54 protein-coding genes and 1 tRNA gene are annotated in these 55505 nt (G+C 42.1%); 30 read left to right on the forward strand and 25 right to left on the reverse strand.

Translation table 11 applies throughout. The annotated features are described in order from the left end of the window. Positions 1 to 400: 400 nt before the first annotated feature. The 6 genes from glcD (at position 401) to RM368_RS17890 (ending at position 7304) form a co-directional block, all read left to right on the forward strand. Positions 401 to 1873, forward strand: coding sequence for a glycolate oxidase subunit GlcD (gene glcD / locus RM368_RS17865; protein ID WP_322695299.1), 1473 nt, complete (start codon positions 401 to 403; stop codon positions 1871 to 1873). A gap of 460 nt (positions 1874 to 2333) precedes the next feature. After that, positions 2334 to 3572, forward strand: a complete 1239-nt coding sequence (locus RM368_RS17870; RefSeq protein WP_322695300.1) for a glycoside hydrolase family 10 protein — start codon at positions 2334 to 2336, stop codon at positions 3570 to 3572. Further along, a complete protein-coding gene (locus tag RM368_RS17875) occupies positions 3572 to 4135 on the forward strand; it encodes a hypothetical protein (RefSeq protein ID WP_322695301.1) in 564 nt (187 codons plus the stop codon). Before RM368_RS17870 ends, RM368_RS17875 begins: the two co-directional genes overlap by 1 nt. Before the next feature lie 347 nt (positions 4136 to 4482). Beyond that, positions 4483 to 6732: a GAF domain-containing protein gene (locus RM368_RS17880; protein ID WP_322695302.1), complete on the forward strand. Its 2250-nt coding sequence runs from the start codon at positions 4483 to 4485 to the stop codon at positions 6730 to 6732. Between the two features lie 62 nt (positions 6733 to 6794). Then, a tRNA-Lys gene (locus tag RM368_RS17885) sits at positions 6795 to 6866 on the forward strand. Positions 6867 to 7109: 243 nt separating this feature from the next. Beyond that, positions 7110 to 7304: a hypothetical protein gene (locus tag RM368_RS17890; RefSeq protein WP_322695303.1), complete on the forward strand. Its 195-nt coding sequence runs from the start codon at positions 7110 to 7112 to the stop codon at positions 7302 to 7304. Between the two features lie 607 nt (positions 7305 to 7911). On the opposite strand, the gene RM368_RS17895 is transcribed toward RM368_RS17890, so the two are convergent. From RM368_RS17895 to RM368_RS17950, 12 genes are all read right to left on the reverse strand, one after another. After that, a complete protein-coding gene (locus RM368_RS17895) occupies positions 7912 to 8337 on the reverse strand; it encodes a hypothetical protein (RefSeq protein ID WP_322695304.1) in 426 nt (141 codons plus the stop codon). 10 nt (positions 8338 to 8347) lie between these two features. Further along, positions 8348 to 8830, reverse strand: coding sequence for a hypothetical protein (locus RM368_RS17900; RefSeq protein WP_322695305.1), 483 nt, complete (start codon positions 8828 to 8830; stop codon positions 8348 to 8350). Beyond that, positions 8830 to 9141 carry a hypothetical protein gene (locus RM368_RS17905; protein ID WP_322695306.1) on the reverse strand — a complete coding sequence of 104 codons (312 nt, stop codon included), beginning with the start codon at positions 9139 to 9141 and terminating at the stop codon, positions 8830 to 8832. The genes RM368_RS17900 and RM368_RS17905 overlap by 1 nt, the downstream gene beginning before the upstream one ends. Further along, positions 9141 to 9461 carry a hypothetical protein gene (locus tag RM368_RS17910; RefSeq protein ID WP_322695307.1) on the reverse strand — a complete coding sequence of 107 codons (321 nt, stop codon included), beginning with the start codon at positions 9459 to 9461 and terminating at the stop codon, positions 9141 to 9143. Before RM368_RS17910 ends, RM368_RS17905 begins: the two co-directional genes overlap by 1 nt. Continuing rightward, positions 9461 to 9805, reverse strand: coding sequence for a hypothetical protein (locus RM368_RS17915; RefSeq protein ID WP_322695308.1), 345 nt, complete (start codon positions 9803 to 9805; stop codon positions 9461 to 9463). Before RM368_RS17915 ends, RM368_RS17910 begins: the two co-directional genes overlap by 1 nt. Positions 9806 to 9895: 90 nt before the next feature. After that, positions 9896 to 10591, reverse strand: a complete 696-nt coding sequence (locus tag RM368_RS17920; protein ID WP_322695309.1) for a hypothetical protein — start codon at positions 10589 to 10591, stop codon at positions 9896 to 9898. A gap of 62 nt (positions 10592 to 10653) precedes the next feature. Then, positions 10654 to 11160, reverse strand: a complete 507-nt coding sequence (locus RM368_RS17925; RefSeq protein ID WP_322695310.1) for a hypothetical protein — start codon at positions 11158 to 11160, stop codon at positions 10654 to 10656. Further along, positions 11144 to 11365 carry a hypothetical protein gene (locus RM368_RS17930; protein ID WP_322695311.1) on the reverse strand — a complete coding sequence of 74 codons (222 nt, stop codon included), beginning with the start codon at positions 11363 to 11365 and terminating at the stop codon, positions 11144 to 11146. The genes RM368_RS17925 and RM368_RS17930 overlap by 17 nt, the downstream gene beginning before the upstream one ends. Before the next feature lie 6 nt (positions 11366 to 11371). Next, positions 11372 to 11911 carry a hypothetical protein gene (locus RM368_RS17935; RefSeq protein WP_322695312.1) on the reverse strand — a complete coding sequence of 180 codons (540 nt, stop codon included), beginning with the start codon at positions 11909 to 11911 and terminating at the stop codon, positions 11372 to 11374. Between the two features lie 128 nt (positions 11912 to 12039). Next, positions 12040 to 12861, reverse strand: coding sequence for a hypothetical protein (locus RM368_RS17940; protein ID WP_322695313.1), 822 nt, complete (start codon positions 12859 to 12861; stop codon positions 12040 to 12042). 2 nt (positions 12862 to 12863) lie between these two features. Next, entirely contained in the window at positions 12864 to 15611 is a 2748-nt protein-coding gene (locus tag RM368_RS17945; RefSeq protein ID WP_322695314.1) for a hypothetical protein, read from the reverse strand. A 19-nt stretch (positions 15612 to 15630) separates the two neighbouring features. Beyond that, on the reverse strand, positions 15631 to 15936 hold the full coding sequence (locus RM368_RS17950; protein WP_322695315.1) for a glucose-6-phosphate dehydrogenase: 306 nt from the start codon (positions 15934 to 15936) through the stop codon (positions 15631 to 15633). A gap of 221 nt (positions 15937 to 16157) precedes the next feature. Between RM368_RS17950 and RM368_RS17955 the strand changes: the two genes are divergently transcribed. Together RM368_RS17955 and RM368_RS17960 are read left to right on the forward strand one after the other, a co-directional pair. After that, on the forward strand, positions 16158 to 16739 hold the full coding sequence (locus RM368_RS17955) for a tyrosine-type recombinase/integrase (RefSeq protein ID WP_322695316.1): 582 nt from the start codon (positions 16158 to 16160) through the stop codon (positions 16737 to 16739). Between the two features lie 150 nt (positions 16740 to 16889). Then, positions 16890 to 17090 (forward strand): hypothetical protein, encoded by a 201-nt coding sequence (locus RM368_RS17960; RefSeq protein ID WP_322695317.1) that lies wholly within the window; start codon positions 16890 to 16892, stop codon positions 17088 to 17090. A gap of 125 nt (positions 17091 to 17215) precedes the next feature. Here RM368_RS17960 and RM368_RS17965 read toward each other — a convergent pair whose 3' ends face one another. Beyond that, positions 17216 to 19687 (reverse strand): AAA family ATPase, encoded by a 2472-nt coding sequence (locus RM368_RS17965; RefSeq protein ID WP_322695318.1) that lies wholly within the window; start codon positions 19685 to 19687, stop codon positions 17216 to 17218. A gap of 186 nt (positions 19688 to 19873) precedes the next feature. Continuing rightward, positions 19874 to 20227, reverse strand: a complete 354-nt coding sequence (locus RM368_RS17970; RefSeq protein ID WP_322695319.1) for a hypothetical protein — start codon at positions 20225 to 20227, stop codon at positions 19874 to 19876. A gap of 98 nt (positions 20228 to 20325) precedes the next feature. Here RM368_RS17970 and RM368_RS17975 point away from each other — a divergent pair, with 98 nt between their 5' ends. Continuing rightward, positions 20326 to 20487, forward strand: a complete 162-nt coding sequence (locus RM368_RS17975) for a hypothetical protein (RefSeq protein ID WP_322695320.1) — start codon at positions 20326 to 20328, stop codon at positions 20485 to 20487. A gap of 8 nt (positions 20488 to 20495) precedes the next feature. On the opposite strand, the gene RM368_RS17980 is transcribed toward RM368_RS17975, so the two are convergent. The 3 genes from RM368_RS17980 to RM368_RS17990 form a co-directional block, all read right to left on the reverse strand. After that, positions 20496 to 20717, reverse strand: coding sequence for a hypothetical protein (locus RM368_RS17980; protein ID WP_322695321.1), 222 nt, complete (start codon positions 20715 to 20717; stop codon positions 20496 to 20498). A gap of 337 nt (positions 20718 to 21054) precedes the next feature. Continuing rightward, positions 21055 to 21453 carry a hypothetical protein gene (locus tag RM368_RS17985; protein WP_322695322.1) on the reverse strand — a complete coding sequence of 133 codons (399 nt, stop codon included), beginning with the start codon at positions 21451 to 21453 and terminating at the stop codon, positions 21055 to 21057. A gap of 132 nt (positions 21454 to 21585) precedes the next feature. Then, positions 21586 to 21753 carry a hypothetical protein gene (locus tag RM368_RS17990; protein ID WP_322695323.1) on the reverse strand — a complete coding sequence of 56 codons (168 nt, stop codon included), beginning with the start codon at positions 21751 to 21753 and terminating at the stop codon, positions 21586 to 21588. Between the two features lie 53 nt (positions 21754 to 21806). Here RM368_RS17990 and RM368_RS17995 point away from each other — a divergent pair, with 53 nt between their 5' ends. From RM368_RS17995 to RM368_RS18035, 9 genes are all read left to right on the forward strand, one after another. Beyond that, the gene (locus tag RM368_RS17995) at positions 21807 to 22109 is read left to right on the forward strand and encodes a hypothetical protein (RefSeq protein ID WP_322695324.1); all 303 of its coding nucleotides are present in this window, start codon (positions 21807 to 21809) and stop codon (positions 22107 to 22109) included. Further along, entirely contained in the window at positions 22084 to 22554 is a 471-nt protein-coding gene (locus RM368_RS18000; RefSeq protein WP_322695325.1) for a hypothetical protein, read from the forward strand. The genes RM368_RS17995 and RM368_RS18000 overlap by 26 nt, the downstream gene beginning before the upstream one ends. Continuing rightward, positions 22541 to 22795, forward strand: coding sequence for a hypothetical protein (locus RM368_RS18005; RefSeq protein ID WP_322695326.1), 255 nt, complete (start codon positions 22541 to 22543; stop codon positions 22793 to 22795). Before RM368_RS18000 ends, RM368_RS18005 begins: the two co-directional genes overlap by 14 nt. Before the next feature lie 10 nt (positions 22796 to 22805). After that, positions 22806 to 23318 (forward strand): hypothetical protein, encoded by a 513-nt coding sequence (locus tag RM368_RS18010; protein WP_322695327.1) that lies wholly within the window; start codon positions 22806 to 22808, stop codon positions 23316 to 23318. After that, positions 23318 to 23590 carry a hypothetical protein gene (locus RM368_RS18015; RefSeq protein WP_322695328.1) on the forward strand — a complete coding sequence of 91 codons (273 nt, stop codon included), beginning with the start codon at positions 23318 to 23320 and terminating at the stop codon, positions 23588 to 23590. The genes RM368_RS18010 and RM368_RS18015 overlap by 1 nt, the downstream gene beginning before the upstream one ends. Then, positions 23572 to 24105, forward strand: a complete 534-nt coding sequence (locus tag RM368_RS18020) for a hypothetical protein (protein ID WP_322695329.1) — start codon at positions 23572 to 23574, stop codon at positions 24103 to 24105. The genes RM368_RS18015 and RM368_RS18020 overlap by 19 nt, the downstream gene beginning before the upstream one ends. Further along, complete coding sequence (locus RM368_RS18025; RefSeq protein WP_322695330.1) at positions 24095 to 24427, forward strand: hypothetical protein; 333 nt, start codon at positions 24095 to 24097, stop codon at positions 24425 to 24427. Before RM368_RS18020 ends, RM368_RS18025 begins: the two co-directional genes overlap by 11 nt. 145 nt (positions 24428 to 24572) lie before the next feature. Continuing rightward, positions 24573 to 25727: a site-specific integrase gene (locus RM368_RS18030; protein WP_322695331.1), complete on the forward strand. Its 1155-nt coding sequence runs from the start codon at positions 24573 to 24575 to the stop codon at positions 25725 to 25727. Positions 25728 to 26197: 470 nt separating this feature from the next. Next, positions 26198 to 26383, forward strand: coding sequence for a hypothetical protein (locus RM368_RS18035; protein ID WP_322695332.1), 186 nt, complete (start codon positions 26198 to 26200; stop codon positions 26381 to 26383). A 336-nt stretch (positions 26384 to 26719) separates the two neighbouring features. Here the strand turns inward: RM368_RS18035 and RM368_RS18040 are convergent, their stop codons facing one another. Then, positions 26720 to 28006, reverse strand: coding sequence for a homoserine dehydrogenase (locus RM368_RS18040; RefSeq protein WP_322695333.1), 1287 nt, complete (start codon positions 28004 to 28006; stop codon positions 26720 to 26722). Positions 28007 to 28134: 128 nt separating this feature from the next. Beyond that, positions 28135 to 29481, reverse strand: coding sequence for a ferredoxin--NADP reductase (gene petH / locus RM368_RS18045; RefSeq protein WP_322695334.1), 1347 nt, complete (start codon positions 29479 to 29481; stop codon positions 28135 to 28137). Between the two features lie 1221 nt (positions 29482 to 30702). Here petH and RM368_RS18050 point away from each other — a divergent pair. Both RM368_RS18050 and metK read left to right on the forward strand, forming a co-directional pair. After that, positions 30703 to 31707 carry a phosphoribulokinase gene (locus tag RM368_RS18050; protein WP_322675356.1) on the forward strand — a complete coding sequence of 335 codons (1005 nt, stop codon included), beginning with the start codon at positions 30703 to 30705 and terminating at the stop codon, positions 31705 to 31707. Positions 31708 to 31967: 260 nt separating this feature from the next. Continuing rightward, complete coding sequence (gene metK, locus RM368_RS18055) at positions 31968 to 33242, forward strand: methionine adenosyltransferase (protein ID WP_322695335.1); 1275 nt, start codon at positions 31968 to 31970, stop codon at positions 33240 to 33242. Between the two features lie 300 nt (positions 33243 to 33542). Here the strand turns inward: metK and RM368_RS18060 are convergent, their stop codons facing one another. Both RM368_RS18060 and RM368_RS18065 read right to left on the reverse strand, forming a co-directional pair. Further along, positions 33543 to 34505 carry a hypothetical protein gene (locus RM368_RS18060; RefSeq protein WP_322695336.1) on the reverse strand — a complete coding sequence of 321 codons (963 nt, stop codon included), beginning with the start codon at positions 34503 to 34505 and terminating at the stop codon, positions 33543 to 33545. A 281-nt stretch (positions 34506 to 34786) separates the two neighbouring features. Further along, positions 34787 to 34924 (reverse strand): hypothetical protein, encoded by a 138-nt coding sequence (locus tag RM368_RS18065; RefSeq protein ID WP_322695337.1) that lies wholly within the window; start codon positions 34922 to 34924, stop codon positions 34787 to 34789. 125 nt (positions 34925 to 35049) lie between these two features. On the opposite strand from RM368_RS18065, the gene RM368_RS18070 reads away from it, so the two are divergent. The 4 genes from RM368_RS18070 (at position 35050) to RM368_RS18085 (ending at position 39628) form a co-directional block, all read left to right on the forward strand. After that, entirely contained in the window at positions 35050 to 36498 is a 1449-nt protein-coding gene (locus RM368_RS18070; RefSeq protein WP_322695338.1) for a sensor histidine kinase, read from the forward strand. Continuing rightward, a complete protein-coding gene (locus RM368_RS18075) occupies positions 36491 to 37816 on the forward strand; it encodes a sigma-54 dependent transcriptional regulator (RefSeq protein ID WP_322695339.1) in 1326 nt (441 codons plus the stop codon). Before RM368_RS18070 ends, RM368_RS18075 begins: the two co-directional genes overlap by 8 nt. 134 nt (positions 37817 to 37950) lie before the next feature. After that, the gene (locus RM368_RS18080; RefSeq protein ID WP_322695340.1) at positions 37951 to 39354 is read left to right on the forward strand and encodes an RNA polymerase subunit sigma-54; all 1404 of its coding nucleotides are present in this window, start codon (positions 37951 to 37953) and stop codon (positions 39352 to 39354) included. 10 nt (positions 39355 to 39364) lie between these two features. Then, positions 39365 to 39628 (forward strand): hypothetical protein, encoded by a 264-nt coding sequence (locus RM368_RS18085; protein WP_322695341.1) that lies wholly within the window; start codon positions 39365 to 39367, stop codon positions 39626 to 39628. 41 nt (positions 39629 to 39669) lie between these two features. Here RM368_RS18085 and RM368_RS18090 read toward each other — a convergent pair whose 3' ends face one another. The 4 genes from RM368_RS18090 to RM368_RS18105 form a co-directional block, all read right to left on the reverse strand. Beyond that, positions 39670 to 40854: an anion transporter gene (locus RM368_RS18090; RefSeq protein WP_322695342.1), complete on the reverse strand. Its 1185-nt coding sequence runs from the start codon at positions 40852 to 40854 to the stop codon at positions 39670 to 39672. Positions 40855 to 41143: 289 nt separating this feature from the next. Further along, a complete protein-coding gene (locus tag RM368_RS18095; protein ID WP_322695343.1) occupies positions 41144 to 42400 on the reverse strand; it encodes an MFS transporter in 1257 nt (418 codons plus the stop codon). Positions 42401 to 42745: 345 nt separating this feature from the next. Further along, positions 42746 to 43201 (reverse strand): pentapeptide repeat-containing protein, encoded by a 456-nt coding sequence (locus tag RM368_RS18100; RefSeq protein ID WP_322695344.1) that lies wholly within the window; start codon positions 43199 to 43201, stop codon positions 42746 to 42748. Positions 43202 to 43513: 312 nt separating this feature from the next. Beyond that, on the reverse strand, positions 43514 to 44377 hold the full coding sequence (locus RM368_RS18105; protein WP_322695345.1) for an alpha/beta hydrolase: 864 nt from the start codon (positions 44375 to 44377) through the stop codon (positions 43514 to 43516). Positions 44378 to 44587: 210 nt separating this feature from the next. Here RM368_RS18105 and RM368_RS18110 point away from each other — a divergent pair, with 210 nt between their 5' ends. The 6 genes from RM368_RS18110 (at position 44588) to RM368_RS18135 (ending at position 55280) form a co-directional block, all read left to right on the forward strand. Beyond that, positions 44588 to 45406, forward strand: coding sequence for a DUF1206 domain-containing protein (locus RM368_RS18110; RefSeq protein WP_322695346.1), 819 nt, complete (start codon positions 44588 to 44590; stop codon positions 45404 to 45406). A gap of 175 nt (positions 45407 to 45581) precedes the next feature. Then, complete coding sequence (locus tag RM368_RS18115; RefSeq protein ID WP_322695347.1) at positions 45582 to 46736, forward strand: glycoside hydrolase family 10 protein; 1155 nt, start codon at positions 45582 to 45584, stop codon at positions 46734 to 46736. 12 nt (positions 46737 to 46748) lie between these two features. Then, on the forward strand, positions 46749 to 47177 hold the full coding sequence (locus RM368_RS18120) for a DUF2358 domain-containing protein (protein ID WP_322695348.1): 429 nt from the start codon (positions 46749 to 46751) through the stop codon (positions 47175 to 47177). 621 nt (positions 47178 to 47798) lie between these two features. After that, the gene (locus tag RM368_RS18125; RefSeq protein ID WP_322695349.1) at positions 47799 to 51698 is read left to right on the forward strand and encodes a PAS domain S-box protein; all 3900 of its coding nucleotides are present in this window, start codon (positions 47799 to 47801) and stop codon (positions 51696 to 51698) included. A gap of 336 nt (positions 51699 to 52034) precedes the next feature. Next, a complete protein-coding gene (locus tag RM368_RS18130) occupies positions 52035 to 52418 on the forward strand; it encodes a beta-lactamase hydrolase domain-containing protein (RefSeq protein ID WP_322695375.1) in 384 nt (127 codons plus the stop codon). Positions 52419 to 52859: 441 nt separating this feature from the next. Then, positions 52860 to 55280, forward strand: coding sequence for a sucrose synthase (locus RM368_RS18135; RefSeq protein WP_322695350.1), 2421 nt, complete (start codon positions 52860 to 52862; stop codon positions 55278 to 55280). Positions 55281 to 55505: the final 225 nt, after the last annotated feature.

Genomic DNA, 55505 nt, shown 5'->3' on the forward strand with positions numbered 1-55505 from the left:
GATATCTTGATTCGACCACTTTAGCTGGTAATTTCTTTTTAAAAAATCACCTTAAGAGCGTTATTTCTAGGTTAGTTGATTGGGGATAAGAGAGTACTTAGCAACAAAGGTGCTGTTATCAGGTAATTTGTGCCAAAATCTACACAAAGCGGTCTCTAGCACATCCATCATGATTAGTAGTTTGTCAAGCTTTAAGCACTAATTTGCAATTGATATCGCTTAAATGCATATCCTCTATTCATAAATACAAGTGATGCGATCGCCTCCTGTCCACCCATCCAAATTATTGCTGAAAATGAGTGCGATCGCTTTTACTCACTTTTAACTGCTATTCTTGCAACAATAGTAATTACAGCTATACTAACCAGCCTGCAATATCTACCTTGAACTTTAAAAAACTATGCTTACCCAAGATAAAAAACAACGCAACTGGAAACCCATTCTCAAAGCATTCGAGGCTGTACTGGGCAAAAATGGTGTGGTACAACGCCGCGAAGAACTCATTACCTATGAATGCGATGGTTTAACTGGTTATCGCCAACGTCCGGCTGTGGTGGTGTTACCTAGAACTACAGAACAAGTTGCCCAAGTGGTGAAGATATGCAATCAATATTCTATACCCTTCATCGCACGTGGCTCTGGTACTGGTCTATCTGGCGGCGCTTTACCACTAGAAGATTCTGTTTTAATTGTCACTTCGTTAATGCGGCAAATCCTCAGCATTGATTTAGAAAATCAACGGACTGTTGTCCAACCAGGGGTAATTAATAGTTGGGTAACACAAGCTGTTAGTGGTGCTGGATTTTACTACGCTCCTGATCCTTCCAGTCAAATTATCTGCTCTATTGGGGGCAACATTGCCGAAAATTCTGGTGGCGTACATTGTCTCAAATATGGAGTCACCACTAACCACGTTTTAGGATTAAAAATTGTCACGCCAGAGGGGGAAATTATCGATATAGGCGGACAAATTCCTGAAATGCCTGGTTATGATTTAACAGGTATTTTTGTTGGTTCTGAAGGTACTTTAGGAATTGCCACAGAAATTACGTTACGAATTCTCAAAAGTGCAGAATCAATTTGTGTACTGTTGGCAGATTTTACTAGTATTGAAGCTGCCGGGGCAACTGTTTCTGACATCATTAGCGCTGGCATTATTCCTGGTGGTATGGAGATGATGGATAACTTCAGCATCAATGCAGTTGAGGATGTTGTCGCAACTAATTGTTATCCCCGCGATGCTACAGCTATTTTGCTAATAGAAATTGACGGTTTAGAAGTGGAAGTTGCAGGGAATAAGCAGCGAGTTACCGAAATTTGTAAAAAGAATGGGGCGCGGAATGTCACTTCTGCTACTGACCCAGAAACTCGTTTGAAATTATGGAAAGGACGCAAAGCGGCTTTTGCTGCGGCTGGACATTTAAGCCCAGATTATTATGTCCAAGATGGTGTAATTCCCCGGACTCAGTTGCCTTATGTTTTACATGAAATTGAGGAATTAAGTAAACAATACGGTTATCGTGTTGCTAATGTATTTCATGCTGGCGATGGCAATCTTCATCCGCTAATTCTTTATGATAATTCTGTGTCTGGTGCATTAGAGCAAGTAGAAGAAATGGGTGGAAAAATTCTTAAACTTTGTGTCCAAGTTGGTGGTAGTATTTCTGGCGAACATGGCATCGGTGCAGAGAAAAGGTGCTATATGCCACAGATGTTTAGCCAAGTTGATTTAGAAACTATGCAATGGGTACGGCAAGTTTTTAATCCTAAAGGGTTAGCAAATCCTGAAAAGATATTCCCGACACCACGAACTTGTGGTGAAGCAGCAAATGCATCAGCACTCAAGCAATTTGAAGGTGTGGAAAGATTTTAATAAGAAAGAATTCAGGAATCAGAATTCAGGAGTCAATACAGGATAAAACCAAAACACTTGTAGAGACGGCGATTTATCGCGTCTCAAAAACCCACGATTTTGTACAAGTAGCGCTTTGAACCGTATTGAGTTTAGAGTCAGAATTTATCATTTTTTTTGGTATCGTTCGGTATATTCATTACCAAAACTAGCTCCGTATTAAGTATCTAGGCATAAATAAATTTCAAGTTTGTAGTAAGGACTTTAGTCCTGATAATCCTTGCTCTAAGTGATAAATCGCTCACTACAAACTAGGAGTTTATTTTATATTTAATTATGTCTACCTACTTATTTCAAATATTCTGACTCCTGACTTCTGAATTCTGAATTCTTAATCATCATTTCTTTACATTATCCGGAGGATTGCAACTTTATTTTGTAGTTATATATATATTCCGATCGCACTAGGTCACGCTTACAAATGAATCGGGTTGCTCGCCGTTGTGTTGCTTACTTGCTGTGTTTGGGATTAGTAGTCACTTTAACAGGTTTTTTACCCTCTTCACTGCCAGTTTATTCCCAAAAAACTAGTCCTTTAACTACAGAAATTCGCGGCGTTTGGCTGACTAATGTTGCTAGTGGTGTACTATTTGTTCCTTGGGGTATTAACCGTGCCATAAATCAATTATCAACTCTCAACTTTAATACGATTTATCCTGTAGTTTGGAACCGAGGACATACTTTTTATAAAAGTGCTGTAGCTAAAATAACTACAGGTTCAGAAACTCAACCTTTGCTTAACTTCATGCACGGTGGACAGGATGTTTTAGCAAAAATAATCACACTTGCCAAAAATAAAGATTTGAGAGTCATTCCCTGGTTTGAATACGGGTTCATGACACCGCATTATTCACAATTAGCAAGGCGTTATCCTGACTGGTTGACAATTGGGCAAGAAGGTATGAACTCTATTCAAGATGCTCCACCAGAAGAAATCGACAATCTTTTAATCACTAAACAGGCTTGGTTGAATCCCTTACATCCACAAGTACAAGAGTTTATCCAAGGGTTAATATTAGAAGTAGTCAGGGATTATGATGTGGATGGTATTCAGCTTGACGACCATTTTGGGATGCCTGTACAGTTCGGTTACGATCGCTTCACTATTGAACTCTACCAGCAAGAACATCAAGGCAAAAGTCCCCCTGATGACCCTTTTAACCCAGAATGGATGCGGTGGCGGGCAGATAAAATTACTGATTTCATGGCAGAAATCTATCAAGCTGTCAAGGTGGTTAAGCCCAAACTCAAAATATCTCTGTCTCCCAACTATCAAGCTTTTGCTTATAAATACTATTTGCAAGATTGGGAAAATTGGGTAAAAAAAGGTTTAGTTAATGAGTTAATTTTGCAGGTGTATCGACATGACAAAAAGTCTTTTATCGCTCAACTAGAACTTCCATCGATAAAATTGGTTCAAAGTCTAATTCCTGTAGGTATTGGGATATCAACAGGAACGGTAAGTAATCCGGTAAAAATAGCACAAGTTAGAGAACAGGTTCAGGTAGTGCGCGATCGCAATTTTGATGGTATCTCCTTTTTCTATTGGGAGAGTCTCTGGGGTTACATTGTACCGGAATCACCCCAACAGCGACGCAAAGGTTTTTTTGAGATGTTTAATGCAAAAACTGTCAGATTATTACAAACAAAGAAACTTTGATGCCATTCGCGCCTAATAATACTAGATTTGGCTTTACCTTGCTGTGGACTTTAGCTACTTTTGGCGGATTTTTATTGAGTTTACTGCTAATTGAAGTCGGCGAAAAGCCAGATGTTGGCGTAGTAGAGGCGGCTATTGGCGGATTTGCGATCGCACTTTCTCAAGGCTGTCTTCTCAAACAACCTATATTTTGTATCAGGTGGATTTTGTCAAGTCTTTTGGGTTGGAGTATTATTACTGCGATCGGTATTGGTGCGGTGGGTTGGATTGTACCTAGCACTCAGATTCTTCCTTTGAGAATCTTGTCAGGGGCGGTTTATGGTGCCCTTGGCGGCTTGGGGATTGGATTGGCACAATCGTTAGCAATTCCCCAGCCTGTAGCTTGGCGATGGATATTCGTCTCTGCGGCAAGTTGGGCGGTTGCTGTCCCTGTGGGTTCTGCTGTGGGGATCATCTGGCGCTACTTAAGTCAGTTATTTTTAGGCGAAGTCATCGGCTTAGGCATCACTTGGCTGCTAGTTGGTATCCTCACAGGAATCAATGCTCATAAATTGCGATTGTAAGTTGCCACAGACGCAATTAATCGCATTTTTATTAAGAATTATAAACTTAATTGATATATATTTAGGTTTGCACTTAGATATATGCAACAATCTTAAAAAACTGTTAAAAATAAATTGCAGTAAATTTGCCCTCACCTGCAAATGTATTTTCAGCTTCAAAAAGCAGGATTTTGTTAAGCTGACTCCTATTAGCTTTCCTAGATTTCTGACAAGAAGTAGAGAAAGATCAAAATTTCGACGAGCAACAGCTGACAACACTTTGCTATAGGCGCTAAAGTGCATCTACTACAAGCTTAACGACAAGAGAGCGCCTAGAAGAGTCAGTAATACAAGAGTGGGACTCTCGCATGAATATAAATCCAGTGGAATCAACTATGGAGTTGACAAAATTATCGCCACCTCAAATTCTTTTTGGCACAGAAGTAGATGAAAAAAGTAGCAGCGAGCAGTTTCTACTAAGCATTTATGATTCTGTACAGGCATCAATATTTGTAGTTGATGTTTTGGAGGATGGAGATTTCCGATATGTGGCTCTTAATCCCACTCATGAACGGTGGATCGGGATTCGTTCAGACGATCTTCGCGGCAAAAAACCAGAGGATATTCTTTCTGCTATTGATGCTGCAAAGGTGCGTCAACATTATGCGGACTGCGTGCGATTCGGCACAACTATTTCTTACGAACAATGTTTGCAATTTCTAGGAGTTCCCACTTGGTGGAGTACGACTCTCACGCCACTAAAGGATGCTAACTCCAAGGTTTATCGATTGATTGGTACTAGTAGCAATATTACTGCTGTAAAGCAAGCAGAACAAGCAGTTGGACTCCAGGGTGAACGAGAGCAACTGCTAGAAGCGATCGCCGGACGGATTCACCAATCTGTAGAATTAGAGACAATTCTGCATCAGACTACAATTGAACTGCGGCAGTTTTTGAATTGCGATCGCGTGTTGATTTATCGTTTCGAGGCTGATGGCAGTGGAGTAATCATTGCCGAATCAACTGTAGTTACAAGCGATCCCCTATTGGGCAAAAACATCACCGATCCCTGCTTCACTGGCAAACATCCAGAACATTACAGACAAGGTTGCATTCAAGTTGTCGAAGATATTTATGCAGCCGGCTTGCATCCTTGCCATATAGATTTCCTGACATCTTTGCAGATCAGAGCCAATCTCGCCGTGCCGATTTTCCAAGAGCAAGATATGTGGGGGCTATTGATTGCCCAGCATTGCCACCAATCGCGTCAATGGCAGCAAACAGAAATTGACTTGACTCTTCAGTTGGCAATTCAAATCGGCATTGCAGTCCAACAGGCAGAACTTCATCAGCAACTCCAGGATCTCAAAGCCAAGATGGAGTTACAAAAGCAGAAGCACATTAGTCAGTTGCAGCAGGTGCGAAACTTTGAAGCCTTGGTGCGACGTATGACAGAACAAATCCGCGACAGTCTGGATCAAACTCAGGTATTGCAGACACTTACCCAAGAATTAGCAAAATTACTAAACCTTGAGCGTTGCCAAATTGAACTCTACAGTACCTGTCAAACTCTAGTTACTATTGCTTACGAATACAGTATTAATTTGCCTCAATGTCAAGGATTAACTAAACAGATTGCAGATTATCTTGAAGTTTATCAGCCGCTGTTGCAAAAACAACCATTGCAATTTTTGGAAATTTTACCGGGATGGGAACCAAAGTTGCTAGTTATGTCCCAGATGGCTTGTCCAATTTTCGATCCTCAAGGAATTTTAGGAAATATTTGGTTGACAAGACGATCGCAAGAGGCTTTTGACGAATTTGAAATTGAGCTAATGCAACAGGTAGCAAATGAATGTGCGATCGCCATTCGTCAAGCCCAGCTTTACCAACAAAACCAGGCACAGGTAAAAGAACTAGAAAAAAGCGATCGGCTCAAAAACCAATTTCTCAGAACTTTATCCCAAGAACTGCGGACACCAATAACCAGCATCAGCCTTGCAGTCCAAACTCTCGAAAGTGTCCTCACACCAGCAGAAATATCAGAAATAGAAATAGTGCCGCAACTCTTGCAGATTTTGTATAACGAGTGTGGGCGAGAAAGCAAGTTAATTAACGACTTACTCACACTCACATATCTCGAAGCCGAACCCGATCCCCCAACCTTGATTGCTATTGACTTTCAAAGCTGGCTTCATCCCATTATCGAGTCTTTTCGAGACCTCACCAACTGCCAGCGACAGCAGTTAAACTTGACTGTCGATCGGGCGCTGCCGCCTTTGGAGACAGATATCACTGATTTGGAGCGGATTGTCAGCGAACTGCTCAACCATGCCTGCAAATACACCCCAGCCGGGGAATCAATTTCAGTCTCTGCTCAGTTGATCGGGGATGCAGTCGAGCTTAATATTACCAATTCGGGAATAGATCTTACCAGCAATGAACTCTCGCGGATTTTTGAACCTTTTTATCACCTTTCCAAACACGATCCTTGGAAACATAGCGGCACGGGGCTGGAATTGGCATTAGTGCAGAAAATGGTCAGACATTTAGGCGGCTCGATTTATGTAGAGAGTGCAGCAGGTCAAACCACTTTTAGCGTCAAATTCCCCTTTTAATTAGTTTTTTGGGCATAGCACTGGCAAATCTGTTAGAAGTTTGCTATCATGGTTATTCGTGCGGGTGACTAGCTCAACGGTAGAGCAGTAGACTCTTAATCTATTGGTTGCGGGTTCAAATCCCTCGTCACCCACTACTTCCAGGCTGCAAATTTTGCCCTTGACTAATTCTTGACTAAATTAAGCAAGTGCTAACCTCTGAAAGCCTTGTTCCTCAAGGATAATCACTGCTAAAGCTTTGACTAATTTGAATAAAAACGCCTCCCGTCCACTAGATAGGCAAAATTCATATTATCGATAAAGAAGAATTTCGATAATATAAATTTCGCTATGGATGGAATCGATAATATGATCACCCAAGTGACGAAAACGGAATTATGCAACAAGAGCCAACAAACAATAAGCCAATAATCGCAGCGATTATTGATTCACAAAACTACCTTTACGAGCAACTAAAAGACCAATTAGCAATAGAGGATAAAACCCAATATGAGCTAATCACTTTAGGATTAGCCTTATATAAATTAGGCTCAGAATGCTTAGAGCGAGCAAACTATAAGCCATCATCTTGATAATAAGTGACTTTAGGGAGATTTTGACTAATGGAGGATCTAAGCACTAGCAACGCAGCAAAACACCGATTCTGCTGCACTTGTAGAAAGTATTGCAAAAAAGATGAACAGTACTTTCCTGAATCTGTACACTGCCTTTGGTGCTACACCCTGCAAGATGTCATTAAGCAGAAAAGATTTTTCATAATTCCACATTCAACATCAGTTTGAGAAATGGAATACTACAAACTAGAAGGACAAACCCCCGTTGTTATTGAGTCTTTTATGGAGTGGTCTTTGTGGTTAATGTCAGCCAAGACCGTAGTTATGATCAACGAACTTAAGGACTGTATAATTTCAACTAGATTTGTCGGCATAGACTTAAATCCTGGTAGTTGTAACTCTAATTCGCTACCAATGGTATTTGAAACGTTGGTCATGGGTGGCCGGTGCGATGGAAAAAGAAACTTTTACCCTACCTGGGACGAAGCTATACAGGGGCATCTCAAAATATGCACTCAAGTCTTTAAGTTAACTATGAGTTAACTATGAGTTGTCTCCAACTTGACTATAAATTCCCCATTCTCTATTCCCCATTCTCAATTGTCTAGAGTGAATCCCCAGTGAGTTATTCATCCGGCTGAGTCGTTTCCTCATACTCGCGGATCTTAAAATCGGTATCGCGTTGGAGAAACCGCTGGATATCCCTTGTGTAAAACAATACCCTTTTAAATTTGTGGTCAATCTTTTCGTTCAGCTGCCCCAGAAGCATTTGAATAACATCTTTTCGATTTACATATTCTTGAATATGTAAAGCCAAGGTTCTATCAATCTCACGAATTTTTTCAGCATTCCTCGCTTGTTCTTCAAGGGTTTTTTCAATTTGAGTAATCGAATTTGAAATTCGATTCATTTTGCTGATGACAGTAACAGCTATACCACCAAGAACAGAAGCACTAACAAGAATCCCTAAAAATATACCAGTACTTTCTAAAGTTAGTGTTATTCCTGGGGGATTAGAAGGAGTAACAGCTACGACTGTCCGCGTACTCATTATTTAATAACTATAATTTCAACAAATCAATTATCGAAAATATTTCTTCGACTCCCCAACCGCTAGAAAGCCCTAAAGAAGCTGAATCTTGATTCCGAAAGACTCGATATTCAAGCGCTAAAGATTTATTTGCAGCTATTGAAAACTTGCCACTAAGTTCTGCTAAACATTGAACATCTACACCAGACCCAGGATAGATCGAGCTACTATTCAACAAAATAATGTTATCAGTAACATTCCTTAACCTAATTCTTGATGTTGCAGTTCTATAAAAAGGTGAAACTGCATTCAATATATAAGTTCCAGCAGGCAATACAAACTCATTATTAGAAAGCGTAACCGAGGCAGTGTCATCAGTCGCAATACTATTAAGCTTTCGTTTATTCCAACTTCCTGCTGTAGCATTTCCCCCCTCTGTTCCAGATGGTTGGAGTTCCCTTAATTGGATGTAAATAAGTCCACTAGAAGAAACAGGGGGGATATACAAAGGCATTATGTCAACTCCCGAACCAAAGCATTACCGTTAGCAGTCGACCAAATACCACTAATTACACCAGTGTAATGAAATGGCACTTCATAATATCCACCGGGAGATAATTTGACAGTAAATGCGCTTGTTGTCGCAGTTGTACCAAATTCTAGATATAGAGTAGCAGTGCTATCATTCCAAATCGTTGCACCTTTGCGGTTGGAATTGGCAGCAAGAATTGTCTGGCTACTAGTACTAGAAGCAACTGTAGTCGGAGTTGAAGTACCACTAGTTGATTCAACTAGTGTCGCTGTAGCCGGATTATAAAGAGCCATTATTCAATACACTCCACAAAAGAAAGTTTGCAATTATTGGTAGCAATGGCGCTAACCTTGCCTATGTAGAGGTTATTACTATTAATTTCATAACTACCTCCACGAGGCTTTAAAACAATTCCTTTACCAACTGCTGCATTTGCTTTATCACCCAAAATAATCGTGATATCAATTGAGGAGTTATTTACAAATGCTGCGTAACTTCTAGAACTGTTAGCATTCAAAACAACGTCAGATATATTGCTAGTTAGCGATTTGTCAGCATTGGTACAATTGCTAAACTTGGCAACACCACCGAATTCTTGAGTATTGTTAATCATTATTCAGTCGGGTCATCAAGATTATCAACAAACAATGCAGTATCAACTTTGACTCGCACCGTAAATTCAAATTCTGGCGCTTCTGGTGTCCCTGTAAGCTGTTGAGAAGCAAATTGAATTGGAGGTAAGTTAGCAGCAATTCGAGCTTCATTTACTTGATTCGTTAATACAGACAAGCCTTGCAAAAGCTTGACCATTCCTTTAACACAAGAAGTATCTGTAGTTAAGGTGCTTCCACTCTCAGTTAATAAGCTGAGGTTGAGTTTGAGTTGATTGTTTCCAACAAATTCAATTGAACCGGCAGGTAATTTTTCAGCTAATGCGGTGTAACTTAATGTCGTCATAAATTATCAACCTTGAATTTAATAGTTAGTGTTATTTCGAGAGAGTTGGTAATAGCGCTGTATTCTTACCGTCACATCATTCCTTAGTGCTTAAGAATAGATGTATTCAGTAACTTTAACTTTGGCAGTTGTTGTTAGCACTCCTGTACAAATGCCAACAATGGCATTTTGACTAGAATTATCATCAAGAAATTTCTCGCCGGGAGCGAGTGAAAAATCATAATTACTAGCAGAAACAGTCACAGTATTAGCCGTTGGATCAGTCCCAACAGTTACGTACTTAAAATAAACTGTTGAGGGGCCTACATTTGTAAGCAGGCATGAATGCCTACTTCCATCAGCCTTTTCGCCGACAACTGTAGTTTTAGTTGTGGTAACACTAACATCGTTAATTGGTTGAGCATTCGTAGCCTGCTGTTTGTTGATGGAAGAATAAAACATAACATTAGATGAGTGAAAACCTTCTATATTGATTTGCCAGGGAGTTAGAGATTTATCTAGTCGCTTGAAAGCTAATCTTTGCGTAGTCATTCCTTTGAGTAAAGGCAGATATAAAATCTCTTTTTCTTCTCTGTAAGTTAACCTTTGAGGACTAAAAATGTTGATACCATTGTCATCAAACCCTTGGGCAACTAAAGCTCTAAAATACATATCACTTGTCGAATCAACACTACAAATGTGTTGGATTCTAAATAACTCTGTGCTGAGAATATCTGTTAGAGTCCAAGTACTTGTAATCTCAAAAGTGCCCAAGGATTTCCACGGCATTTTACGTTGTTGGGTCAACTAAATTATCTGAAAACTGACTAGTGTCAACTGCAATTCACCTAAAGCAGAAAAAGTAAGAATCATAGCAAATTATCAACTTTAAATTCAATCGTTTCAAGTTTTGCTCTAACAGTCTGAATTAATTCTTCTGTTGAGTCGCTTACGGTTCCCGTATACACCCAAACACCCAAGGTCACTTCTTCAATCCAAGGCATCGCCTCAAAACGCAATCGGTAATCATTGGTAATTTGGGTAAATCTAATTAAATCAATGCTGTTGAGCTTAACAAGAGAGCGATTGAAATCTGTTTCAGTGCTGGGCACACTTCCCAACCCCTCATAAATCACCGTGTCGTCGATATGAATCCCGCCTATTTGCTGATAAAGGTATCCAGCACGTAACCACGTTGGCTTTGCTTTACTTGATGATGCTCCTACCAATAAAATGTGTTTATCAGTGACAAAAGGCAATTCAACCGGATCGATGATTGGAGCTTTAATTCTGCGATTTTGGGGGTTGCCTGAAAGCTTTTGATAATAGAAAAGCTCCCAAGCGCCAACTGCTCTAATGTCAGCTAATAATGCCATCGCCTAAGTCCCAATCTTGGGCCACATCAAAAACATCAAAGCCTTGGTCATTGATGAAATCTAAGAGATGATCTGGGGGAATTTCACCGTTGAGAAAGTCGCGGGTCATTGCACTTCGCGCCATCATTAAGTTCAATTCCTCGGCAAACTCTTCTCCTGATTGACCTGGATACCAGATGACAGGCACGGAAATATCAATCTTCATTAATCATCAACCACTAGAGCTTACGGGGTAACGCTCTGACTCAAACCAGACGCGCCCATAACTGCCACCAAGATTGTCTTTGATAGAGGTAAAAATTCCTTTGACTTTGGTATCAAGCGCAGTAGGAGTTGCGGCGGTGACTGCGGCAGAATAATTGTACTGAGCGTTGCTGTCTCTATTCCCCCTGCCATAGCGGGTGTACGGACGATTTGATCCTTTGGCGCGAACAGTACTAGGGGAGCTATCAGATACCATTGCTCGCATTTGAGCCGGAGAAAAACCACGAGGAGCGCTAGGGTCAGTAGCAGCTGCTGCTAAACCTAATGCTGTAATTCCTCCGAAAAACTGTATTCCGGCCGCGGATACCTGGATGGTAAAAGCTGAATCTGCCGTAGCTAAAGGAGAAAGTACCGCATACTTAACAGCAGTTTTTGGGCGGCGTTGAGTGGCTGCACCATCTTCTTTTTGTGGTGGGTTATAGGCTTCTCTTGCCTTGGCGTACTTAAGCTGGTTTTCTAGTTCACGAGCGCTCTTGCGTCTAGACATATTAGTTTTATTTCTTACTCAGTAATTGTCTGTTATTCAGTCATAGCAGCAATTACAAGTCACTATTTCCAGCCGGATAACATATATGTTGTCCGTTAAATTTTTGTCATGATTCGGCATGATTCTGGCTAAACTCGCTCAATGACACTTCTAAGGCGAGAACCAGATGTGGCAACCAAGTTAATCGGATTTTGTTTGCCCCAGACGAGTAGTTGGGCAAAGCGGAAATTTAGCTGACTCGATCTTCTGCGAACGAATTTTTTGACTGTACGCCCGTAGACGCGATGAGTTCCGGGACTTGTGGAATAAGTACGATCGTTGTCGATAAATTGGATAAAGTCTCGCTCAAAGGGGTGTTCTTGAATTTCTAGGACTGCTCTGATGATTCGTTCGCCCTCGGTTTTATTGGGAACTAAAAGTTTTAATTCATAACCGCGTTCTTTGTCTGTGTAGGTGCATTTAAAATGTCCTTTATGCCAGACAAATGGAGGAGTAGCAAAGATGTTTTTGATTTGTCTGGCTAACCGTTCTGCATCGCTCCTACTGATAGTTTCACTGGATTCATGCATTAATCTAAAGGTAATTTCACCTTCTAACTGAGGAGTTGATTCATTACTGTGAAGTTCAAAATTGTATGGCTCTAAAAAATAAAGTTTTACTTGAGGTTTAAAAGTCCGTTCGGACTGGACATTGAACCAAGGAATACCATATACGGGACGCTGCACGCTTTGTAATCTTCCGGCTGTTACTTCAAACAACCACATTCTCATTAATGTCATTGTTGAAGTATCAGAATCTTTCATCAGGCAAGCCACTTTTAGAGATTTCTTAGGAGTGTCTATACTATCGGATTCAGTATTCTTAAAATATTGATTTACTGCTTTATTGTGCCAGAGTCTTACAGTATCTTGTAAGTGTTCCCATTCGCTAAAATTATCTGGTAATGGCATTATTAGTTATCCTCGTCAGCTTCAAAATCTGTATCATTAAGTTCTAATCCAGTAGCGCTCACTAATTTGGAGAGATCAAAACCAGCTTTAACTTGTGTTGCTTCCGGTGGCGTAGTACCTTGCTTGCCATCTGGTTCTTGACCTAATGCTTTCAGAAATTCGGTCTTTTGAGTTCCAATTTGAGTAACTGTATCTTGAACGCTTAAGACTTCGGAAGCAACGATATCAACTTGGCTAACTACATTTTCAGTTGTTTCTAAAGCGGTAAAGAATTTATTTTGAAAATCGGGTGTAGGATTCATCCATCTATAGGCACTTTCTCCAACTTCACCCCATTTGCGCAGAGCATTGCCAATTACGGCGACCCAAGAGCCTACAACTTCCAAAGCACTGAGAATGGAATACCCAATTGATTGAATTGAATTCATCAGATTGGCAGCGGCTTGATAAATTCGATTCCATTTTTTATATTCAGCTTTTATTCCTCCCCATTCACTCTCGCCAATTACTGATTTGGCTAGAGAATCAAATTGACTTCCTAATATTTCACCAATATTTAATGGGCTTCCCTCTGCATCTTTAATGCCAATTGCTGCGAGAACATTTGAGATAGCACTAGTTAATGTCTGTCCCAAGTTAGCAGAAAGCATATAGGCATTATGAAGAGTTTGCCACCAAATCAAAATATTCAGGACTCTATCAAGATGAAGCCATTGACTGAGCCTTTGCAATTTACCTGATATCCCACCAGGAATTAAATCGCCAAGTTTTGTATTGATTAATTCTAAAAGTGCTAGTTGAGCAGCGTTTGCACCAGCATTAATTTTGTCTAGAAGGTTAGCTGTATTTTGATTATTATTTTGATTAACTTTATTGGCAGAATCATCTATTGCTTTTCCCAGACATCCCCCAGGTTGAGCAATTTCGCATACCGCGCCTTGGGTGGTTTCTTTGTTTGCAGCTTGTACGGTGGGAGATTTGGCGATCGCGTCTGGTATACCTTGTATCGCTGGTGTTAAGGCTGCAATTGCCGTTGCGATCGCAGTAATACGTCCAATCTGTTCTTCAAAATCTTTCTTTTGTTGATCTAATGCCGTTTCTGTTGGCGTTTTTGCGATCGGTGCTGATTTTGCCTTTGGCACGGGCGATAGAGCATCACTAATTGGTACAGGCTTCGCTGTTTCCGGTACATACGCGGGATATGCGAACGTTGACGGATTCAGGGCTGTTGTCGATGCTTCACCGCTTGAAAGCATCGGTGTAATGCGTGGTACAGCAATGTCCTCTGGTTCGGCAAATGGTAAAGATTGACGCTGTGGTAGTGGCTGCATTGCTGGCAACATACCACCAAGGTTTGATGGTTGATGTTCGGGATTAGGCAGATATGAGGGGGCTAGTCCACCGTGACCGGGAAAGAATGGCGCTCCATTTGGGGTGTTATTTGAAGGCATCGAGGGAGCGACTTGTTTATCCTTGCCTTTGTTTAACCCTGCGGCTGGCTTACCAGAAGGGATTGTATTGTCATTGCCGATTGGGGAAGTGTCGTAACGGTAAGGTGTGTTGTCCGGCGGGGGTGTTGGTGCGGTCTTGTCAATGTATCTATCTTGCGTCCCTCCACTGACGTAAGCAATGGATATCTGAAGTCCGTATGGTTTTACTGCCGGGGCGAAACCGCTCCCTTGTATCCGATTTAATATGCTGCCATCGGCGTTTCGAGCAATGATCCGACAACCTGGTGCGCCTTCTAGCGGATTTTCTTCTAAATGAATATCGCTTATTGGCCCGTAAACATCAGCATTCATTACCTGATTATCACCAGGCGATCCATTAAAGGTAGTCTTCCAAGTGCATCGCACAGAATAAAGCGCTCCAACACCTTGACCGCCAACAAACGGCGGGTAATTTGGTGCATTTGACTCCAGGTGTCCCACCCCAGAGGGCAGTTGTGGGGGAAAAAGTGCATTTGCCAGATAACCACCAGCAAAACCACCAATAGACGAGCCGATATATCCACCAAGGGGCCCGCCAATGGCAGTGCCGATGATGCCACCAACGACGCTACCAGCGACGACGCCGACGGTGGTTGTAGCAGCCTGGGTAACGGATTGTCCAGCGATTAACGCACCTGCAAATGTCAGTCCAGCTGTAACGCCAGGAGCAACAAGCCTACCAGCTGCCTGTGGCAACGTTTTTGGTAGTGCTTGCCCAATACCGCCGACGGTATTACCAATCGCTTCACGAATAATCGCAGGGCGTGGTGTTGCAGTCGGTTCTACCAGTGAGTCAGCGCGTGCTGCTGTACCGTTTAGGGTTGGCGGTGGTGCGCCTGTTGATGGCAAGGGTTGGCGTTCCGGCGTCGATCGTTGGATTTGAGACAGTGGTGATTCGCGCCGTGTTGGTTGCACAAATTCTGCATCCACAACCTCGCTTCCACTGATGCGGTTTCGTAGTCCGTTTCGCTGTATTTGTTCTCGCTCCAACAGCAATCTGTTGCGCTCGTTTGTAGCAGCCGTTTCAGCCTTTATTCGTTGTTCGGCAGCAGCTTGCCGCTCCAGCCGTAATGCAAGTTCGGCAGGGCTTTCTTTGTACTCGTAATTTGGTAGCGTTCGCTCATACCTGACACGAGCGCTGATAGCTTCAAAATCGATTGGATCGCCAGCAGGAACGCCACTTGCAGGGCGATTTGTAAGAGAGCCGTGCAACGCCGCATCGCTGGCATCAAGTGAAGCAAATTGGCGTGGGTTTTCCATAATGGTTCACCGATTGCTATTAATTCTGCTTAAATGCGGCGGGTAAGGCAGTATTACTCAATGGTTGAATATATGTCCAGTTTTTATTTGCACCGCTTGCCTGGTCGGACGACACTTCCAGCGATACCCTGACGATCATCCGTGTCTTTGCATCAGCTGCTACGAAAAAGTTCCCTGCTTGGCAAGCACGCTCCGTGTACCCCGCTCCCTCAACAACAACGAGTGTCGGATTGATACTAAATAGCGCCGATCCTACCCACGCAGCAAGTTTTTCTAATGTGTCAATCTGAGATGGAATATCTGTGGCTATATTTAGTGCTGTCATTTTTTTGAAGAGATTTGTAAATAGTTACTCTTCTGTTTTATGGGGCAATGAAAATTGTGTAAATGTTCCACTTTTATGTAGAAGTGGAGTATTCACGGATTACGCCAAACCATTGCCAGTAATACGATAGAGCCTATATTTGCTTATCGCAGATAGAAAGTAAATTCCACTTTTACCATTAGTCAAAGTAAAAGTGGAATATCTAAAAGTTGGTTCTTAATATGAAAAATAACAGAAGCGGACAAGCTGCTACATTATCCAATGATGAATATTCTAAAATCCGCAGACAAATCGTAAGTGAAAAGTACAAAATCCTTTTCGCCTTGGGGTGGTACACTGGCGAACGCTGGGGAGCTTTAATTCAGTTGAAGGTTTCCGATGTTTACGATACTGATGGCAAGCCATACTCAGAAATTACTTTCAGAGCTACCACTCGCAAGAAAGACCCAGACGGAAACAGCGAAACTCGCCAAGTTCCGATCCATGAACTGCTGCGCGAGCAGCTAGGCTACTACAAACCAGACAAAGACAGTATTTGGCTTTTCCCTGGACGAGATATTGAAAAACATATCTGTTGGCGTAATGCCTACGATATTCTCACTAGCGCTGTTGAGAAGGCAGGGCTAGCAAGTAAAGGTGTTAGTACTCACAGTACTCGTAGAAGTTTTGTTACCAATCTGCACAATAACGGTATTAGCTTGGCAACGATTAAGCGAATTACGGGACACAAGGATATCAAGTCTTTGGAGCGTTACATCGACATCGCCGCTGACCAATTAAGGGGAGCGATCGCAACTCTATAAATCCCAACCTGTGACAAATAAGGTTTGGGGCGGATAAGGTAGTGAAGCTCAAGGCAGTAAAGCCTAAAACTAATAGATGTTAGATTTCAGTACAAGTTGCGATCGCACTCTCCTCTGATCGGTGCGATCGCTTTTTAAAGGAGAAAAAATATGACTACTACAACCAAAGAACTGACTGTAGAAGAACTGATTCAAGAATTACAAGACTTTCCGAGTGATGCACATATCTGCTTGACAGATGCTTATGGTGAAACGTTTACCATCATCGGTTTTGAGGCTGGGTCTGACTGTGTGAACATGGTCATCTCTACCGAGGATGCCGCCGATGATGACGACGATAAGGGGGAATAAACCAAATACAGCACACGTTCAGCTACACTACGAATGACAAATGGGGACTTATGTCAGTAACTGCTGGCATAAGCTTTTTTATGATTTTGCAATACTTGTCGATCGCACTCCGGCGGATTATAATGTCAGGCTTTTGCTAGTTGATGCGGAAAGTAAGGTTTTGCAAGTCGTTTTTTGCGATCGTCAGATTTTAACCAGATGCCATCGGCTCGAATGGTAGTGATGGTGGCAAAACTGTTCTTCTGTTTGCCCTCCAGGATTACTACCTTGTCACCTGCACTGAAAGCGTGTCTGGGCGACTGTTCACAAGTTAGCAAGTCGGTAAAGGGTAAACTCTGCGTTCCTCGCCCAGGAATCTTACAACTAACCTCTAGCAACTCATCATTAATGTTAAATGCCTCTACTTCTCGCTGGTAAGTCTGGCTCCAATATCTATACTTCTCCTTAATCAAAGGCAAGGGGGGCAATTCTTGCTCTGTGGACTGTAATACATGACTCTTGTCATCGAGGCGATCACACTCGCATTGGATCACCTTATGATCACCTTGCGATCGCCTTGCCGGATCACCTTCTGGATTGCTTGCTGGTTCTGCGTTTCCGGCTAAGGTGATCGGGCGATCGTTCTTGATGTTGATTTTTTTCTCTGATTCAGGATTTGATAAAATTGCAATTTTTGATGTACTTAGATGATCACCTTCCAAATTCTCTGGCAAGTTATCGGCTGAAATGGTTTCTAGGGAATGGTTGGTATTGTGGTTGGTAAGGTGATCCGTCAAGGTGATCATAGAGGTGATCACAGGTGATCCATCGTTTTTATACACATCATCATTTTTGCCATTTATCTCGTCATGATAAGTGTTTGAGTCATTTTCAGAGGTGATCCGCGGAGATGGTGTTATTGTTGCACTTTGTAACAGAATTTCTGTACTACAATTTTCGGATTCCCAAGCAATGTAATACAGCTTTTTCGTCCCGCTAAGGCTTCTCTCGTCAAGGCTTATTAGTCCGTCTCTGGCTAATTGCGATAAGCAGCGCCGTGCGTTACCAGAGGTCGTGCTGATATAGTGAGCTACTTCTTCAGCTTCAAATTTCTTGTTAGCGTGTTCCTGTAAAAACTTAACGATGCGGTCTTTAGTGGAATTGTCTGGTGAGCCGAGTTCTTGCCCAACTTCCTCTAACAGAGAAAAACTAAAATCCTCTTCGTTGAAAAATAGGCGATAGCTCGCAGGGAAGCGGCGCGATCGCGATTTCTCGATCGTGAGAATTTTCTCTTGGGGGTTAGCGCTGGGGTTGGTGTCTTTTTCGAGCTTGATAACTTCTGAGACGGCGTTCCTAACTGCTGTTGTCCCCCTAGCTCCTCCGCTTTTGTTGGTGTGGTGAACAATGACTACGGTTATCCCTGTTTCTGCCGCGAACTTGTTTAGCTCCAGGACTGGGCGAGAGTATTCTGTTCTGTTTTCGTCGTAAAGGGAGTGGCGGTTAACAAAGGTCAGGGAGTCGATCATCACGATTGCAGGTTTAAATTCATTTGCGTCTTGGTACAAAATCGGCATTGCGTCAGTGTTCCAGCCAAATCTAACTTCTGTCCTTTGGCGAACTTCTGTACCTGGTTTGAATCCGCGCTTGTTGAGCGCCTGGAGCATATCGTGTTTTGACTCGTCACCTTGATAAATCAAAACGCGGCGACTATCGGCGGTGGCAGGAAACCCATTCCAGTTTTTACCGGAGGCGATGCAGTGGAGCAAGTCGTAAAGCCATTTGGTTTTACCCACGCCACCATCGGCAATAACTAGCGCGGTGGTTGCCTGTGCGAGTATCCCTCCTAAAAGCCATTTCCTTCCCTCTGTTCCTATTTCCTCTTCAAGTTGATCTAAGCTTTTGCGTGGCTCGACTGTGGCGCACAGTGATTTTATGTAGAGGTCTTCAAGTCCTGTTATTCCTTTTTTTATCTCAGGGTGAGCATTAGCTAGTAGATTAAGCCTGTATAGTTTCAGACTAGGGTCAGATGTTTTAAGGTAAACATCTTCTAGTTCACTTATTAGCTTCTTGTGATGCCACAACTCATTCTCTTCTTTTGTTGGAGCTAGTGGGGTTTCAATTACTGAGAGAACTTTGCTTTTAGAAGCTACACAAATATCTGTCCATTCTGCTTCAGTATCGTAAGCTAAATGTATAAGTTCATTGCCTGCTTTTATAAGTTCTCTACGTCGGGCTGTTAGCATTACTAATGTAGCTAAACTATCAATGTTGATAGCGCTAACTGTTCTATCAACAAGAGTAGCTAATTTATTTCTGCCACCAATTTTTGCTAATAAATCATGGTCTGATAACCAGCTAGTAACGTGCAATAATCCCGATGAACCGCCTGCTGGTAGTCCTTTTTTGCAAACACGAAGACAAGCTTGATAGATATCTCTATGTGCGCCAATATAAAAGTGTTCTGTTCTTAGTCTGTCTTTAACTTGATAAATTGCATTTGGATCAAGCAATATACCACCTAGCACCGCTTCTTCTGCTTCAATATTCTGCGGCGGGAGCCTGTCATCAACAGATTTAAAGTTTGGTTCTTCGGTATATGTATAGGGGATTACTACCATTTTCTTGTCCCCCCATTAGCTAGCTTTGAATTATTTGATGTGATAGAATACAGGAAATTAACGGTTATTTGACCGCTTAATCTTATTAAGTATTTGTTCATTTTTTACTCAATCTTTTTGGTAATTGATTCACCAATGTCTAAGTTGGTGAGTTTTTTTTTGTGCGACAATTCGCCTAGTTGCTGTTTAGAATCCACCTCCTGACTCAAACCACCTTTTGTCCAGTTCGTTAACGAGTTCTTCCCATCCCTTCAGTGGCATTCTGCTGGGATAACCGTATTTTTGGAACGTGGCAATTATTTGAGGATCTTTCCAGTCGATAGCTAGAATTCCCATGATGTGCTGACATTCCCAGTAGGCATGAACAAGCTTGGTTAGATGGACAATGTACTTATGAGAAAGGGCTGTGATATTGGGAACAGGGCGGTTCACTTTAGCGGCAGACTCCTGAAGGAATTTTTGGATTCGCGGATGCTGCCATGTCCAACCCAAGCGATTAATCTCGGTTTCTAATTGGTTGATTGCTGTTTGAGTTGTCATTGGTCATTGGGTGTTAGATATGCAAATGTGGCTCCCACTGGTAAGTTGCCTCCGAGAGACTTTGTTCTACTCGTTTGTAAAGATGTCCTTGATGGAAAATGAAACCAGGGAATTCAAGTAAGCCGACCAATTCCTTTGTTGCGACTATTTCCCCAGTGGTGATTTTTAGAATTATTTTCATGGTTAGTAATCAAGATTGGTCAATAAAAATGGCGGCTGTTCCTAGTGCTGGTCAGCCGCCGCAAAACTTTGAGTATTGAGGAATTAATTACCAACGCTGATCGCGTTCCAAGTCGTAAATTACTTTTTCTAGATACCAGTTGTCTGACTTGCCGGGATTTCGTCGTCTCTGCTGTAGTAAAAGGCGTTTTGCTGTGGCTACATCTCCTTTGAGCAAGATGAGTAAATCGCTTTGCAATGCTCTGTTTGTTGGATCGTTCCGGTATGAGTGAGAGACTTTGCCGCGTGGAGTGGTGGCACGATGCGCCATAAAGTTTTTCCATCGGCAGTGAAGATATTCGATTAGCTGTATTACTGCAATTACGAGGTACAGAAGTATTATGAGATTGACTAAAATTTCCATAGTGAATTGAGTTGGTAGAGCAACTCATTCCACCATCTACGGGGTCTATTGATGCTTGCATCAGAAGATACCCGTATTTGTGTTTGAACTTTTTCTCGTAACTCAAAATATTGCTATTCATCACTTAAGTATCAAGTTTTACTAGAGTTCGCTAATAAAGCAGCAGTTCGTGGCGATCGCACTCCGATTTCAAGTGAGCCGATACGCCACGAATAAAGCCGTTTACCCAAATAGGCAAACGGCTTTATTTTTGTTCTTTTTCGTTGTCAGAGGACTCTGAGATCAGATTATAAATTTCTTGTTCTAGCTCTGCTATTTCTTGGGCAAGCTCTAGTTTATGAGTCTTACTTTCAATTAATTGCGCCTCAAGCTGTTTTTGTTGATTCTCAACGTAATTAGAGTACTTAGACTCAATCAGTTTGAGGCGCTGGAGGATTTTCCCATTATCTGAATTTCGTTTGAGGGCACTTGCCCCACTGGAATTTTCCCCTCGACAACCATTCTGAGCAAATCTGCTTTGCTGTAACCCATAGCTTGGGCTACTGTCTCGAAGTTTTCCCAGTCCGCACGACTCATTCGCACTGAGACTATCATCGAATCTTCCGCTAGTTTCTTGGGCCTTGCCATCTAAGTTTAAAATCACAACGTCATCCCCACCATATTGTATTACGGAATAATTTTGTTGTACAAAACCATTGACTTAGTTATGTATGACAATATAGCATTAGAAAGTTGTGTATGACAAAACTTGCAACACAGCATCGCTCCCCAACGCCTAACCCTTTGCGTTGCAACCGGAGAAAGCACCCGCGCCACCTTGCGCGGAAACACCCTGTACCTGATGCCCAATAACTGACAACTGACAACTGACAACTGCATTCACCCGTAAGTCGTAGCGTCGCAGGGTTAGCAGTGCAAGTAAAAAGGCGATCGCTACTCGCAAGCGATCGCCAACACAACAAATTAAAAGGTTTTGATCTTAAGGAGATTTTACCAATGTCCAAGCCATTAGGCTACTACACGGCTTATACTCCAGGCGATAATTCGCTCCTAGAAACAATTCAAGAGGAGTACGGCAGCACATTTGAGAAAATGACCAAGCGAGAAAAGCTGGTTATTCTCACCGTTTTGGCATCACATATTGGTTGCCAGCTAGACGGAGATGTTCGGGGTGAAATTTTTGCGATCGCAAAAGACATGAGAGATAAGCTCTCACTCTCTGACCAGGCAGGAATCATGCAAGCGATTATCGATCAAGTTCGCTGGGGGCAGAATGCCGAACCTGTACACCACTCCTGAAGCAGCGCGAGAAACGGGCATTCCAGAAAGTACCATCCGTTCGTGGATGCGTCGCCACCCTGAAGTGTTCCAGGTTGACGTTCACGTTGCAATCGATCAGCACGGGCAAAAACTGTGGACTGATGCGGGAGTTGAAATGCTCAAGTCCCACCGTGCAACGAAAACTGCAACAGATGACGATGCAGAAATTGATGCAGAATCCGACGCACCCGATTTGCTTGAATCGCTTCTAGAGGAGGATGCACAGCGACTTGCAGAGGAATACTGGCGATTGTTGCCGGGGCGAACATTGCAACGCATCAAGCAGATGCGGGACAATCCCACACCCCAACAGCGCCAAATAGTGCAAACATCAGTCCGCGCTGCCATCAACGCCGGAACCGAGCATCTACTCTTACCCACTTATCAGCCAAGACTTTTGGAGGGAGGAGATGAAACAGACTAAGCAGCAGCGCACCAGCAAAGTTGTGCCGTTCACTGGGGAATTTTACCCAGTTCCCGATCCAGAACCCGCACCAGCCGGGAATAATCTTGCTGCATTTTTAGTCATGCTTGCAGCTGCGTTAGTCGCCGGTTTAAGTATAGGTGCAATCTCCACTTACCAAAGTGCGGATCAAGTGCAATTGCGCGAAATGAAAGCGCAAAGCCAGCAGTTAGAGAAAGTAAAGATTCAAGTTTGTAGATAGGAAGTAAACAATGGGAATCCTTGCACGAATTACCAGCGCTGCAAAGTCCACCAACAAGAGTAATGAATCGTCCCTTTCCACCGGGGGACACGGCATAGATAAAAACAAGGTGCTATCTCCAACAGATCCAACCGTCATTAACCCAGTGAATGCGGGGAGTTGGGAGACTGTCAGGACAGCACCCGTCAATGATACACCACGTTACTTTAATAAGGCTGAGGCTGACGCACTCAAGCGAGTTGCAACTCAAAAAACACTTGAAGCGCGTCAGGCGAAACGCGCTTACAAGTCCCTGAAAAAACTCGAACAATCGGACACACAGGTACACACTGCCCATCGTAACTACATCAAGGGAGTTGCTGATAGCGAACTGACGAAAAAACGCGCTGATGCTTCCACAGCAAGGCATCTGCACACGCTCAGACCAGAATATGCAAAACTGGGTTTTGGTTTAGACCGAGCTGAAAACAAAGCCCAGCAACGAATTGACGAACTCAAAGCCAAAATAAAGGAAAAATACTAATGGCAAAGGCGGTACACCTGGGGGCTTGGTTCCTTCTGGGCTGTATCGCCTCTAGCTCAGTGGCTTGGCTAGGGGCGCTGCATCCTGCTTTATTCCGTGTGATGTGGGTTATCTACATTATGTGTGGTGTTGCATTAGCGCTTGCATTGCTGACAGATGACGCGGCGAGACAGTTTCTCAAGCTATCTGAACCAGATTATTATGCCTTGCTGATTGCGATCGCAGTTTCGATTGTTCTGGGAGGGATGCTGTCATGGCTTCTCGGTGGGTGAAAACCAACTGTTTATTAGCTAGTGCTGCGGCTTTTTGGTTAACTGCACTTTCTCCAGTTCCCGCGATCGCCAAGGGAATCAGCTACAGCTTGGCACTTGTTGCATCAGTGCAACTTGTTCAAGAATCGCGGCGATTGATTGTCCAGGATGCTCGACGTGCAGCACTTGCGGCTATGAACCAAGAGTTAGAGCAAACCGAATTTGCGCTGCACACCCAACAGCAAGAGCAGGCACTTTACGAAGCCTACAGCGATGCACCGACTTACCCGCCGGAAGTTAAGCAAGAGCTAACCACCAGCCTGGAACACTTATATAAAGAGCCGAGCGCGGATCGAACTAAAGAAACTTCCACTTCCAGCGAGAAAGTCTTCTATCTGGCGATTAAGTCGCTTTTGGAAGTCAAAGGTAAAACCTATGTTATTGAGCAGATTCTCAAAATGGGTGGTCGTCAGTGGGACGAAGCAGAGCATCTGTTGCAACAAATTTTAGAGGAGGGACAGAGGAATGGATGGTAACGAAGTGCTAAGTTTGGTGCTTGTCAAAATGGCATCGTCTCCAGTCAAGGCGGATCGAGATGCGATCGCGCGAATTGAGCGCGAATGCCAAGCGGATATTCTCAAAATTACTACCTCGCTGGAGAACTCGCGGATCATTGCCGAAGCCCTGAACAGCCATGAACAGGGTAAAGGATTGAAGATATTAGCAACAGGTCTGTTTTGGTCTGGCGTTATTGGCATTGCCACTATGTTTGTCAGACCTTCTTATGTCTGGTGTGGCGTGTCTCTGGGCTTTATTTCTGGTATTGCTGGCAGAGTTATGGAGCCTTTCAAAAGTTGAAGGCGATCGCGCTTCTGAGGAGTGCGATCGCAAGTTATTCATCGCTAGAAGTAATTAAGTCAATGTCTGATCCACTCTTCTAAGCCTTTACTGTCGCACGAAACCACTAACTGAAAGCAAGTGAATTTATCCCAATGAGAAGTAGATGAAAACCTACTTCATTTTGGGATGGATTTTTAATGGGAATTTCATGAAAAATATTGAACACGCTCTTAAGGAGGCTAACGGAAGACTCCGTATTTACGGCATCAAAATTGAACAAATTGGCAGCAGGCTTTATTTGCGTGCAACGCTTCCCCCAAAACCTTTGGCATTAAAAAACGGCTGGCATCAACAAAAAATAAATATTACTGTCGCTACCCTCGACGGGGTAAAACTTGCTGAGAAGGAAGGTAAGCTTCTCAGGCTGAGACTCGATACTAAAACCTTTGATTGGAACGATTATTTAAAATCAGAACCACAGAATAGTAAAGTGAAAACTATTGGTGAATTGATTCAAGAATTCGAGAAAGATTATTTTGAGAAAAGGCAACGTAACTTTAAAACAGAAAGTACATGGAAGGTTGAATATCAGACAGTTTTTAAAACACTGCCTCAACACGAAATACTTAATGCTGAAGTACTAAAGCAAGCCATTTTAACAACCACACCAGATACTAGAACCCGGAAACGATTTTGTCTGACACTGCGATTATTGGCTAAATTTGCTGACCTTGATTTTAACCCTAGTTCTTATTCAGGAAGCTATGGCTATAGAAGTAGACAGATCCGTAGTCTGCCGACAGATAAATTAATTCTTGAATGCCATTCAAATTTAGTCGATGCGAAGTGGCAGTGGATATTTGGAATGCTTGCCACTTACGGATTGAGAAATCATGAAGTATTTTTCTTAGATTTAGAGCAGTTACGAGCAGGGAATAAAATTATTACCGTCCTCGCTGGAAAGACTGGTTATAGAAAAATCTGGCCTTTCCATCCAGAGTGGTTTGATTCATTTGGGTTGCAAAATGTCAAAATCCCCGACATCAATTTAAATCGAAGTAATTCTGCAATTGGCAGAACTGTTACTCAAAGGTTTAGACGAAATGACGGTTTACAATTTAGGGTTTACGATCTGCGTCATGCTTGGGCTATTCGCACTCTAGAGTATGGAATTGATATAACCCTTGCAGCGCAGCAGATGGGGCACAGTCTGTCAGTTCACAGTAACCTCTACCATGCATGGATCAACGCCGAGCATCACCAGAGAGCTTTCGACCTGGCAATAAATAAAAGCGATCGCCCAGTGCCTCCAGAATGATGAATTTGTAATTTCTAATTTTGAGTTAACCAGCAGCTAATTGCTGGGCTTTTGCATTGCAATTGTCATGAAACTGTGACTCTTAATCTATTGGTTGCGGGTTCAAATCCCTCGTCACCCACTACTTCCAGCCCTTCAAAAAACCTTTTGACTAATTCTTGACTAAATTGAGTTTGCGGCAACCTCTCAAAGCCTCATCACTCAAGGATAAACGCCACTAAAGTTTTGACTAATTTGAATAAAAACGCTTATCGCCCAGTGGAATGTCTAGCGTGTCCAATGGGCGATTAAAATAAGGCTTTTAGCGACAATGAGACAAAAACGGACTTGGCAATGTGAATAGACTTCAGGCGCTGCTGTTTTTTAGACTAATAGAAAAAACTTACTACAAATCAATGAGAGTGTTGATTTTCTATGAATGTCTTCAGGATTTAAGTAATCCAGACAGAAACTGAGGTGACAAAAACGGAATGGAAGTTGTTTTAATTCGTAGTGATGGTGAGCGCAAAACAATTAAACTCCCAGAACTACCAGACTACCCAGAAGTATTAATCAGTGGTGGCAGGGCTTTTAAAAAGCATCCCCGAACTGACGAATATAACGAGGTCTTTGTCTGGGTGATTCCTTTGGCTGAAAGCTGGGATTTTTTGAAGTGACAAAATGGAGATTATGTTTAGTCGTTATTACAAGCTGGAAGGACAAAGCCCAGTTATCGCTGAATCTTTTATAGATTGGTGCTTGTGGATGGTATCAGCTGACACTAAAGTTATGGTCAACGAGATTAACGATGTCAACATTTCAACTGTTTTTGTTGGGGCCGACTTGACGAGCCTTACTCCCGACTCAATACGGTTCGGTTAAAGTTTTTTGATGAAAATTCTAGATCGCCAAAGATGCGAGAAATCGCCATCAAGACGAAAGACTGATTATTGTACAGACGGCGATTCATCGCGTCTCTTACCTTAACCGAATAATATTGACTCCCAACAATCTCAAAGTACGCGCAGTAAACTGGGAATACTTTCGATCGCTGATAAATTCTGAATTTCTGCCAAAGCTTGCCTAAAATTGCCTTCGCGTACATCATGGGTAACAACTACAATCTCAGCTAGTTCCCCTTGAAAGCCTGTTTGGACAACTGACTCTAAGCTAACGCCATAGTTACCAAAGCAAGTCCCTAATTTGCCGATAACTCCAGGTTGGTCATTCGTAAGAAAACGGGCATAAAATCGAGTTATGAGTTCTGCCATCGGCGCAATTTGGCAATATTCCTGATGCCCACAAGTTAATAATGGATTTGTAACTGCTGTATTAGTTTTGAGGACAGCAACTAAATTCAAAATATCCGAAGTGACAGCACTAGCAGTTGCACCAGCACCAGCACCGGGGCCAAAAAACATTACTTGCCCTATAGGTTCTCCTTCAACAAGAATGGCATTGTAAACGCCGTTGATGCTAGCCAAAGGGTGGGTTCGAGGCACTAAGGTAGGATGAACTCTGACAGAAAGAGAAGATGAGGGAGTATCACGTTTAGCGATCGCTAACAATTTAATCACAAATCCCAATTTTTCGGCGTAGACAATATCTGTTTTGCTCACTTGCCGAATCCCCTCAGTATAAACATCTTGGAGGTTGATCCGTCCACCAAAGCCTAATGATGCCAGGATGGCAATTTTATCAGCTGCGTCTAAGCCATCCACATCAGCAGTGGGGTCAGCCTCAGCATAACCCAAACGTTGGGCATCAGCTAAAACATCATTAAAGTTGCTGCCTTCTGTTTGCATCCGCGTCAGGATGTAGTTTGTTGTACCGTTAACGATGCCTGTTACAGTATGAATTCGGTTAACACTTAAAGATTGCTTTAGGGGTTGAATTACTGGAATACCACCCCCCACAGCGGCTTCTAACATGACGTATACGCCTGCTTGATTGGCAGTTGTGAAAATTTCTGCTCCAAAGCGGGCGATCGCTGCTTTATTGGCTGTGACTACATGCTTACCATTACTTAAAGCTTTGAGAATGAGCGATCGCGCCGGCTCCAATCCACCCATCACCTCGACAACTATATCTACCGCCGGATCGTTGACAATTGATTCTAAATCTGTTGTTACTACTTCCGTAGACAATTCTACTGCACGGGGTTTATCAAGCGATCGCACTCCCACCCGATAAATTTCTATCTCTTGCAACAATGGGTGACGCCCAGTACTATCTTGCAACAACTGCACTGTTCCCGTTCCCACGGTGCCTAATCCCAGTATTCCTAGTTTCACACCCATTTTGCACCCAATTTCACCAATAACAATTATAGGTAGAGCGTTTGCCCTACCTACTGATTATCCTGTTTCCTTTGTCATTTGTCCTTTGTCTTTTGCTAATGACAAATGACTAATGACTAATGACTAATTTAGTATGTTTCTACGTGCCAGCGATGAGCTTTCTTAAGTTGCTTCTGGTAATCACTCCAGGTTACGCCTTCCTTGGCAGCAGCAGTAGTTAAGGCTGCATCAATACCTTCTTCCATACCTCGCAAACCGCAGATGTAGGTGTGGGTTTTTTCGTTTTTAATCAACTGCCACAATTCATCAGCATGTTCTGCTACGCGGTCTTGGATGTACATTCTACCGCCTTGAGGATTTTTTTGTTCGCGGCTAATGGCAGGAGTGAGGCGGAAGTTATCAGGATATTTTTGTTCAATTTCTTCCAGTTCTTCCTTATATAAAAGGTTTGGAGTTGTCGGCACACCAAATATTAGCCAAGAGAATCCTTTAAATTCGTATTCTGGGTTAGCTGCTTTTTCCGCATCTTTAAACTGACGCCACAGATAAGCTCGCATGGGGGCAATACCTGTTCCGGTTGCCATCATGATCACATTAGCATCAGGATCGTCGGGTAACAACATTTCCTTACCCACGGGCCCTGTAATTTTTACATCTGCTCCTGGTTCTAGGAAACACAGATGTGTAGAGCAAACACCGTAGACTGTTTCGCCAGTTTCTGGGTGCTTATATTCTAATTGGCGGACACACAGTGATACTGTCTTATCGTCCACATCATCGCCATGACGAGTTGAGGCGATGGAATAGAGTCTAAGTTTTTCTGGCTTGCCGTTCTTGTCTAATCCTGGTGGAATAATCCCAATACTTTGACCTTCTATATACTTCAAATCCCCGGCGGAAATGTCAAATTTCAGGTGTTGAACAATACCAATACCACCTTCTTTGACTAGAGGTTCATTAGATATTACTTTGCCAATAAACGGAGCATTGGGACGGTAAGTGTTAACAGGAACCTCACCGTGGTCTTTTTTGGCTTTCGCTTGAGTCATGGTGTTGCCTTTCTTGTCCTTGTTCTTGAGCTGTTCTTCAGCTGATGATTTAGCGAGGCCTTTGGCTTCACTACCAGCATTTACAGGTGTGGCTTTACCATTCCCTTCACTGTCAGCAGTTTCCCCAGATGTTGCTAACTCGCTGACAACGCTTGTAGCATTCCCAAGTGAGGCTTTACCATTAACTGGCTCTAGAGCAGTTACGGGTTGGATGCTAACAATTGTGCCGCCTAGACGAGTGATACGTCGCATTTCTTGATTCATGCGGTTGTAAGGCACTCTGATGAACACACTGCCACTTTTCCGAATTGGGTAGTTAGTTTGGTCGGTTTCTTCACTCTGACGCAAACCCACTACTTCATAAAGGAAGACGCGGCTACCTAATTCTGTGTTGGCAGCACCCTCAACAGCACCTTGATTGTACATTCGTTCTACCACTCCGATAATTTACTTAACCGTTTTTCAAAAAAAACTATTCCCCTACCTTGCCAGCTTTAGTTTACCGGATTTTCGTTTCACAAAACTGGAGAAAGAAGGAAAAACGGCATCATTAAATTAATGCCTTGCTAAGTACACTCACCAAAGACATGCAGGCATAGCAAAAAACACACCTGTTCACCTTCTAAGGTAAAGGATAAGTCTTGTGGAGAATGTTAATAATGAATCAATTTAATCTTTTTTTCGTTAACTACCACCCCCATTAGGGAGATAGCTTTTTACCTTAGTACCCTACGATCAACTCATAATAGTATATATTCTCGGAGAGTTACTTCGAGCGGTAGCTTCTAGCGCTTGAAGTAACCCTCCACAACCTTCCCTTGTGCTTGCTTACTCCAGGGGTTTAAATCGGAGAATGTCAACAAAGGAAGGTTTTCTTCCGATTGGTTTTACTTCTCCAAATCTACTACTCTTCTGGAATGTTGTTAGCTATCTTCATCACCTACCTATGGACAATTACATAACTAGGACAATTCCAGCCACAAATATCACGAGATAGACAATCATAATTTCAGCAGATGTAATTAGTTTCACTTGATGTGAAAAATCTGTCAACCTTGCATCAGTACTTTGCCATAACGTCAACGCTTCTATACGAGCATATTCATCAATTTACAGCCAACAATTTGGGTAATGCAAGTTATTTCCTCATTCGTTGGATAGATTTTTGCTTTGAATATATTAAGTGTTGTCGAGCAGGAATTACAATTTAGGAACATTAGAAAATTTGCGGCAATTTTGCTGCAATAATAAATTATACCTTATACGCTTGATTCTATATAGTCACAAGTAGCAGACAGATAAAGGTGCAACACTGATGGGCAGTAACGATCCCCATTTTTAAATTAACAACTAAATTAACCAAAAAATGATTGAGGAACCACGTTAATTCTTCTTGACAGCAATCTTGTATGGGATACCCCCTTCTGTTAAAATCAAATATATCACTAGGATTAAATACTTACCGGCACCAACATTCAGGCTAGTCCGACGAGTAGCAACTTAATTACTTTGTTGTCTACTTGCTTGGTGTCTTATAGATGTGCTAGGTAGCAAGAACGCAGGAAAAACCAAAGGGGTAAACTCCTGGCTTCAGAATCTGCTGTGTGAAAAATTATTGACACAACTTTAGTATTTTAGAGGAGATTTATGACAAGTAAGCCGGAACGCGTGGTACTGATTGGAGTAGCCGGAGACTCTGGTTGCGGTAAATCTACGTTTTTGCGTCGTTTGATCGATTTGTTTGGTGAAGAGTTAATGACAGTTATCTGCTTGGATGACTATCATTCCCTAGATCGCAAACAGCGCAAAGAAACGGGGATAACGGCACTAGACCCCAGAGCAAACAATTTTGACCTGATGTATGAGCAAATTAAAGCGCTCAAAAGTGGTCAAGCGATTGATAAGCCGATTTACAACCACGAAACCGGCTTGATCGATCCGCCAGAGCGGATAGAGCCGAATCATATTATAGTTGTTGAAGGGCTGCATCCTTTATATGATGAGCGGGTGCGATCGCTAATCGACTTCAGTGTTTATTTTGACATTAGCGATGAGGTCAAAATTGCCTGGAAAATCCAGCGAGATATGGCTGAACGCGGTCATCGCTACGAAGATGTGTTAGCACAAATCAATTCCCGCAAACCTGACTTTGATAAATTTATCGAACCACAAAGAGAATTTGCTGATGTGGTTCTTCAGGTATTGCCCACAAACTTGATTAAAAATGATACCGAACGTAGAGTCTTGCGGGTACGTATGCTCCAGCGGGAAGGTAAGGAAGGCTTCGATCCAACTTACTTATTTGATGAAGGGTCAACAATCAATTGGACTCCCTGTGGACGCAAGCTGACCTGTTCTTATCCTGGTATGCAATTGTACTACGGTTCAGATGTTTACTACGGCCGCTATGTTTCAGTATTAGAGGTGGATGGTCAATTTGACAACTTGGAAGAAGTCATTTATATCGAAACCCATCTCAGCAATACATCCACAAAATATCAGGGTGAATTGACTCACTTGTTACTCCAGCACCGCGAGTATCCAGGTTCCAATAATGGAACTGGTTTCTTCCAAGTGCTTACAGGTTTGAAGATGCGTGCTGCTTATGAGCGGTTGACAGCTACGGAAGCAAAGTTAGCAATTCAGGTTTAAAGCAGCAGTGTTTGTGTCAAAGCTTGTGGGGGCGCTTCCGGGTGCTCCTTTTTTTGTGTTATTAAATACATTTAAAATAAAAAGTAATTAGCATACATTTATCTTACTTACGGATATTTACCTTATAGTTAGTGGTTTTTATCAATATCAAGAAGATACTAACGACTGAAGTATAAATATTGTTATGATTTCAGAAATTAGTAGTTGAACTAAATACCCACATTTAGTCAACGAACAAACTCTTGATGGAGGAATTTCTTTTGTCTCGTCGATATTTATTTACCTCTGAGTCAGTCACCGAAGGTCATCCAGATAAAATCTGCGATCAGATTTCTGATACTATTCTGGATGCCCTATTGACACAAGATCCGAGCAGTCGTGTCGCGGCTGAAGTCGTAGTTAATACTGGTTTGGTGCTAATCACTGGTGAAATAACCACCAAAGCTAATGTAAATTTCGTCAATCTCGCCCGAAAAAAAATTGCTGAAATTGGTTATACCAATGCTGACAATGGTTTTTCTGCTAACAGTACCAGCGTTCTGCTGGCTTTAGACGAACAATCACCCGATATTGCCCAAGGCGTTAACACCGCCCAAGAAACCCGCGAACAAGATAGTGATGAACAATTCGATAAAATTGGTGCGGGCGATCAAGGTATAATGTTCGGTTTTGCCAGCAATGAAACACCAGAACTGACACCATTGCCCATCAGTCTCGCGCACCGGATTGCTCGCCGATTGGCAGCAGTCCGTAAAACGGGAGAATTGGCATACCTGCGTCCTGACGGTAAAACCCAAGTAACTGTAGCTTACGAAGATGGACGCCCAGTAGGTATTGATACGATTCTAATTTCTACCCAACATGCAGCGAGTATTGGGGAAATTACGGATGAGGCGGCTGTACAAGCCAAAATTAAACAAGACCTCTGGTCAGCAGTGGTCGAACCTGTTTTTGGCGATATTGACATTAAGCCTAACGATCAGACACGTTTTTTAGTCAACCCCACTGGCAAATTTGTCGTTGGCGGTCCTCAAGGAGACTCTGGTCTGACAGGACGGAAAATAATCGTTGATACCTACGGTGGCTATTCACGACATGGTGGCGGTGCTTTTTCTGGCAAAGACCCCACGAAAGTAGACCGTTCTGCTGCTTATGCGGCTCGCTATGTAGCGAAAAATATTGTCGCCGCCGGGTTAGCAGAAAAAGTTGAAATCCAGCTATCTTATGCTATTGGTGTAGCGCGGCCTACAAGCATTCTAGTGGATACCTTTGGCACTGGCAAAGTGGATGAAGAAACCTTACTGGAATTAATCAACAAGCACTTTGAACTCCGTCCAGCAGGGATTATCCATACCTTCAACTTACGGAACTTACCAAGTGAACGAGGCGGACGTTTTTATCAGGACGTCGCGGCTTACGGTCATTTTGGGCGGGCTGATTTAGACTTGCCTTGGGAACAGACCGATAAAGCCGAATTGTTGAAGCAAGCAGCAAATGAGTCACTTTCGGCAGCAGTTGCTCAGGCAGTAACTTAGACTTATAGGCTACTACAAAAACTTAGTTTATTTATGTGAGGGTATTGGCAACTTAACAAGTTAGCAATACCCTCATTTTTTTGCTAGCCACCTGAATATCCACAAGTAATATCGTGTCTGGTAAAAGACTTATCATTAAGACTGCAAGGGGCAGGGAGCAGGGGGCAAGAGGATTTTCGGGTTTTTGCACAGATGCAGGAATTATAACTAATTAGGCGGACATGATATAAAACTACTACTTTGTCAAGCTAAACGCTCCGACAGCAGATTCATCTGTTGCAAAGATTTTTGTTAATGGTATTACGGATCGATGATGGCTTTTGGTTGCAAAGATACAGATTGCCCATTAACTGACAATGCTGTGGCTTCTAAAATCTGGCCGTAACGGTTGCGAGTGCCGAATCCTTTGGCTTGAATTGTGTTTTTGATGTTCGCCATACTGGTTAGCTGTTCGCCTACATGGGGCGGGAACTTGACAATAGTGCCATTGGAGATAATAACGCCGTTAATTTCTCCTCGATGTCCCACCAACCAATTCTGAGCAGTTCCCTGTACAGATAAGGTACTGTAGTTGCTCAAGCTGGGTGGTTGAGGGGCGATTGTGGGAGGTTGTGCGACTAAAGTCTGTCCAGTTTGAGAATTGGTGATGCTTTTGGCTCTCACTTCCTGTCCGAAGCGAGTGGAAAAGCCAGGATCGCCAAAAATGCTCACTTTCGTGTTTGGGGTAATTATCCGCACTAAACTGTCCGCCATCTGAGGAGGAAATTTCACCTGTAGCCCGTTATTGAGTAATAGCCCATCCACCTTACCCTCAGGGTTGAGAAGATACTGTTTTACCTCTCCAGTGAAAGTGGTTCCGGCTGTGGGGGGTAATTCTGGTGGGGGTGGTGGGGGAATATCTAGAGGATTAGTATTGGCTAAATTGGCACTTGGGAGATTAGCTTCTAGCGATCGCCCACTTGGTGTAGCATTACTAGCAAAAGTATTGTACGTCCAAAAACCGAAAAGTGCGATCGCGGCTCCAATGCCGCCACTAGTTAAAATTAACTTTAACTTGCGTTGGCGATCGCGCTCTCGGATTTGCTTGGCTTGAATCTGCTGTATTGCTTGTTGAATCATCTCTGGAGGAATTTGTACTTCTGCTCCAGCGTGCATAATTTCTTCTAAAGAATAATCCTGATTTTCTTGAGCATACAACTGAGCCGCTTGAGCGAAAACATCGGCAGCAATTTCTTTCGGAATGCGAACTTTAGAGTTATTCATCTGCTTTAATTCAATTTAATTGCTAACTAGAACTTCTAGAAGTGCAAAACTCGTGCCATAGATACAAGACACTCGTTAGCTAGTAAGGCAGGATGAAAATGAGCAACTGAAATTTGGCATAGTTTTTGCACTTCGTTGTAATGCACTCGGAACCCCACCCCGCCAAAGCTACGCTTTGTCTCCCCTCCCGAAAAGCCTACGGTGTACATACAAGTGTTTTAAAGTTGCTGCGTGAAGTAGGGTAGGTTAATTTTTGCAGGTCGATGCAACAAAGATGCGGGTCAATGCAACAAAGGTGTAGGTTGATGCAACAAAGATGCAGGTCGATGCAACAAAGGTGTAGGTTGATGCAACAAAGATGTAGGTCGATGCAACAAAGGTGTAGGTCGATGCAACAAAGATGCAGGTCGATGCAACAAAGGTGCAGATCAAAAGACTTGTGTGTACACCGTAGTCCCCGCTTGCGGGGTGGGGTCAACGGGTACTGCATCCAAACGAGAACCGCTATAGTTTTTGCACTTCTAGAAGTTCTAACCCTTATTCCATGCAACCTATTGTGTTATCTCAACGTTGGACACTCCGGCGACAGCTAACAATCCTCAGCATCCTTTTTTTAGGTTTAAGTGGAGCTGCTTTATGGTTAGTGGTACAACTATTTGAAAGTCTAGAAGGTGCTGTTGTTGCCAGAAATCAGAGAGAATTAGCTTTTGCCAACACCAGACTAATTAAGCTGTTTTGGGAATCAAATCCTGGGCAAACACCAAAGCCAGGTAAGCCGTTGGCGGAACTTTCAAACGATGCCCTAACTGTTTTCCCAAGGGTAGAAGGGGGATTTTATCTGCTGCAACAAGACCAGCTTTTAGGCTATGCCTATCCTACCCACGGGGGCCCTGTCCCCAAAAAAGATATTCCTCCTGCTGAACGAGACACAATTTTGCAATTGACTCGGAGAGCCACAAGCCAAGGTTTACCCCAGGAATTAGTACTGCACCCTGGTCTTGATATTTTAGTACTGCGTGCTGACCCTCTACCTTTGTGGGGAGCAGTATGGACGATGAAACGTATGCCTCATCTAGAAGATAGGAATCAAAACATTTTAAGTGTTTTCGTAGTTTTAGGAATTTTAGTTGTAGGAGTTTGGACTTTTTATATTGCCTTACAACTTCAGTGGGGAGTGCAGCGACTCCAGCAAAGTATTAAGGCAATGGAAGAGGATAAAGCTTCGCTAATTCCGCCGCTACCCGCAGAAATGGGACTGCTGGGAACTGCAATTAATAGTATGCAATACCATCGCCAAGAGTTAGAGCAGCGCTTGCACCGAGTTGAGCGCTTGGCTTCTCTGGGACAACTGGTAGCCGGGGTAGCTCATGAAGTCCGCAATCCCTTAGCTAGTATGCGTCTCAATTTGCAATATACAGAACGGCAATTAAAAAAGCAGGGAATTACGACTTTACCGATCGCTAGTTTACTAGAACAAGTAGACCGTTTAGAAATGCTGGTGCGACGGCTATTGTATTTTGACCAAAATCAGCAAGAAGAAATGGTAACAACTTCCCTAGAAGCGATCGCTTTTGAATCAGTTTCTCTGTTGCGTCTCAAAGCCGAAGAACAGGGAGTAACACTTTTTTATCGCTCTGCTGCTGAACCTTTGCCCCAAGTACCACTACGCCACCGAGAGTTAGGACAGGTGATGATTAACTTAATCTTAAATGCCATCCAAGCAAGTCCACCAGAAAGCGAAGTTGAAGTTGGTGTCAGCCAAGAGCAAGACTACTTAGTGACTTGGGTAAAAGACAATGGCGCAGGTTTAGCACCAGAAGAACGCGATCGCATTTTCGATCCTTTTTATTCCACAAAACCCCAAGGAACAGGTTTAGGTTTAGCAATTAGCCACGAGATTGTCACCCGCCACGGAGGGCATATTGATTTCAAATCTCAACCGGGTTCCACCGTTTTTAGCGTTTACTTACCGAAGAATCACAACGATGGCTAAGATTTTGATTATTGATGATGAAAAAGCTTTGCGTCAAGCGATGGCGCAGATTTTAAAAGATGAAGGTCACGACGTAATAGAGGCGGGAGACGGAGAACAAGGACTGAAGATAATTCAACAAAATACCACATCTCGTCCTGACTTGGTATTTCTAGATTTGAAAATGCCCAAAACTCAGGGTAATGCCGTTCTGAAAACTTTAGGTAGCAAAACGTTGTTTGAAGTGCCAGTAATTGTGATGACAGCTTATGGAACAAGTCGTACAGCCATTGAAGCTATGCAGTTGGGAGCTTATGATTATTTAACTAAACCCTTCGATTTAGAAGATTTAGTCAACTTGGCGCAAAAAGCTTTAGCCCATTCCCAAGCAGCCGCCGAGCAAATTGGTGAAGCAAATATCCAAACCCTCGGACAGCCAGAAGAACTGTTGGGGCGATCGCCTAAAATGGCAGAAGTTTTTAAACTTATTGGTAGACTTGCCCAAGGAAACACCACAGTTTTGATTGTCGGCGAATCAGGTACGGGCAAAGAATTAGTCGCTTCCACACTGCATAATGCTAGCCCTCGCAGTCGCGGCCCTTTAGTCAAAGTTAACTGTGCAGCCCTCCCAGAACATTTATTAGAAGCAGAATTATTTGGTCACGAAAAAGGAGCCTTCACTGGGGCGAATCACTTGCGAATTGGCCGCTTTGAACAAGCCAATGGCGGCACAATTTTTCTGGATGAAGTCGGAGAATTGAGCCAGATAATTCAAGGGAAATTGTTGCGAGTATTACAAGATAAATCCTTCGAGCGCTTGGGTAGTAACCAAACCAAAACTGTAGATGTCCGCATTTTAGCTGCCACCAATCGGAATTTAGAACAATTGGTACGCCTGAATCAGTTTCGAGAAGACCTTTATTATCGCTTCAATGTAGTCCGAATTGAACTACCACCTTTGCGCGATCGCCCCGAAGATTTAGAACAACTTACCCAACATTTTTTAAGTTCTATTGCCCTCAGAAATGGAATTAAAAATTTAGCAATTACTTCAACCGCCCTAGAAAAACTCAGAGATTACGCTTGGCCGGGAAATGTGCGAGAACTGCAAAATACTTTAGAGAGAGCAGCAGTTTTTTCTGGAGGGAGAACCATTCTTTCAGAGCATCTCATTTTTAATCAAAAATATCAGATGAATTTAAATTTAGAACAAGCGATCGCTCAATTAGAAATAAACTTTATCCGCCATGCTTTAGCACTTTATCCCCAAGAACCCCACAAAGCATTAGGAATTTCCGTCGAAAGCTTTGAACAAAAAAAGAAACAATGGAATTTATAGCAAAAACTTTCAACTTCTCGTTTAACTTCTCGTTCCTTGACTCTGCCAAGCGCTTCCTTTGACTATAGGCTTTGCCTATAGATAAGCATTCCTATACAGAGCATGGGAACGAGATAACTCTTAACTTCTAACTAATGAATTCCTTAAACTCAGCATCTACACTAGAAACACACCTAGAAACTCAAACTGTTATTTACCCAACTCTACAGTATTTAGTTCGCTTTTTGCCGTGGGATGGTAAACGAATATTCGACCATCTTCGAGAAGAATCTAAACACAATCCATTTATAGTAGAAAATTCTGATTTCCAGAACAGCGAAGCACTTTTAGATGATATTCTACCTAATTGGTATAGTCCCATCGCCCAGGAATTAAGTTTAAGCGAGCATCTTCTTGGACAAATATCAGCTTTGTCAATACCATACAAACAACGTGAGGCCTTAATCTATCTAACTCAGCGGTTATCAAATTCAGGTTACTTAGAAGAAACTCCAGAAGTGTGGGCAGATGATAGTATCTGGAGTGCAAAAGAATTACAAACTGTTGTGCCTCTACTGCAAAATTTAGATCCACCTGGAATTGGTACGCGAACCCTGCAAGAATGTCTGTTAATACAACTTAAAGACCACCCTGAAAGTCTAGCTTTTCTACTAGTTCAAAATTATTTAGAAGACATAGGAAATTGTATTGATAATTCTTCAGAGTCAAAGCAAAATTTTCAAGCGCTATTACAAAAATTGTATCAAAATCACCAAAATATTGATGTTGACATCAATAAAATCAACGATGCTATTCATGAGATTCAAGAATTAGAACCCCGTCCTGCTAGAAACTTCGGTGGTAGTAATGCTCCGATCGTCACCCCCGATTTAAAAGTTGAGCTAATAGCTGAAAGTTGGCAAATTTCTTTAGCTTATGAAGTCAAACAACGTTTTTGTCTGAATTCCGAAGCCATTAAGCTTTTGCAGGAATCACCAAAAGCAAGGCGAGATACCCAACAACTAGAAGCATTATTACAAAAAGCTAGAAATTTACTCACAGCTTTGCAACAATGGCAGGAAAATCTGCTCAAAGTTGGGAAATTTTTAGTTGAGCGACAGCAAGTTTTTTTGCAGAGTCGGGATAAATTAGACTTAGTATCTACCCCTCAGCAATTAGTAGCTCAATCGGTGGGACTTAGTAACTCTACAGTCAGCCGGATTGTGCGGGGACGGTATATATTAGTTTGCAATCAACACAGTCAGATAATTCCGTTGCATTCACTATGCGTTCCTGTAGGAGTAGGCGGACGTACTCCTCAACAAATCCAACAGATGCTATTACAGTTAATTGCAGAAGAATCATCCGCCAATCCTTATACTGATGAGCAATTAGCCCAGCTTTTGAAAATCCAATTTTGTCTGCCAATCACTCGCAGAACAGTTACAAAATACCGTAAAATTGCCGGAATAAAGTCATCACATCAGCGTAAGTTGACTGACAAAAAGATGGGAAGCAAGAGCAAGAAGCAAGGAAGTCTCTTGAAGTATCAAAGTTGAGCCTTTGAAGGTGAACGTTGCGCCTTTGAACCTGAACGTTGAGCCTTTGAAGGTGAACGTTGCGGCTTTGAGCCTCGAAGTTGCACCTTTGAACCTGAACGTTGCGCCTTTGAGCCTGGAAGTTGCGTCTTTGAAGGTAAACGTTGCACCTTTGAGCCTGAACGTTGCGGCTTTGAACCTGAAAGTTGCGCCTTTGAAGGTAAACGTTGCACCTTTGAGCCTGGAAGTTGCGCCTTTGAGCCTGGAAGTTGCGCCTTTGAGCCTGAAATTTTAAGTTTGATTGTTGACCAATGACAAATGACCAATGACAAATAACTAAATCCAAAAATAAGCCAGAATGAGAGTCACGACAGTTAGCGGTAGACCAAAACGCAGATGTTCCCAGAATGACAATTGATAACCAAGTTTTGCAACAGCCTCAGCAACAATTAAATTAGCAACTGAACCTAACAAAGTTAGATTACCAGCTAAAGTAGATCCTGCGGCTAATAGTAACCAAGTTCTTGTGTCTGGATGGGGAATTAAATGTTGTAGTAATAATACTGCTGGAACATTAGAAACTAAATTTGAAAGCAGAGCAGTAATTCCTAATATGCTCAAGGGATTATAAACTAAACCGCTAAATAAATTCAATATTCCTAATTTTTCTACTCCAGCAGTCACAACAAATAGCCCAGAGAACATCACCAGTAAATCCCAATCAACTTTATTTAAAACTCGTTGCGGTTTGATTCGCCTAGTAATGAACAGTAAACCAGCAGCTACTAGTGTTGCTTGAGCTGGAGGTATCCCAATTAAAAATGCAATTAATAGTCCTCCTGTTATCAATAGGCTTTTAGTAAGCAACGGTTTAAATATGCGGTAACGCACGGGGGTTACACTCGGACAAGATTTAGTAGAACGGACATCAGGATAAAGCCACCACAATAACCCAATTTGGATTAACAAACTTACTACTGCAATGGGAGTCAATGCTTTCGCAAAATCGAGATAGCTGATACCAGAGAAGGAACCAATCAGAATATTTTGTGGATTACCACTTAAGGTAGCCACAGAACCCAGATTAGTTGCTCCCGCCAAGGCAAGTAAGTAAGGAATCGGATTGAGGTTCAAAGTTTGGGTTAAACCGAGAACCAAAGGAGTCAAAATTAAAGCGATGGTATCATTCAGAAAAAAAGCGGAGAGAATTCCACTGCCGAAAGTTAAAACAATTAGTAAACCTAAAGGGCTGCGGGTAAAATGTGTAACTGTATCAAGGGTTAATTGGAAAAAACCAGCGTAAGCTAAATTTGTGCTGATTACCATCATCCCAAACAGGAAAATCAGCGTTTTATAATCTATCGCTTGCCATGCTTCTTTGAGGTCTAATACCCCAAATGCCATCAGCAAAGATGCACCAACTAAAGCAATACTGGCTCGGTTCATCCGCAAACCAGGGAGATATCCTAAACCCAAACCGATATAAGTCAGTCCAATGATGATGTATCTGAAAACAATCATGATTTTGCTAGATGCTTTTTATTAAGTAGTCATTGGTCATTTGTCATTGGTCATTGGTCATTGGATTTTAGTGCATACCTCGCCTCTTGTGGGTGGAAAAACTTTGTCTTTTATGGGACTAATTCAAACCATGTTAAGGAGTGAACGGGTTTATTTTGGACTAATGACTAACGACTAATACTTCGACTACGCGGTAGTTGAATCTCGACTTCGCTCGATTACCGCGCAGTCGAAACTCAGTACAAGTGACTAATGATTAATGACTAATGACTAATAATTAATGACTACTCTAAGCAGTTTGAGGTGATGCTTTTCTATTAACTCCTGTTTTTGTTTCAGGTACACAGAACCAAAAAACTGCTAAAGCCACAACTGCGATCGCTGCTAAAATCAAAAAACCAACATTGTAACCAGCACTTTTAACCACAAATCCAGCTAGCACGTTGCTTAAACCCGCACCAATGCCAATAGCAGTATTGAGCATTCCTTGGGTAACATTAAAGCGTCCCGTGCCTTTAGTCAAATCAGCTACCATTAACACGGAAAGCACACCAAAAATCCCGCCTGCAATACCATCCAGAATTTGTACAGAAACGAGAAAATAGGGATTGCCCGAAAGTGTATACAGCACTCCTCGAATCGGTAAGACGGCAAAGCCCAGCAAAAATATGGGTTTTCGGGCTGTATGTGCAAAACGCCCAGCCAAGTTAGACACTGGAATCATCACTAACTGAGCGACAATGATACAAGCAGACATATAAACTGTGTCACTTGTGCCTTTACCCTGTGCCAATTCTTGACCAACTAGCGGTAACATGGCAGCATTGGCAAAGTGAAACAGAACTACTGCAATACTAAAGAATAAGATTTGGCGATCGCTCAATAATTGCAATATGCCTTCATGGTGCTGTTGATGTTCTTCTTTATCTTCGTCCTCACCCTCTTCTGCATCTCCACGCGCTAGTTCGTGGTCAATCTCTCTTTCACGAATCATCCTCACTGAAATAATACTGCCCACAGCCATAGCTGCAACCAAGAAAAATATTGCCTTGCGGGCAATAAAGTAACCCACTAAACCAGCGAGAGTAGCAGCTAGCAGATTTCCTGTATGGTTAAATGTTTCATTACGACCTACCCGCCTATCTAATCTCTCATGTCCTACCAGTCCCAGAGTAATAGCAGTAATCGCAGGTGGGAAAATTGCAGCAGCAATCCCAATCATAATCTGAGAGCCAATGACAACAGGCAAATTGGGGAACAAGCCCATAGCAATAGAGCCGATAGAAACAAACACAGCCGCCAGTACAATCAACATCCGTTTCTGGCGTAGCCTGTCAACCAATGCACCAGCTGGTGTTTGGGCAATAACTGTGGCAATTGCCGAAGCTGACATCGCCAATCCAATTTGAGCCGGATTCCAATTTGCTGAGGCTTTCAGGTAAATACTCAGATATGGCCCAACACCATCGCGCACATCCGCGAGAAACACATTCAAGTAATCAAGCGATCGCAAACTCTTCTTACTCGGTCTTCGCTCTTTTTGCATAAGTCTTTAATGATATTTTGTGAGCTATGGAGCAGTCACAATACTCTTATGCAAAAATCGTGCCAAATCAATAGCGTCCGGCTGTCTCTAGCGAAAAAACCTTCTTTGTACCAGATTTTTAGATTTCAATTGCAATTTTTTATGTGGATATCAGTGCGATCGCCAAAAGAAATCCCCTCTGCTTTTGCCATAGTAAAGTAATTACAACGCAAAGGGGATTTCATTTTGATTAATATTTCTGTAGAGGCAGGTTTTAAGAATAATTTTGGCAAAAAAGTCGTTTATTTGATTTAAAACCCACCAAAACCTATGTTGTATTGATTTTTAGCTGTGTAGTCAGTTGGGCTATTTCCAATCGGGAATTTCAGCGTCTTCACCACCAATCCCGATTCCAGTGTTAAATATTTCCGCATCAGTAAGATTTAGATCGTTCATTGATGCCTGATACACATTAGAATCGTGAATCGTAGCCCGAGTAAAATTTACTCCGTTGAGATTAACTTGCTTTAAATTCACATTGGTTACATAAGCAGATGTTAGGTTAGCACCTGCTAAGTTTGCACCAGTTAAGTCAGCACCTTCGAGGTTAGCTCCTACAAGGTTAGCTCCTTGGAGCTTTGAGCCTCTCAAGTCAGCACCAATTAAATGAGCGCCACTGAGGTTAGCTCCTGATAGTTCGCACCCAACACATTCCCCAGTTGAAAGCAGCTTTTGTAAATCTTGTGGATTCTCGGCTCTAACCGAGCTAGCGAAAAATAGGGGTGTTGCTAAGGCCATGGCCGCTAATAGCTGGAGTTTCATAAATTTTCCCCCTTAATAATCAAGTTTGCGTCCGTTCTGTCCCTCACAACTCTATTATCTCACTAAACTTCGTGAGGTCAATGTCTCTTGTGACAATCTATCTCCTGACAAGGTAGTTGCGATCTGAAACCCAGATAAAAGTGATGTCAAAAATGCCATTAACTCTGAATTTTTGGCAATTTTTACCAAATAATTCTTCAAAAACGCTCCCTCTTAAATTACTATTAAATCTTTAAAAATTAAAAGCTGGCGCTATCCGCTATCGCTAATTTTATGAGTATTTATACTTTATTTATCAATTGATAGTTTAGCTTAAGTCCTCAGAAATTCTCGCATATACTGATCAACTAATTCCGGCTGTTCTTGCTGCACCCAATGGCCACAATTAGGAATGTACTTGATTTGAAAATCCCTGACATAAGCTGCGGTGTCGTAGGTTAATTCCTTGCCAAGTGCAGGGTCATTTTCTCCCCAAATCATCAGTGTTGGCACTTCCAGAACGCTCCAATTTGGATTTCCCATTCTTTGTTGAAAAATATTGCGGTAGTAATTCAACATTGCTGTGAGGGCACCGCGTTTTGCAGCAGCATTTTTATAAGCGTCAATATCCGCTTTACTGAAAGTACTCTTGTTAACTGCCAAACTTTTAAAAGTTGTTTCAATAGCTTGGTAGTCTGAAGATTGTAAAAGTAATTCTGGTATCCACGGTAGTTGAAAGAAAAATACGTAGTTGCTACGTAGCAACTGTTGGGGAGTGCGTAACCCTTGGGCAAATTTGGCAGGATGAGGCAGGTTAAGAATGATTAATTGTTCTAACATTTCGGGGTGACTGTATGCGAAATTCCAAGCGATCGCACCACCCCAATCATGTCCAACTAATACACATTTTTGGTATCCTAATACTCTAATTACTCCCTCAACATCTTTGATAAACTCATCCATGACATAAGCGGATTGCTCATTTGGTTTATCACTATCATTGTAACCACGCAAGTCAAGGGCGACCACTTTAAAGTTTTGGGCAAATTCTGGTATTTGATGCCGCCAAGAGTACCAAAACTCAGGAAAACCATGCAACATCAACATTAAAGGCCCTTCACCTTGGGTAACGTAGTGTAGTTTTATCCCATTGGTAGTTATATATTCGTGTTTCCAAGAACTTTCTATTAGAGACATGATTAATCCAAATTCAGCATTAAAAAATACTAAATAGTAATACTGTACTTAATAAATGTAATATTATTTTGATTAGCCTTACATCTATTAAAAGACAGTATTCAAATAGTGATTTTTTGCAAAAATATTAGACAATTTGCCTTACGGTAGATGTAAATCGTGGGTGAATTTTGGTAAAATTATAGATATAATAATTCTCTCTCACTACTCATGACACAACAGTTGACAAACCATCCTTCATTGTGGGTTGAGCGACTGGGACGATTTGGCTATATTTCTAAGGGAGTAGTTTACGGTATAGTTGGACTACTGGCAGCACAGACAGCTTTTGGCAGGGGTGGTAAAACAACTGATACGCAAGGCGCTCTCCAAACAATCGTCAACCAGCCATTTGGTCAATTTTTGCTGACTCTAGTTGCAATTGGCTTGATTGGATACGTAATCTGGCGTTTTGTACAGGCAATTAAAGACCCAGAAAATAAAGGTAATGATGCCAAAGGTTTAGCAGTACGAATTGGTTACGCAGTTAATGGCTTGATTTATGCAAGTTTAGCCTTAAGTGCTGTGAAAATCGTTATCGGTGCAGGCAGTGGTAAAAATAGTAGTGATTCTACTGAAGATTCCACAGCACGTTTGCTTTCTCAACCCTTTGGTGAATGGTTAGTTGGAACTGTGGGGGTGTTTGTAATTGCTCTAGGTTTCTATCAGTTTTATCAAGCTTTTAGTGGCAAATTTCGTAAACAACTCAATTTAACTGAATTAAGCAACACACAAGCCCAATGGGTAATGAGGATTTCCAGATTTGGTTTAGTGGCACGGGGTATTGTATTTTGCATTATTGGTTGGTTTTTAATTGAAGCTGCAAGACAATCAAACGCCGCTACCGCAGAAGGTTTGGATGAAGTATTACAGACGCTAGCGCAACAGCCTAACGGAGCATGGCTTTTGGGTATTGTGGCACTAGGTTTAGTTGCCTATGGGATTTACACAATAATACAAGCGCGGTATCGTCGGCTAGTCAATGTTTAGATAGTGCAGTGTCGAGAATTTCAATCAAACAGAATTCAGGAGTCAGGAGTCAGGAGTCAGAATTCAAAATTAATTCTGTACGATTGGCAAACGAATAATCGGGTTTAAAATCCCTACAAAACAAGAAAATTTGGCCCACTAATTGCTTCTGACTCCTGAATTATTCTTCAAAGAAATGGCAATAATAGAAACCCGTGGTATCTGGCTGACTACTACTGATAGTAAGGTTCTTAGGTCAAAGCAACGCATTGCCGAGGCGATGGATTTCCTGGCCGAGACAGGATTTAATGTGGTGTTTCCAGTTGTTTGGAATAAGGCAGTAACTTTATATCCTAGCCAAATAATGCAGCAGACCTTTGGAGTCGAAATTGACCCGATATCTGTAGGTCGCGACCCTTTAGAAGAGGTGATAATTGAGGCGCGGCGAGTCGGATTGAAAGTCATTCCTTGGTTTGAATACGGTTTTGCCAGTTCCTACAATTTGAATGGTGGTGTACTTTTACAAAAAAAACCGGAATGGGCTGCGCGCGATTATAAGGGTAACTTACTGAAGAAAAACGGCTTTGAGTGGTTGAATGCACTCGATCCACAGGTGCAGGAATTTTTCTTAAACTTAGTGCTGGAAGTTGCGAATAATTATGATGTGGATGGTGTTCAAGGAGACGATCGCTTCCCTGCATTACCTTCTGAAGGTGGCTACGATCGGGTAACTGTCAACCGTTATCGCCAGGAATTCGATCGCAATCCGCCACAGAACGCCAAGGATAGACAATGGTTACAGTGGCGTGCAGATATTCTCACTGAGTTTTTGGCACGTCTCTATCGGGAGGTGAAAGCGGTGAATCCTAATTTATTAGTAGCGATCGCACCTAATATCCATGATTGGGCATTTCAGGAATATCTGCAAGACTCACCCACATGGCTGAAACGGGGAATAGTTGATATGATTCAGCCGCAGATTTATCGCCGTGACTTTAGGAGTTATTGTGCGATCGTTGATAAACTAGTAAACCAGCAATTTACAAATACAACACTGCCCAAGTTAGCACCAGGAATATTGATGAAGCTTGGCTCTTACTGTATTAGTCCAGAATATCTGGTGCAGGCAATTGAATACAATCGTCAACTTGGCATTCAAGGAGAGGTATTCTTTTTTTACGAAGGTTTGCGCGAGAATAACAATACCCTTGCTCAAGTTTTGCGAAATGGGCCTTATGCTAAGTCTGCATCATTTCCCACTCTGTCAGATTTGAGTGCAGGTGGTGTGAGTCACAAGACGACATCTTCTATTTGGTCAGGAATGGAAAATTTGTTAAAAAAGATTTTTTAAGGGAAAAGGCGCGTGGAATATAAATTGCCAGTGGAAAAGGTAATTAATACTTTAAAAGAAGATTTACCGACACTTTTTGAAAAAGATATCTCTTATGACATTTATACACAAGATATCTATTTTCAAGACCCCGTGAATACATTCAAATACAAATTTAACTATCGCATTATATTTTGGACTTTACGATTTCACGCATGGCTATTTTTTACTCAGATTTACTTTGATGTGCATGAAGTTTATCAGTCAGCCGAATACACGATTTTAGCAAAGTGGACGGTGCGGGGAGTGTTGCGCGTTCCCTGGAAAGCAGGGTTGCTTTTTAATGGCTATTCAACGTATAAACTCAATCAAGATAATTTGATATACGAGCATATCGATACCTGGGATAGAAAGCCAGGAGAGATTTTACAACAGTTTTGGCAAAGACAAGGAGACAGCTAGTTAGCGATTATGTAATCAACACCATATCAAATTGCTACGCTATGCTTTAGTCATTCGCTCACAAGGTACTGTTATCGACAAATTTCAGCATAAGCCTTGTGCACTTTCTTAGAAGATGAATGAACAAGTATTTTTCATCACATCAAAGCCTCGGAAACCTAACCCCTTAATCTCCCAACACCGCGAGGGAATGGGGGTTTCAAATCCTCTTTTTGCTTAACTGGCATTTTAACTATTGATTTAGCATATTTAGTACTGAAGAACCATCAAAACTATCAATTAAGCTAATATCTTGAGATCGCAAATTATCTATCTATAAATTTGACAATAGAATGAGTTTGACCGCTCTAAAATTTTATTTACTTTCTAGTTTAATTACTAACTTATATTGTATTGCATATATTAGGCATTCTAATAGTTCAAACCTGTATTTATCAATACAATTAATTTATAATTGCTTTAAAGTTAATTTATGATTACATTTTAGCGCTTGCTAGTTGCTTGATAGTTATTCCGCCACAATAATTTCTGATGTTCAATAGCTGACTTCTTTTGCCTGTTGCTGACTTCTGCTAATTTGTCCTGAATATCAAAAAGCTTATTAGGATTGATAAATTAACTATGCAATTTAACGATCGATTGATTAACTTACCTAGTTTAAATCATGTTATAAATTATTCCCCATTAACGATTAACCCTGATAGTTTTGTAATCGAAGCTATTTTATTGATGAGTCAACAAGGATGTATTAATTATGCATCTAGCAACTTAAATTATTCGCTGAACTTAACTCTTGGAAATCAACCACAATCTAGTTGTGTCTTGGTTATGGACGGAGGAAATTTATTAAGCATTTTTACTGAAAGAGATGTAGTTAGACTTATAGCTTCGAGAATAGATTTATCTGGAGTGACAATGGCTGAAGTGATGACGCAGCCAGTAATTACCCTTAGACAATCAGATTCTCAGGATATTTTCATCGCTTTATCGTTATTGCGCGAGCATCAGACTGGCTATTTGCCCGTTTTAGACGATCGCGGACAATTGGTAGGAGTCATTAACGAGACTAGCTTGCTACAAGCCTTTGACTTGGTAAAAATGGTAGGGGTCGTTGAAGGCTTGCAGCAATATTTACAAAAACCCAGAGATGAATTTAGCCAGGTTAATCAGGACACAGAGATACAGCAAGTGTGCTGCCAGACTCAAAATAACTTAAAGCTATGGGTTGAGGCACAATCGGCTGAAATTATGCAAGTTAATCAGGAGCTTCAGCAAGCCCTCGAAGAACTCCAGGTTGTGGAAGAAGAACTGCGCGAACAAAATGAAGAGTTGGCCGTTGCCCGCGAACTAGTAGAATTGGAGCGTCAACGTTACCGGGATTTGTTTGAGTTCGCTCCAGATGCTTATTTGGTAACTGATACAGCAGGTATTATCCAAGAGGCTAACCGAGCAGCAGCAATCTTGCTGGCTATACGCCAAAACTATTTGGTAAACAAACCATTAATTTTATTTATTCCTTACCAAGACCGCCAAACTTTTAACACTCGATTAATTAATAAACAGCAGGAACAGAAGTGGGAAGCTTACTTAAAACCACGGGGAGGTACAGCTTTTCCGGCTAGTATTAAAGCCGCTGCCATGTACGATTCAAAGGGTAAGCAAGTTGGCTGGCGCTGGTTACTCTGCGATATTAGCGAACGCCACCAGGCAAAGGAATCACTGCGCCAAGCTTACGAGGAGTTAGAACAACGAGTGGCGGAACGGACAGCAGAACTTGTGATGTCCAATATCCTGTTGCAACAAGAAATTACCGTTAGCGAAGCTGCCCGAAAAGATCGCCAACGCGCAGAAGTTGCATTACGCCAGAGCGAAAATCTCTATCGCCAACTCGTGGAAAGCCAAACTGACATAATTATCCGCATTGATTTGCAAGGGCAGATTACCTTTGCCAATGCAGTTGCTTGTCAAACTTTCGGTTGGAAACAAGATGAGTTTCGCCATCGGTCAATTTTCCAATTTCTTCATCCAGATGACTTGCCTGAAGCGATGGAAGATATGGCAACTTTAGGATCTTCATTCCATCCCTTGATTAATCGCGAGCGACGTGCATTGACAGTCAACGGTATCCGTTGGTTTCAATGGAATGCGATCGCAATTCGTAACGACAAAGGAGAGGTTTTTGAAATTCAAGAGGTAGGCAGAGATATGACCGAACAGCAAGCTACGCTACACGAACGCCAACTTGCCGAAGCAGCACTGCGCCAAAGTGAGGAGAAATTTCGCAAATTTGCCGAAAACACCCACGCAGTTATCTGGATTGCCAGCACAAATTCATTCCGAACCTTGTATGTCAGTCCTGCCTATGAAAAAATTTGGGGTCGCTCTTGCCAAAGTTTATTGGAGCGGCCTGAGTCTTGGATAGACTCCGTTCATCCAGACGATCGCGATCGCTTAATTATTGCAGTAAAGCAACAGCTTATTAATGATTCAGTTTCAATAGAATATCGAATTTTGCGACCTGATGGATCGATGCGCTGGATATGGGATCGAGGCTTTGCTATCTATGATGAGCAAGGAAAAGTTCAATACTATGGTGGCATCGCCGAAGATATCACCGAACGCAAACTGGTCGAAGAGTCATTGCAAGAAAGTGAAGCGCGATTGAGTTTAGCTACCGAAGCAGCCCAAATTGGCATCTGGGAGCAAAACCCGATCGCTAATACTGGTATTTGGTCTGCCAATATGGGGCCACTTTATGGTCTACCGAGCAATACCTTGTGTCCAACCTATGAAGATTATCTCAATTTAATCTATCCAGAAGACCGCGAATCTGTGGCTGCGAGTATAGCGCGGATGATTGAGCAAGGAAAGGGATCTATAGAGTATCGAATTGTCTGGCCCGACGGCAGCCTACACTGGTTAAACTGCAAAGGTCAGGTTTACTATAACGAAATTGGTCAGCCGATCCGGATCGTCGGCACAAATAGAGATGTCACTGAGCGCAAGTTGGCAGAACAAAAAATCTCTGAACAAGCCGCTTTACTTGATATTGTTACCGATGCCATATTAGTTCGAGATTTCCAGTCTCAAATCTTATTCTGGAATCGAGGTGCAGAGCGGATGTACGGTTGGCTGTCTACAGAGGCGATCGGAAAAAACCTCCAGGAGATTTGTTACACAGCAGGAACTCAGCAGCAATTGGAAGTACCTCTGAAAAAGGTAATTGAGAGTGGCTCGTGGCAAGGTGAGTTAAATAAAGTTACAAAATCTGGTCAGAAAATTATTGTGGAAAGCCGCTGGACATTGATGCGCGATTCTGCGGGAAAACCCAAATCTATCCTGACTGTTGACACTGACATTACCGAAAAGAAACAACTCGAAGAACAGTTTTTTCGCACCCAGCGATTGGAAAGCCTTGGCACTCTTGCAGGTGGAATTGCCCACGATTTGAACAATATATTGACACCAATTTTGGCAGCGGCTCAATTGCTACAGGGAAGAATTTTACAAGATGAGGAGCGTTCTGGGCAACTGTTGGCACTTGTAGAAACCAACGCCAAACGCGGAGCAACTTTAGTAAAGCAAATCTTGTCCTTTGCACGAGGAAATAAAGGAGAGCGGACAATTATCCAAATCCAATATCTGATTTCAGAAATTGTCCAAATTGCCAAACAAACATTTCCCAAATCTATTGAACTTTCCACGTTTATCCCAGAAGGAATTTGGGCTGTAAATGGAGACATTACACAACTGCATCAAGTATTGATCAATTTGGTAGTAAATGCCCGCGATGCTCTACCAGATGGCGGTAATATCAATATTTCTGTAGAAAGTAAGTTTATTGATGAAGCTTATACGCGAATGAATCTTGATGCCAAGGTTGGGCATTATATTGTGATTACCGTTGCCGATAACGGAATTGGCATACCGCCAGACATAATAGATAGAATTTTTGAGCCATTTTTTACTACAAAACAAGTCAATTCAGGTACCGGACTTGGACTTTCAACAGTGCTGGGAATCATCAGAAACCACGACGGTTTTATCAAAGTGTCTAGCAATGTTGGTAAAGGCAGCAAATTTGACCTGTTTTTACCAGCAGTGGAAGCAACCCAAGCGTTCAACATAGAAGACCTGGATTTGCTTCCAGGAGAGGGAGAATTGATTTTGGTTGTGGATGATGAACCCCAAATTCGGGAGATTGTCACAATTATCTTGGAAAACCATAACTATAAGATACTAACTGCCAGTAATGGCATTGAAGCGATCGCGCTTTACGCCCAATACGAGCATCAAATCAATGCCGTATTGATGGATCTAATAATGCCAGAAATGGATGGAATCATCGCTATTCGCACCTTGCGAAGAATGAATATGCAAGTTCAAATTATTGCCTGTAGCGGACTCAACTCAATGGAAATCTTTGCTCAATCTGCTGATGCTAATGTACAAGCAGTTTTATTAAAACCCTATACGGGCAGAGAATTATTAAAAACCTTACACAATTTATTCAGAGGCTAGTAGTTCGCCAAGTTCACTTGGCGGGGTAAAGGGGAAAGGGGAAAGGTTTTAAATCCCAAACCCAGTACCCCCGCCCCTTTTCCCCAAAACCCGACAAGTATTGGAAAGGGACTCATGTTTTTTATCCCTTACCCTTTTCCCTTTACCCTTTACCCAACCTCCACCTAACATTTTTGGGTTGCCAGACTACTAGTAGCGCAAGGCAAAAGTCAAAAGTCGCGTCTGCTTGAATTTTGCGCTTTTTAGCAGATTTTGATGATTTCCTCACAAGTTCCTCAAATTTCTTTGCTAGGGTTAAAGCTAAGGCAAGTCGGCAAAATGGAGTTAATCCAGCTGATGAACATTATTAGGGAAATTAATCATGAGTTAGCGATCGCAGGGCAAATTACACTAGATCAGCTACAACAAATAGCCGATCGGGGTTATAAGTCTTTACTGAACTTACGTGTGGCTGACGAAACAGGTTTGCTGGCTCATGAACAGGAAAAAACTGAGCTTTTGGGATTGTATTATGTTAATTTTCCAACTAAATCTGAAGATATTAATCATCAATGTATGCTCCAGATATATGAACTCATCACTGAACTACCTAAACCGAGTCTGATACATTGTGATAATTCAATTCGTTCAGCTGCAATAGTATTTTTGTATATCGCTCTTAAACAGGGTATAGGCTTTGAAAAAGCCCTACAAAAAGTTATTAATATAGGCTTGATATAAGACTAGTAACGCTTCGCTTAATTCGTAATACTTCTCTACGAGAGGCTGCGCCAACGGCTACGCTCAGTACAAGTTCGTAATTCCCATTGTCTAAAGGTTTTAGACATTTCAAATGGGTAGCTAATTTACGCCGAACTGTAATAGTACCGCAAGGTGGAAGTCAAAAGCCAAAAGTCAAAAGCCAAAAGTCAAAATAATTATATTTCAAGCTTAGTAGCGATCGCTTCAATTTTTTTAGTACTTAGTTCAATAATTTTCCCTTGCTACCTTCCTCTACTTGCTCATTCCATAGATTTGAAGTTCTCACAGCCTTTCATCCCAGAGCTAGACGCAAAGATTTTTATAGTAATTTACGATTGTTTGGGGAATATACCTCAGCAAACCGAAAACTGGAAAGAAAAATGAGGTTATCACCTAGCTAAATTTCTGGAATTCGTCATCATGTATGAACTAGTTCAAGCTCTCTCCAACGGTGATGAAAAAACTGCTCTACATCAGTTGATTTATGCGTTGAGTGTTTCAGGTAAGCATTACTTCCTAAGAAATGAAATTTTGCAAGCTTTTGGTGATTACTGCGATCGATCCCAAAAGCCAGCCTATTTTTATCACTCTTCTTCTGTTGGCAAACTAATACAATATACTCACGAAATCATTCTCGAAGAGGAAAGAACTTGGTTCGTGATTCGACCGAGGATTGCGAATCAAGAAGTTTGGCAACTGACAGCCGATAGCAGGTTCGAGCAGATGACACCTCAAGCGCTGTTAGATGTGAGAGATCGTTTAGTCAACCGTTACCAACCCCATATCCTCGAAATCGACCTCCACCCCTTCTATGAGAGTTCTCCAAAAATTGACGATGCGAGAAATATTGGTCGAGGTTTAGCCTTCCTCAACCGTTACCTGTGCAATCAATTGTTGACTGACTCTGAATATTGGGTAGAAATGTTATTTAAAGCATTACATAGGCTGCAATGCAATGGTATTCGTCTGTTGTTAAGCGATCGCATTGACTCCGGTATTCAGTTAGCCAAACAAATTAAGCTAGCGCTGAAATTCCTGAGCGAGCGATCGCCTGATGAACCTTATGAAAAATTCCGCTTCGATCTCCAAGAACTCGGCTTTGAGCCGGGTTGGGGTAACACTGCGGCGCGAGTTTCTGAAACTTTAGAACTTCTCGACCGACTCATTTACTCCCCAGAACCCGCCATTTTAGAAGCTTTTGTGGCCCGCGTCCCCGCCATCTTTCGCGTCGTCCTCGTTTCTGTCCACGGCTGGGTTGGACAGGAGGATGTTTTGGGAAGAGATGAAACACTCGGTCAAGTTATCTACGTCCTCGAACAAGCTCGCAGCCTAGAAAACGAACTACGCGAACAAATCAAACTCGCTGGACTCGACCAGCTAGGCATTAAACCCCATGTGATTATTTTGACTCGATTAATTCCTAACTGTGAAGGCACATTTTGTAACCTGCCTTTAGAAAAAGTCCAAGATACTGAAAATGCTTGGATATTGCGCGTTCCTTTTGGTGAATTCAATCCAGAGATTACGAATAATTGGATTTCTAAATTCGATATTTGGCCTTATTTAGAGCAATTTGCTGTAGATGCAGAAAGAGAATTACTAGCTCATTTTCAAGGCAAGCCTAATCTAGTTGTTGGCAATTACAGCGACGGTAATTTAGTAGCCTTTCTGCTATCTCGCCGAATGAAAGTCACCCAATGTAACATTGCCCATTCTTTAGAAAAACCTAAACATCTATTTAGCAATTTATATTGGCAAGATTTAGAAGATAAATATCATTTTTCGGCACAATTTACCGCCGATTTGATTAGCATGAATGCAGCTGACTTTATTATCACATCGTCCTATCAAGAAATTGTCGGTACGCCTGATACCATCGGTCAATACGAATCATACAAGTGGTTTACGATGCCGCAGTTGTATCATGTAGTTGATGGCATTGATTTGTTTAGTCCTAAATTTAACTTCGTGCCGCCGGGAGTAAATGAAAATATTTTCTTTCCCTACAGCCAAAAAGAAAACCGAGATTCTAAACTTGGCACACAAATCCACGATTTACTCTTTACTCGCGAAGATGCACAAATTCTTGGTTATTTAGAACGCCCCAATAATCGACCAATCTTTGCCCTTGATACCATCAATTCAATCAAAAATTTCACTGGTCTAGCTGAATGTTTTGGTAAAAGTCAAGCGTTACAAGAGCGTTGTAACCTGATTCTGTTAACTACTAAACTGCATTTACACGAAGCTAGCAACCCAGAAGAAGCAGAAGAAATTCAAAAACTCCACGACATTATCGACCAATATCAAATCCAAGGCAAGATTCGCTGGGTGGGGATGCGTGTTCCTAACCGGGACATCGGCGAAGCCTACCGAGTAGTTGCAGATTCTCAAGGAATTTATGTCCATTTTGCCCGTTTTGAATCCTTCGGTCGGAGTATTTTGGAAGCGATGATTTCTGGCTTGCCAACTTTTGCTACTCAATTTGGCGGTTCTTTAGAAATTATCGAGAACAAAGAAAACCAATTTAATGTTAATCCTACAGATTTAGAAGGAACAGCAACGAAAATTTTAGACTTCCTTGAACAATGCGATACTCATGCTAAATACTGGCAAGAAGTTTCAGAATGGATGAGTCAGCGAATTCATCACAAATATAATTGGCATTTACATAGCAATCAATTACTACTGCTTGCGAAAATGTTTAGTTTTTGGAACTTTGTTGCTCCCGAAAATAACGAAGCTAGAGATCGCTACATGGAAACCTTATTTCATCTCATTTATAAACCTAGAGTCGAAAAGATTTTGGAAAAACATCAGGGAGTGGGGAGTGGGGGATGAGGGGGATGAGGCAATACGGTTCGGTTAAGATCCCCCTGCCTACGGCGATCCCCCTTAAAAAGGGGGTAAATAGGAGGAAAAGCCCCCTTTTTTAAGGGGGGTTGGGGGGATCTCCGAGAGCCAAATATACTAACCGAACCGTATTGGGGGATGAGGGGGATTAGAGACTTGTTAATCCACCTCTGAACTCCGTTAATCCACCTCTGAACTCCGTTAATCCACCTC

Source organism: Nostoc sp. DedSLP03, assembly GCF_034530815.1.
In the GTDB taxonomy this organism is placed as follows: domain Bacteria; phylum Cyanobacteriota; class Cyanobacteriia; order Cyanobacteriales; family Nostocaceae; genus Nostoc.

Excerpts from the sequence above, each read along its gene's own strand:
- glcD (WP_322695299.1), top strand. The coding sequence starts at position 401 with ATGCTTACCCAAGATAAAAAACAACGCAACTGGAAACCCATTCTCAAA.
- RM368_RS17870 (WP_322695300.1), top strand. The coding sequence starts at position 2,334 with ATGAATCGGGTTGCTCGCCGTTGTGTTGCTTACTTGCTGTGTTTGGGA.
- RM368_RS17875 (WP_322695301.1), top strand. The coding sequence starts at position 3,572 with ATGCCATTCGCGCCTAATAATACTAGATTTGGCTTTACCTTGCTGTGG.
- RM368_RS17880 (WP_322695302.1), top strand. The coding sequence starts at position 4,483 with ATGAATATAAATCCAGTGGAATCAACTATGGAGTTGACAAAATTATCG.
- RM368_RS17890 (WP_322695303.1), top strand. The coding sequence starts at position 7,110 with ATGCAACAAGAGCCAACAAACAATAAGCCAATAATCGCAGCGATTATT.
- RM368_RS17895 (WP_322695304.1), bottom strand. The coding sequence starts at position 8,337 with ATGAGTACGCGGACAGTCGTAGCTGTTACTCCTTCTAATCCCCCAGGA.
- RM368_RS17900 (WP_322695305.1), bottom strand. The coding sequence starts at position 8,830 with ATGCCTTTGTATATCCCCCCTGTTTCTTCTAGTGGACTTATTTACATC.
- RM368_RS17905 (WP_322695306.1), bottom strand. The coding sequence starts at position 9,141 with ATGGCTCTTTATAATCCGGCTACAGCGACACTAGTTGAATCAACTAGT.
- RM368_RS17910 (WP_322695307.1), bottom strand. The coding sequence starts at position 9,461 with ATGATTAACAATACTCAAGAATTCGGTGGTGTTGCCAAGTTTAGCAAT.
- RM368_RS17915 (WP_322695308.1), bottom strand. The coding sequence starts at position 9,805 with ATGACGACATTAAGTTACACCGCATTAGCTGAAAAATTACCTGCCGGT.
- RM368_RS17925 (WP_322695310.1), bottom strand. The coding sequence starts at position 11,160 with ATGGCATTATTAGCTGACATTAGAGCAGTTGGCGCTTGGGAGCTTTTC.
- RM368_RS17930 (WP_322695311.1), bottom strand. The coding sequence starts at position 11,365 with ATGAAGATTGATATTTCCGTGCCTGTCATCTGGTATCCAGGTCAATCA.
- RM368_RS17935 (WP_322695312.1), bottom strand. The coding sequence starts at position 11,911 with ATGTCTAGACGCAAGAGCGCTCGTGAACTAGAAAACCAGCTTAAGTAC.
- RM368_RS17940 (WP_322695313.1), bottom strand. The coding sequence starts at position 12,861 with ATGCCATTACCAGATAATTTTAGCGAATGGGAACACTTACAAGATACT.
- RM368_RS17945 (WP_322695314.1), bottom strand. The coding sequence starts at position 15,611 with ATGGAAAACCCACGCCAATTTGCTTCACTTGATGCCAGCGATGCGGCG.
- RM368_RS17950 (WP_322695315.1), bottom strand. The coding sequence starts at position 15,936 with ATGACAGCACTAAATATAGCCACAGATATTCCATCTCAGATTGACACA.
- RM368_RS17955 (WP_322695316.1), top strand. The coding sequence starts at position 16,158 with ATGAAAAATAACAGAAGCGGACAAGCTGCTACATTATCCAATGATGAA.
- RM368_RS17960 (WP_322695317.1), top strand. The coding sequence starts at position 16,890 with ATGACTACTACAACCAAAGAACTGACTGTAGAAGAACTGATTCAAGAA.
- RM368_RS17965 (WP_322695318.1), bottom strand. The coding sequence starts at position 19,687 with ATGGTAGTAATCCCCTATACATATACCGAAGAACCAAACTTTAAATCT.
- RM368_RS17970 (WP_322695319.1), bottom strand. The coding sequence starts at position 20,227 with ATGACAACTCAAACAGCAATCAACCAATTAGAAACCGAGATTAATCGC.
- RM368_RS17975 (WP_322695320.1), top strand. The coding sequence starts at position 20,326 with ATGAAACCAGGGAATTCAAGTAAGCCGACCAATTCCTTTGTTGCGACT.
- RM368_RS17980 (WP_322695321.1), bottom strand. The coding sequence starts at position 20,717 with ATGGCGCATCGTGCCACCACTCCACGCGGCAAAGTCTCTCACTCATAC.
- RM368_RS17995 (WP_322695324.1), top strand. The coding sequence starts at position 21,807 with ATGTCCAAGCCATTAGGCTACTACACGGCTTATACTCCAGGCGATAAT.
- RM368_RS18000 (WP_322695325.1), top strand. The coding sequence starts at position 22,084 with ATGCCGAACCTGTACACCACTCCTGAAGCAGCGCGAGAAACGGGCATT.
- RM368_RS18005 (WP_322695326.1), top strand. The coding sequence starts at position 22,541 with ATGAAACAGACTAAGCAGCAGCGCACCAGCAAAGTTGTGCCGTTCACT.
- RM368_RS18010 (WP_322695327.1), top strand. The coding sequence starts at position 22,806 with ATGGGAATCCTTGCACGAATTACCAGCGCTGCAAAGTCCACCAACAAG.
- RM368_RS18015 (WP_322695328.1), top strand. The coding sequence starts at position 23,318 with ATGGCAAAGGCGGTACACCTGGGGGCTTGGTTCCTTCTGGGCTGTATC.
- RM368_RS18020 (WP_322695329.1), top strand. The coding sequence starts at position 23,572 with ATGGCTTCTCGGTGGGTGAAAACCAACTGTTTATTAGCTAGTGCTGCG.
- RM368_RS18025 (WP_322695330.1), top strand. The coding sequence starts at position 24,095 with ATGGATGGTAACGAAGTGCTAAGTTTGGTGCTTGTCAAAATGGCATCG.
- RM368_RS18030 (WP_322695331.1), top strand. The coding sequence starts at position 24,573 with ATGAAAACCTACTTCATTTTGGGATGGATTTTTAATGGGAATTTCATG.
- RM368_RS18035 (WP_322695332.1), top strand. The coding sequence starts at position 26,198 with ATGGAAGTTGTTTTAATTCGTAGTGATGGTGAGCGCAAAACAATTAAA.
- RM368_RS18040 (WP_322695333.1), bottom strand. The coding sequence starts at position 28,006 with ATGGGTGTGAAACTAGGAATACTGGGATTAGGCACCGTGGGAACGGGA.
- petH (WP_322695334.1), bottom strand. The coding sequence starts at position 29,481 with ATGTACAATCAAGGTGCTGTTGAGGGTGCTGCCAACACAGAATTAGGT.
- RM368_RS18050 (WP_322675356.1), top strand. The coding sequence starts at position 30,703 with ATGACAAGTAAGCCGGAACGCGTGGTACTGATTGGAGTAGCCGGAGAC.
- RM368_RS18060 (WP_322695336.1), bottom strand. The coding sequence starts at position 34,505 with ATGAATAACTCTAAAGTTCGCATTCCGAAAGAAATTGCTGCCGATGTT.
- RM368_RS18070 (WP_322695338.1), top strand. The coding sequence starts at position 35,050 with ATGCAACCTATTGTGTTATCTCAACGTTGGACACTCCGGCGACAGCTA.
- RM368_RS18075 (WP_322695339.1), top strand. The coding sequence starts at position 36,491 with ATGGCTAAGATTTTGATTATTGATGATGAAAAAGCTTTGCGTCAAGCG.
- RM368_RS18080 (WP_322695340.1), top strand. The coding sequence starts at position 37,951 with ATGAATTCCTTAAACTCAGCATCTACACTAGAAACACACCTAGAAACT.
- RM368_RS18090 (WP_322695342.1), bottom strand. The coding sequence starts at position 40,854 with ATGATTGTTTTCAGATACATCATCATTGGACTGACTTATATCGGTTTG.
- RM368_RS18095 (WP_322695343.1), bottom strand. The coding sequence starts at position 42,400 with ATGCAAAAAGAGCGAAGACCGAGTAAGAAGAGTTTGCGATCGCTTGAT.
- RM368_RS18100 (WP_322695344.1), bottom strand. The coding sequence starts at position 43,201 with ATGAAACTCCAGCTATTAGCGGCCATGGCCTTAGCAACACCCCTATTT.
- RM368_RS18105 (WP_322695345.1), bottom strand. The coding sequence starts at position 44,377 with ATGTCTCTAATAGAAAGTTCTTGGAAACACGAATATATAACTACCAAT.
- RM368_RS18110 (WP_322695346.1), top strand. The coding sequence starts at position 44,588 with ATGACACAACAGTTGACAAACCATCCTTCATTGTGGGTTGAGCGACTG.
- RM368_RS18115 (WP_322695347.1), top strand. The coding sequence starts at position 45,582 with ATGGCAATAATAGAAACCCGTGGTATCTGGCTGACTACTACTGATAGT.
- RM368_RS18125 (WP_322695349.1), top strand. The coding sequence starts at position 47,799 with ATGCAATTTAACGATCGATTGATTAACTTACCTAGTTTAAATCATGTT.
- RM368_RS18130 (WP_322695375.1), top strand. The coding sequence starts at position 52,035 with ATGAACATTATTAGGGAAATTAATCATGAGTTAGCGATCGCAGGGCAA.
- RM368_RS18135 (WP_322695350.1), top strand. The coding sequence starts at position 52,860 with ATGTATGAACTAGTTCAAGCTCTCTCCAACGGTGATGAAAAAACTGCT.